Genomic DNA, 57671 nt, shown 5'->3' with positions numbered 1-57671 from the left:
AAAGCCTGGCCTTGAATCCGGGCGAAGGCGTGCTGAAGGTAGAGCGCATTCGGACGGCTGACGGCGAACCCGTGGTCTACTGTATCGACCGTATTCCTGCGCGCTTGGTGCCAGAAGGCTACACGGCTGGCGGGGAGTCCATTTTCAAATGGCTGGAGAGCGCTACAGGGGTGCGAATTTCGTATGCAGTGGCTCACATTGAACCCATGGGCTACAATGAAAAGGTTTCCAATCTGCTGCATTGCGACAAATCTACACCATTGCTCTTGCTCAAGCAGATTCATTACGACGAAAGTGAAAAGCCTGTCTTATACTCCCATAACTACTTCAGAGCTGACAAAATTCACTTTCACGTCGTGCGGAGACGGTTGTAATCGTGGGGGAAACCTCACTCAACAATTTTCATCAACCAAAAACAGGGGGTAATCTCAGATGAAGAAAGTTCTATCCGTGCTTTCTGTGGCAACACTCAGCTTGTCGCTCGTTCTTGCTGGCTGCGGAAGCAAACCAGAAGCACAACCACAAGGCCAGGCAAGCACTGGCGGCGCTGAAGGCGGTGCCCAAACAGCGATCCGAGTTGGTATGGTTACGGACGTTGGCGGTGTAAACGACAACTCCTTCAACCAAAGTGCCTGGGAAGGTCTGCAACGACTGCAAACCGAGCTGAATCTGCCAAAAGAAAATGTTAACTACCTGCAATCCACCAGTGATGCTGAGTACGTACCTAACCTGACCCAATTTGTAAAAGACAAATGGGATCTGACTTGGGGTATCGGCTTCCTGATGGGCGACCACCTGAAAAAAGTAGCAGATGAAAACAAAGATGCAAAACTGGCGATCATCGACGCAGAAGTAGATGCGCCAAACGTGGAATCCGTTCTCTTCAAAGAGCACGAAGGTTCCTTCCTCGCTGGGGTAGTGGCAGCGAAAATGTCCAAAACGAAAACAGTCGGTTTCGTGGGCGGCGTTGAAATCCCGGTTATCAAACGTTTCGAACTTGGTTTCGAAGCAGGGGTAAAAGCAGTCGATCCTAACGTAAAAGTTATCAAAGTATACACAGGTGCATTTGACAAGCCAGACCTTGGCAAATCCACTGCTTCCCAAATGTACGGCCAAGGCGCTGACATCATCTTCCACGCTTCCGGCGGTACAGGTGATGGCGTATTTAATGAAGCAAAAGACCGCAAAGCAAAAGGCGAAGATGTTTGGGTAATCGGTGTAGACAAAGACCAATCCCTGACATTCGGTGACGAGGTTACTCTCACTTCCATGGTAAAACGCGTTGACGAAGCTGTTTTCCGTGTATCCAAAGACCTGTCCGAAGGTAAATTTGAGGGCGGAAAAATCAAATGGCTCGGTCTTGCTGAAGACGGTGTAGGCTTGGCTTCCACTTCCTCGAAGAACGTTCCAGAAGACGTTCTGAAGCTGGTTGATGAGTTCAAGGAAAAAATCGTTAAAGGCGAAATCACAGTGCCAGACAAGTAAAACGATGAAGCGGCAAACGGACAAGGCTGGTTCTAGGAACTGGCCTTGTTCTTTACCTTCACATTAAACCCGAAAAATGGGGTGAGTATGGTTGAGTTCGGTAAAAAAAGTGGTTGAGATGCGAGGGATTACCAAGCGGTTCCCCGGGATTGTGGCAAACGACAACATCACGCTTTCTGTCAAGCAAGGGGAAATTCATGCGCTGCTCGGTGAGAATGGCGCAGGCAAGTCGACATTAATGAACATTTTGTTTGGCCTGTATCAACCCGATGAAGGTGAAATCTTCATCAATGAAAAGCCTGTGAAAATTACAAGCCCGAACGTTGCCAATGAGCTTGGCATCGGGATGGTGCACCAGCATTTTATGCTTGTGGAGACGTTTACGGTAACAGAAAACATTGTATTAGGAAACGAACCGAAAAACGGGTTGCAAATAGATATCCAAAGCGCTGAAAAAGCGGTGGAAAAGCTGTCAAACCAGTACGGACTCAAGGTTGATCCCAGAGCAAAGATTCAGGATATCTCGGTCGGGATGCAGCAGCGTGTAGAGATCTTGAAAACGCTTTACCGCGGGGCCGACATTTTGATTTTTGACGAGCCGACGGCTGTTCTTACCCCTCAGGAAATTCAGGAACTCATTGATATCATGCATAACTTGGTCAAAGAGGGCAAAACGATCATCCTGATTACGCACAAGCTCAAGGAGATCATGGCCGTCTGTGATGCCTGCACGATCATTCGTCGCGGGAAGGTAATTGACTCGGTACTTGTGAAAGATACGAACCCGGACGAACTGGCGGCAAAAATGGTGGGACGCGAAGTGAATTTTCGAGTGGACAAGACCGCTTCGAAACCGAAGGAAACCATCCTCGCCGTTGAAAACCTCACGGCAATGGGCAACCGTGGTGTCAATGCGCTGAACAATCTCAGCCTGGAAGTGCGTGCAGGCGAAATTTTGGGGATTGCCGGTGTAGACGGCAACGGGCAAAGTGAACTGATTGAAGTTTTGACGGGGTTGCGAAAAGCAACCAGTGGCCGTGTCCTTCTCAATGGTAAAGATATTACGAACCAGACTCCGCGGGCTATTTCGGAAGCGGGCTTGTCGCACATTCCGGAAGACCGTCACAAGCGCGGATTGGTTCTTGATTTCACCATGAGCGAGAATATGGTGTTGGAAACGTATTTCCACCCGACGTTCAACAAAAACGGTTTTCTCGATTATGGCGCGATTGACAAGCATGCGGCCAAGCTGATTGAGGAGTTTGACGTGCGCACGCCTTCGATCTACACGCCGGCGCGGGCACTCTCCGGGGGGAACCAGCAAAAGGCGATTATCGCCAGGGAAGTGGACAAGAACCCGGATTTGCTGATTGCAGCACAGCCTACACGCGGACTGGACGTAGGGGCGATCGAGTTTATTCATCGCCGTTTGATCGAGCAGCGCGACAAAGGCAAAGCGGTTTTGCTGCTCTCGCTGGAACTGGACGAGGTCATCAACGTATCTGACCGGATTGCCGTTATTTATGAAGGCAGCATTGTAGGAATCGTCGATGCCAAATCGACAAGCGAGCAAGAGCTGGGCTTGATGATGTCCGGCGGAAAACGAATGCCTGGAGGAGGAAACGATGAATAAAGTGATAGCCGTCTTTACAAAAGAATCGTTCCTCGTTCCTGTCGTCGCGATCATTCTTGGTCTGTTGACTGGGGCGATTGCCATGCTGGCAGGTGGCTTCAACCCGATTCAGGCTTACATGGCCCTGATTGAAAAGGTATTCGGAAGCGCGTACAACTTCGGGGAAACGATCCGGCAGATTACACCGCTGATCTTTACAGGTCTTGCAGTGGCGTTTGCCTTTCGGACAGGACTGTTTAACATTGGGGCAGAGGGGCAGTTTATTGTCGGGATGGTCGCTGCTACAACAGTAGGGATCACCCTCGATCTTCCTGCATACATCCACGCTCCTCTCGCTGTGATTGCTGGTGCGGTAGCTGGCGGCCTGTGGGGCTCGATTGCCGGTTATCTGAAAGCAGCGCGCGGTGTGAACGAGGTTATTACCAGCATCATGCTGAACTGGGTTGCGCTGTACCTGGCAAACTGGGTGATGAATGCGTTTTTCATTCCGGTCGGACAACAGCGTTCGGAAACAATCAAGGAATCATCCATGATTACGATCAGCTGGCTTTCGCAAATGTTTGACAGTGCCCGTCTGCACTGGGGAACTTTGCTTGCTGTGCTTGCCGCTATCTTTTTTTACGTCATTCTTTGGAAAACAAAGTCGGGCTATGAGCTGCGCGCCGTAGGTCTTAATCCGCACGCTTCCGAATATGCGGGGATGAACGTAAACCGCAACGTCGTCAAGGCGATGTTCATCGGCGGCATGTTTGCGGGTATTGGTGGCGCTTGCGAAATTTTGGGCGTGTTCCATTACCAGGCGATCATGACTGCCCAGCCAGGCTATGGCTTCGACGGAATTGCCGTAGCGCTGATTGGCGGAAATACGCCATTTGGCGTGGTGCTTGCCGCGATTTTGTTCGGGATTCTCACCTTCGGGGCAGCCGGCATGAAGTTTGGCGCTGGCGTACCTGTTGAGCTGATTCGTGTCGTGATCGCTTCTGTCATCTTCTTTGTTGCGGCACACGGCATCGTGAAAATTTTTGTCAAACCAATCTTGAAGAAGAAAAAGGAAGGTGGAAACTGATGGATTGGGGAGTCATTCTTAGCAATCTCGTTCACGATACCATCGTGTTTTCCACTGCCTTGATTTTTGCCTCTCTGGGCGGGCTCTACTCCGAGCGCTCGGGTGTCGTGAATATTGCGCTGGAAGGCATGATGATTATCGGGGCCTTTACGGGTGCCGTCATTACGTACGCGTTTCAGGATTCGATGGGAGCCGTCGCTCCTTGGATCGGCTTTATTCTCGCAGGGATTGCCGGTTCGATTTTTGCCCTTCCGCATGCGGTCGCTTCCGTGACCTTCAAAGCGGACCAGACTGTGAGCGGTGTGGCCCTAAACTTTTTGGCGGCAGGTCTGTCTGTCTACCTGACCAAAATCATTTTTAACGGCGCAGGTCAGACAACAACCTTGTCCAGCGTTTTTTCCAAGTGGGAAATCCCGCTTTTGCACGACATTCCGTATTTGGGACATGCCATCTTTGAAGCGTATCCGACGAGCTATTTGGCGTTTATCGCCGTCTTTTTGACCTGGTACCTGATCTTCAAAACCCCGTTCGGCTTGCGTCTGCGCGCGGTCGGTGAGCATCCACGCGCTGCTGACACGGTGGGGATCAACGTCAAGAAAATGCGCTATACCGCTGTCATGATTAGCGGAGCGCTGGCTGCGTTGGGTGGGGCGACCATCTCGCTGACGACCACGAGCAACTTTTCCCATAACACCGTATCCGGCCAAGGGTTTATCGCGATTGCCGCGTTGATTTTCGGAAAATGGCATCCGGCCGGAGCGATGGGAGCTGCCTTGTTCTTCGGGGTTGCCCAAGCGATCAAGTCTTTGGTTCAGATTTTCGGACTGACCAAGTACATTCCGACCGAGTTTATTTTCATGCTTCCGTACGTACTGACTATTTTGGTCATGGCTGGTCTGGTTGGACGCTCCAGCGCTCCTGCCGCACTGGGCAAGCCGTACGATACCGGATCTCGTTAAGGAAAAGTTGACATAATTTGCGTCTGGAACCCGTTCCTTTCCCTGTGCGATAATTTTTCTCGTGAGATTGCGCGGGGAGGGGAGTACATGAACTGCTGGCTAGATAAGCACAGCCGTTTACGTTCAACCGGGATTCTGGGCGCTTTTTTTGCTTGTATATGTCTCTGGCTGTCTTTTGGACTGGCCAGTGCTACAGCCGCGGCAAAAGAGCCGGGTCCGGTCATATCGCTGGTAGTGGATGGCAGAGGCGTGGAGTCTGACGTTTTGCCGCTGGTCCGAAACGGACGGATGCTCGTGCCGATCCGGGTGATTGCCGAGGCGACAGGAGCGCAGATCGAGTATGATGCGAAGAAACAGCGCGTGACTTTTGACCAAAAAGGCAAACATGTCTCGCTGGACATCAACAGTCGGCTTGCATATGTAAATGGAGAGCGGGTGACGCTGGAGACGCCGCCGATTATCGTCAATCAACGCACGCTCGTACCGCTGCGGTTCGTCAGCGAGTCGCTCGGCTATCAGGTGGAGTGGGACGCGACGTCGTCCGTGGCGTTCGTGCAGACAAAGCCTGTGGAGGATCGCGCCGTCACGGTGAAGGAATCCGCCAATCCATACGTGGTGCAGCCAAATGACACTCTTGGGGAGATTGCGGACCGCCATGGCACGACGAGAAGTGCGATCAGGGAAAACAACTACTTGTCCAGCGAGAAGCTGATGATCGGACAAATTCTTTTTTTGCCGCATGAGGCGAAAAAAGCGGAGCATCCGTTGGCGAGCAAGGTGCAAGATAAACGGCTGCTTAGCAAAGATTACTGGTTTCCTTTCAACAATGCGAGCTGGTACGAGCCGTATGGCGACAGCTTCGGCTCTGATCGCGAATGGACAGAAAGCCAAAGCGGCAGTGTACGCAGCCACGAAGGCATCGACATCATGGCTCCAAAGGGAACGCCGATTTACTCGGTTTCAGACGGGACGATCAATCGGGTAGGCTGGAATACGTACGGCGGTTGGCGGATCAACATCACCGATAAAAACGGGCAGTTTCGCATGTATTACGCTCATCTTAGCGCATACGCTCCCGGTCTTCGTGTCGGAGGAACAGTCAAGGCGGGGCAGCTGATCGGATTTGTCGGAGATACCGGTTATGGCGGTCCCGGCACGGTGGGAATGTTTGCGCCTCACCTGCATTTCGGAATGTATCGCAACGACAACGGACGAGTTGTCGATCCGTTTGACTACCTTCGCTACTGGGAGCAAAACAAAGTGGTAAGCTTGTTTGCGTAATGGGACAGACTACTATACGAAAAGGAATCCTGAGAAAAAGGAGGGTTTCGTATGTGGGTCTGTCCGTACTGTGGAGGAAATCACGGCTTGCCTTTTCACGACGAGCAACTGGACGGGATGCTTTGCCTGTCTGCTGATTGCGGACGGTTCGTGGAAGAGGGCAGCACATCGGATGATATTGTAGATTGGGATTATATGGATTTTTAGTGCGAGGGAGCGAGCATGCGCCTGACAGGGCGGCTTGCTCTTTTTTTCATGTTCAGGGAAACGCACAGGAAAAGCCGGGAGAAAAGGGGATTAGCGGAGTCTAATGGAGGACCGCATGCGCATACGATGGAAAACAAGGCAATGATAATGGAAGATTCTGATGAAAGATGACCTGCCAATTGGTTACAATAGAGAAGTATACGCAGTTGGAGAAGGGAGAAGTTGCCATGAAAGCACAGACGTCTGATATTGCGTTTCAAAGCTCCCAAATAAACGGGATGAACGTACATATTCTTCCGACCGCCAAATTCAAAACCACGACAATCGTGACGATGATCGAACAGGCTCTGTCGGAGGAGCACGTGACCAAGACCGCGCTCCTGGCGAGTGTCATGAAGCGGGCCAGCGCCCGTTTTCCGGAAACCAAGCAGTTGCGTGAGCACCTCGATTTTTTGTACGGCGCCATTTTTGATGTCGATGTCATGAAAAAAGGCGAGCGGCAAATTTTGCAAATTTATATGGAAGTGCCAAATGAGAAGTACCTGTCCAAAGAGGACGGTCTTCTGGAACAGGCGATTCAGTTTGTCGGTGACATGCTGGTGCGGCCGCACGTAGAGAACAATGCGTTTGCCGAGAAGTATGTGACACAGGAGAAGGAAGCGCTGCGAAAGCGGATTGAGAGCCTGATTGACGACAAGATGAAGTACGCCAATCAGCGTGTGACGGAAGAAATGTGCAAAGGAGAGCCGTTCTCCCTGCTCGTTCAGGGCCGGGTACAAGACTTGCCGGCGATCACTGGCCAGGAGCTGTATCGCTATTTTCAGGAAATCACCCAGTCCAATCCGATCAACATGTTTGTCGTCGGTGATGTCGAGCCGCAAACCGTTGCCGATGCGATTCGCACGCATATCCCGCTTGTGCGCAAGGGAGCGGGCGAACTGAAGTTCGATGTTGCGGAGAAGCACGCTGTGGAAGAAAAGGAAGTCGTCGATCGTCTCGATGTGAACCAGGCCAAGCTGAATATCGGCTGCCGGACGCAGGTGACGTACAAGGATGACGATTATCCGGCCTTGCTGTTGTACAATGGCATTTTGGGCGGATTCCCGCATTCCAAGCTGTTTGTCAATGTCCGGGAAAAAGAAAGTCTCGCCTACTACGCCGTATCGCGTCTGGAAAGCCATAAAGGCATCATGATGATTATGTCCGGCATCGACGTGAACAAATACAGTCGTGCTGTCGAGATCATCAAGGAGCAACTGGAGCAGATGCGGGCAGGCAATATTTCGGAGGCAGAGCTGACGCAGACGCGAGCTACGCTTTCCAACCAGTTCCGCGAGCTTCTGGACAGTGCCCGCGGCATGATTGACTTTACGTTCAACGGCGTAATCAGCGGCCGCAAGCGCAAGCTGGATGAACTCCTCGCTGCGATTGAGCAGGTCAGCATCGACGACATCAAACGGGTAGCGAACAAGGTAACGATTGATACGATCTACTTGCTGCGCGACAAGAAGGGAGAGGCGTAATCATGCAGACGACTGTTTTTGAGCAAGTAAACGAGACCGTCTACCACGAGACATTGGACAATGGGCTGCAAGTTTTCCTGGTTCCCAAGCAAGGCTTCAGCAAGACGTACGCCGTATTTACCACACGCTACGGCTCGATTGACAGCCACTTCAAGACGCGCAGCGGCGAGGAAATCAACGTGCCGGACGGGATCGCGCATTTTCTTGAGCACAAAATGTTTGAGAAAAAAGACCGGGATGTGATGCACGAATTCAGCAAAAACGGAGCCTCCTGCAACGCATTCACCAGCTTCAACCGCACCGCATACTTGTTTTCGTGCACAGACAAGCTGGATGACAATCTGAATTTGCTGCTCGATTACGTGCAGGAGCCGTATTTCACGGATGCCAGCGTGGAAAAGGAAAAAGGAATCATCGGCCAGGAAATCACCATGTACGACGACAATCCGGACTGGAAGGTCTACATGAATTTGCTCAAGGCGATGTATCAAAAATATCCGATCAACATCGAAATTGCGGGCACGATTGAATCGATCTCGCACATTACGAAAGAGTACCTCTATCAATGCTACGAAACGTTTTACCATCCGGCGAACATGCTGCTTCTGGTGGTAGGCTCGTTTGAACCGGAGGCGATCATGCAGCTGATCCGCGAGAACCAGGGGAAAAAAGAATTTCCGCCTGCTCCGCAAATTACCCGGATTTTTCCCGAGGAACCTGCTGCCCCGGCTCAGGCAAAGATCGAAGCGTTTCTCGCGGTTGGCCTGCCCAAGTGCATGATCGGCATCAAGGAAAAGGAAACGGGTTTGACCAAGGAAGCTTTGCTGCGCCGGGATTTGACGACGAAGCTCGTGCTGGATATTGCGTTTGGCACCAGCTCTGCCATTTACGAGCGGCTGTATGAGAGCGAGCTGATTACGGACAGCTTTGATTTTGACTACAGCAGCGAACAGGATTACGCCTATACGATCATCGGCGGAGACACGCCTGACCCGGATCGGCTGGTGGCGACGATCAAGAAAGAAATCGAGCAGCTCAAGCAAAAAGGGATCAGCCAGGAAGAATTCGAGCGGGCCAAGCGGAAAAAGATCGGCAATTTCCTGCGCTCGCTCAACTCCGTGGAGTTTATCGCCAATCAGTTTACGAGCTTCAAGTTCAACGGAAACGATCTGTTTTCCGTGGTGCCAACATTGGAATCGATTACACGCGAAGAAGTGGAGGCGCGTCTGAAGGAGCATTTTCTGGAAGAGCAGATGGCGGTATCTGTCGTGCGTTCCGCTTCGCCGCAGGAGTAGGAAGTGGCTATGAAGGAAACACCTTGGGCATTGGTGACGGGGGCCTCCGGCGAAATCGGGCAGGCGATTGGTACCTATCTGGCTGAAGCAGGAGTCCCCCTCTACCTGCATTACAACCGTTCAGAGAACAAGCTGGACAGTCTGGTGCAACTGTGCCAGGAGCACGATGTCCCTTGCGTCAAGCTGCAGGCAGACTTGCGCGATCCTGGGCAAATTGCCGCGATGTTCGAGCAGATGTCATCCCCGCCGCTTTTGGTTGTCAATAACGCCTCGGCCGATCACGTCGGACTGTTTACCGACGTGTCGGTCGAAACGTTTGACGAACTGGTGGCGACGAACGTCCGCTCTGCCTTTTTGGTCTGCCAGGCCGCCTTGCCCGCGATGCTGCGCGAGCGATACGGACGAATCGTCAACGTCTCGTCGATCTGGGGACTGACCGGCGGCTCCTGCGAGGTGCTTTACTCCTTGACCAAGGGCGCGATCAATACGTTTACCAAAGCGCTGGCCAAGGAGATGGCACCGAATGGCATCACAGTCAATGCTGTTGCTCCCGGAGCGATCCGGGGCGGGATGATGGAGCGCTTTTCCCCGGATGAGGTGGAGTTGATCGCAGACGAAATTCCGGCGAACCGTCTGGGTGATCCGCGCGAGGTGGCAGCCGTCGTGCGTTTTTTGCTGTCTGCGGACGCCAGCTATGTCACAGGTCAGATCATCAGTCCAAACGGTGGCTGGTACACATAAGCGCTGTTTGCGCGGGCGTGAATAATTTCCGAGAAATGGTGGAAGTCTACCTCTTGTGCGGGTGGTAGATACCGCTGCCCCAATGAAAAAAGGAGGGAATTTCCTAATGTCGATTTTGGACAACTTTCGCGACTGGAAAGAGTTTCTCGGAGAGCGAGTAGAACAAGCGAAACAGGCGGGTATGGACAACGGGACACTGGAAAACGTGGCGTACCAGATCGGAAGCTATCTGGCAGAGCAGGTCGACCCGAAAAACGACCAGGAGCGTCTGTTGAAGCAGCTTTGGGATGCAGGCGATCAGCAGCAGCAACAAGCACTTGCTTCTCTCATGGTGAAGCTCGTACAAAATTCCGATAATATCAATCGTGGCAACTAAACGTTTAAATCCCCTATTCATGGGGATTTTTCTTTTCGCGTTTGTCGAATGATGCGAACGTGATATACTACAGTAGAAGGTTATTTTGGGTGCCGGAGAGGATTGCATATGGAAGCGAAAAAAGAATGGTACATGGAGTACGAAATTTCCCGAAACCGTCCGGGTTTACTGGGGGACGTGTCTTCCATTCTGGGGATGTTGAACATTAATATCATCACGATCAACGGCGTGGATACGATGCGGCGCGGCATGCTGCTCTTGACGGACGACGATGAAAAAATGGAGGTTTTGCGCAACGTTGTGCAAAAAATGGACAACATAACCATAACGAGGTTGCGTCCTCCGACCATGCTTGACCGTCTTGCCGTCCGGCATGGCCGATACATCGAGCGCGACAGCGAGGACAAAAAAACGTTCCGCTTTGTGCGCGACGAGCTGGGGCTTTTGGTAGACTTCATGGCCGAGATTTTGAAAAAAGAAGGTCATCAGCTGATCGGCATCCGGGGAATGCCGCGCGTGGGGAAGACGGAGTCGATGATTGCAGCCAGCGTCTCGGCGAACAAGCGCTGGACGTTCATTTCCTCTACGTTGCTGCGGCAAACGGTGCGAAGCTCCTTGGCCATTGATGAAATGTCCCCCGATCATGTATATTTGATAGATGGGATTGTTTCAACGCTGCGATCGACAGAGAAGCACTACACCCTGCTTCGGGAGATTATGAACTTTCCTGCCGCGAAAATCATCGAGCATCCGGATATTTTTGTGCGGGAGTCAGAGTACGAAATGTCTGATTTCCACTACATTATTGAATTACGCCACCATCCAGATGAAGAAATTACATACGAGCTGATTAACAATCGCGGCTTTGATAATTTTGACATGAATTAAGGAGGGGCAGCTGTGTCTGAGCTAGGTCAAGTCCTGCAAAGGGCCCGCGAAGAAAAAGGAATCACGCTCGACGACATCCAACGAATTACCAAGATACAGCGGCGGTATTTGGAGGCCATTGAAAGAGGTCATTTTCATGTACTTCCCGGCCACTTTTACGCGCGTGCGTTCATAAAAAGTTATGCGGAAGCCGTCGGTCTGGACCCGAATCACATCCTGACGCACTTTCAGGCCGATTTGCCAGCCCAGCCACCTACGGAGCAAGTGGAAAGGCTGCGCCGCAGGAGAGTTGCTTCCGCGAACAATCCGTTGCAGGCGGGACGTTGGGTCACCAAGACATTACTGGTGTTGTTTATTGCCTTGATTATCGGCGTGATTTACGTCGCAGCGGTAAACAACAACGACGATACGTTCACCCAGCCTATACCGAGCGGAACGGTCACTCCAGGAGCGGAAATCGTCACTCCGGGCAACGGTGGTGGAGTTTCCACCTCTCCGATCGCACAGCAGCCGCAACCGCCATCTGCTGTCACGCCTGTTACTGAGCCGGGAACGACGACACCCGAGCCTGAAGTCTCTCAGGCGACGGTTACGTTTGAATCGCAGCAAGGTTCCATCTACAACTACTCCCTGCAGGGTGGAGAAAAAATCACCGTCCACCTGAAAGTGAAGGAAGACAGAAGCTGGTTCGGGGTATCGGAAGGAAAAGGCAAGAAATACGTCGAGGAAGGCGAACTGAAAAAGGGAGCCAAGGAAGAAATCACGATTGAATTGAAGAAATCGGCGTATGTGCGTCTTGGAAAACCGACCGTCGTCGAATTGACGGTGAACGGAGCGGTGATCGATACGTCCAAAATGAAGTTCATGCCGTCGAACATCACCATCAAATTGAAAGAAGCAGCAGCACAGTAGGCAAGCGTAAAGCTTGCCTTTTATACTTTCGTCTCTTTTGACACTTCCTTTAGGCTTATATTATACTGGATAGGTGTAATATGGGCTGGTGTGACCAATTGGAGGAAAAAAGATGACAGAGAAGGCAGGCACGCGAGAAAAAGTAGCGATTGTTACGCTGGGCTGTGAAAAAAATCTTGTCGATTCGGACATGATGGCCCATCTGATAGATGAAAAAGGCTATGAACTGGTTGACAATCCGGAAGAAGCAACCGTGGTCATTGTCAATACCTGCGGTTTCATCGATGCAGCCAAAGAGGAATCGGTAAACAAGATTCTGGAAATGGGCGAATTGAAGGAAACCGGCAAGCTGAAATCGCTTGTGGTGGCAGGCTGTCTCACACAACGCTACAAAGAGGATATCTTGAACGAGATTCCCGAGGTGGACGGCATTGTCGGAACAGGCGATTTTATGTCGATTACAGAGATCATTGAAGAATCGCTGGCTGGCAAGCGCCCGATTTTCGTGGGCAACCCAATCTTCACGTACGAAGATGTCGTGAAGCGCAAGGTGAAGGAAGGCACGTACTCCGCATACATTAAAATTGCCGAGGGCTGCGACAATGCCTGTACCTTCTGCAGTATCCCGCTGATGCGCGGTGGCTTCCGCAGCAGAACGATTGAGTCAATCGTCGAAGAGGCCCGCCACCTGGCTTCGCAGGGAATTGTGGAAGTGAGCCTGATCGCTCAGGATTCCACCAACTACGGTGCAGACATTTACGATGGTAAGCAGATGCTGCCAGAGCTCTTGAACCGTTTGGCAGAGGTGGAAGGAATCGAATGGATTCGCCTTCACTACGCCTATCCGGGCTTTTTTACAGACGAGCTGATCCAAACGTTTGCTACCAATCCAAAAGTGTGCAAATACGTCGACATGCCGCTGCAGCACTCGGAAGACCACATTCTGAAAAAAATGCGTCGGCCGGGTCGACAAACGGACATTCGCGAGTTGGTGGCGAAAATCCGTGCGCAAGTGCCGGATGTAGCGCTGCGCACCTCGCTGATCGTCGGCTTCCCCGGCGAGACAGACGAGGACTTCGAGCGTCTGTGCGAGTTTGTGAAGGACATCGGCTTTGATCGTTTGGGTGTTTTTACGTATTCCAATGAAGAAGACACTCCGGCTTCCCGTTTGCCGAATCATGTGGACGAAGAAGTCAAGGAAAAGCGTGCAAACATGCTGATGGAAATTCAGCGTGAGATTGCAAGCGAGCGCAACGGCCGCTTCGTCGGCCAGGTGCTGGACGTTCTTATTGAACGCTACGAGGGACGCAACGACATTTATGTAGGCCGGACGCAATACGACGCCCCGGAAATTGACGGGGAAGTATTCGTGACAGGGTTCAAAGGCAAATTGGGCTCTATCGTAAAAGTCAAGATCACACACTCCTATGAATACGATTTGGCCGGGGAGGTAGTCTAGGTGAATCTCGCCAACCGCATCACCCTCGCCAGGATTTTCCTGGTTCCGGTAGTCATGTTTTTTCTGCTGGTGCGTTACAACATCGGGACATTTTCCATTGGCAGCCTGACGATGACGTATAACGAGCTGATTGCGGCTTTGGTGTTTATCCTAGCAGCCAGTACGGACGGACTCGACGGTTACATCGCTCGCAAACGCAAGATCGTGACGAATCTGGGGAAATTTTTGGACCCGCTGGCAGACAAACTGCTCATCTCGGCAGCGCTGATCTCCCTCGTGGAGATGCAGCGGCTGGAAGCGTGGATTGCGATTGTCATCATCAGCAGGGAGTTTGCTGTAACAGGTTTGCGCCTGGTTGCTGCGGCAGAAGGACAGGTAATTGCCGCAAGCGCATTGGGTAAACTGAAGACATGGGTCCAGATTGTGGCGATTACCGCTGTCATGATCCGCAACTTTCCCTTCGAATTTTTCGGGATTCCGTTTGACGAAGTCGCCACGTGGGCGATGGTCGTTATCACGCTTTATTCCGGGTACGACTACTTTGCGAAAAATCGCAACGTCATCCAATACTCGTAGCTACGGGTATTGGTCTCTTTTTTCACAAGACTCTTCTCTATAGCCACTAACGGTGATAAACTGTTGGGTTAGAGGCTTTTCTACTCTCAAAGAGAATGGATGAGGAAAATGAGAGCGGAGATTATCGCAGTAGGTACCGAGCTTTTGCTAGGCCAAATTGCCAACACAAATGCCCAGTTTCTTTCGCAGAAGCTGGCGGAAATTGGCGTGGGAGTCTATTTCCATACGGTTGTAGGAGATAATGCAGAGCGATTGCGGCAGGTCATTGCGCTCGCTTCCGGCCGATCCGATCTCGTCATTTTTACAGGAGGGCTTGGGCCGACACAGGATGATCTGACCAAGGAAACGGTGGCAGCACACGTAGGTGTCGGGCTGGAGACAAACCCGGAAGCCATGGAAAGAATCGAGCAGTTCTTTTTGCAACGTGGGATTGTCATGACGGAGAACAATCGGAAGCAGGCGCTGGTGCTTTCAGGCAGCCATGTCTTTTCCAATGACTTCGGGATGGCGCCTGGGATGGCGATCCGTCATGACAGTTGTACGTTCGTGCTGCTCCCTGGACCGCCGAGCGAGCTGTACCCGATGGTGGAGCGCTACGTGATGCCGTATTTGACGGGCTTGCTGCCAGAGAAGCAAGTTTTTCATTCACATGTGCTGCGCTTCTATGGAATCGGGGAATCCGCGCTGGAGGAGCGATTGCTGGATTTGATTGAAAAGCAGGACAACCCGACGATCGCGCCGTATGCCAAGGAATTTGAAGTGACGCTCAGGCTCACGGCAAGAGCGTCTGTGGCAGAAGAAGCAGAAGCGCTGATTTTGCCGGTGGAAGAAGAGATTCGCAAGCGTGTTGGCGAGTATGTGTACGGGATGGGGGAAGATTCGTCCCTGCACGCGGTACTGGTGAGCGAGCTGAAAAAGCGAAACGAGACGATCGCATGTGCGGAGAGCTGTACAGGCGGCACGGTCGCTTCGTTGATTACGTCCGTACCCGGCAGCTCTTCTGTTTTTCGGGGAGGCGTAGTCTGCTATACAAACGATGTGAAAAACCAGTTGCTTGACGTACCGGAAGAGGTTTTGCAAACGGACGGGGCCGTCAGTCGGCAAACAGCGCAGTTGCTTGCAGAAAATGTGCGAGCCAGGCTGGGGGCGACATACGGTGTGTCCGTGACGGGTGTGGCTGGACCCGACCCTTCGGAGGGCAAGCCTGTTGGCCTTGTCTACGTTGGAATTGCGGCTGAAGGGATGCCCACAGCAGTAAAAGAACTGCGCCTGGCTGGCAGAAGACAGGCGATTGTTGGGCGTGCCGCCAAATATGCGCTGTTTTACGCGCTGCAAATGCAAAAAGAAAGGTGACGTTTTCATGACGATGTTTTCTGATTTTCCTTTACATAAATCAATTTTGCAGGCGATCCACGATATGGGCTTCGAAGAGCCATCGCCGATTCAGGCTGCCTGCATTCCGAAAGTGCTGGAAGGGGGCGACCTGATCGGTCAGGCACAGACGGGGACCGGCAAGACCGCAGCTTTCGGGATTCCGCTCGTGGAAAAAATTACGCCAGCGAACCGGGTACAAGCAATCGTACTGACTCCGACCCGCGAGCTCGCCATCCAGGTTGCGGGAGAGCTGCTGCGTATCTCCAAATACAAAAAAGTACGCACGCTGCCGATCTACGGCGGACAATCGATCGGCCATCAGATTCGCGCCCTGCGCCAAGGTGTACAAATCGTCGTAGGGACACCTGGCCGCGTGATGGATCACCTGCGCCGCAAAACATTGAAGCTCGATCATGTACATACGCTCGTTTTGGATGAAGCGGACGAAATGCTGGACATGGGCTTCATCGAAGACATCGAGACAATCATTACACATATGCCGGAAGAGCGTCAGACCCTGCTTTTCTCCGCAACAATGCCGCCTGAAATCAAGCGCCTCGCTACCCGCTACATGAAGCAGCCGCAAACGATCGCTGTCAGCCGCGAGGAAGTGACAGCACCATTGATCGAACAGGTGTATTACAAAGTGTTTGACCGAAACAAAGTAGAGAGCCTCTGCCGCATTCTCGACAGTGAGGATGTAGAGCTTGGCATCATCTTCTGCCGCACCAAGCGCGGGGTGGATGAGCTGTCCGAAGTGCTGCAAGCCCGCGGGTATTTGGCGGACGGCTTGCACGGCGATCTTTCCCAGGCGCAGCGCGACAAAGTCATGAATGCCTTCCGCGAAGGCTCCATCGAGTTTTTGATCGCAACGGACGTAGCAGCGCGCGGAATCGACGTCGGAAACGTTTCCCACGTCATCAACTACGACATTCCGCAAGACTCCGAGAGCTACGTGCACCGGATCGGACGTACAGGCCGTGCCGGACGCAAAGGTATTGCCATGACGCTGGTGACTCCGCGTGAAGTCAGACAGATGATGTTCATCCAGAAGCAGACAAAAGCGCAAGTGCTGTCCCGCAACGTTCCGTCGCTGGAAGAAGTGGCCGAGCGCAAGCAGGAACAGCTTCGCGAGCAGTTGACCAGCCTGTTGGAAAGCGATGCGATTGCGGACATGTACCAAAAAGTAGCGGAATCGCTCGTTGGCCAGTACCCTGCTGAAAAGGTTGCCGCTGCGGCACTGCACCTGGCTTTCCATACGGAAGCGGGGCAAATGCAGGAGACAGAAGCGTACAACTTCGGAGAGACAGGTGCGGCAAAAGGCATGGTGCGTTTCTTCCTGAACGTAGGCCGAAATGTGAACATGAAGCCGCAGGATTTGGTTCGCGAGATTTCCGAGTCGGTCGGCATCCCGGGCAAAGCAGTGGGACGCATCGACATTTTCGAGAACTTTACGTTTGTGGAAGTGCCGGAGGACGTGGCGCCGTTTGTCTATGAATCGCTCCGTCAAACCCGGATCAACGGCAAGCGCATCAACCTGGAGCCGGCGAAGCCGCGCGGTGCGAAGCGCTCCTAGTTCGCTTCAGGCGTAAAGACAGACAGCCATTTTGCTGGGAATATCCAGAAAATGGCTGTTTTTTCGTGATGCGAATATTTGTTCGCAAAAAATACTTGGCAAACGGTTCTATCTCGATGTATGATGAAGACAAGCAAAAGAGATGCGAATAGTGAAAGGGTGTGTACCATTTGTCAGATCGTCGCGCAGCTTTGGAGAGTGCATTGCGTCAAATAGAAAAGCAATTTGGAAAAGGTTCCATCATGAAGTTGGGAGAGGTGGCCAACGTTCAGATTTCCACCGTTTCCAGTGGGGCGTTAGCTTTGGACATCGCGTTGGGTGTAGGTGGATTCCCGCGCGGACGTATCATCGAGATTTTTGGACCAGAGTCTTCCGGTAAAACCACCGTAGCACTGCATGCCATCGCAGAAGTGCAAAGACAAGGTGGACAAGCGGCTTTCATCGATGCCGAGCACGCGCTGGACCCTGTCTATGCGGCCAAGCTGGGCGTGAATATTGATGAGCTGCTGCTCTCCCAGCCGGATACAGGGGAGCAAGCATTGGAAATTGCCGAGGCGCTGGTACGCTCCGGTGCGGTCGACATCATTGTCGTGGACTCGGTAGCAGCGCTCGTTCCGAAGGCAGAAATCGAGGGCGAGATGGGAGATTCCCACGTAGGTTTGCAGGCCCGTCTCATGTCGCAGGCTTTGCGCAAGCTGTCCGGTGCGATCAACAAATCGAAGACGATTGCGATCTTCATCAACCAGCTGCGTGAAAAAGTAGGCGTGATGTTCGGGAACCCGGAAACCACTCCTGGTGGACGCGCACTGAAGTTCTACGCGAGCGTGCGTCTCGATGTTCGCAAAGCCGAAGCGATCAAGGTCGGCAACGATGTCATGGGCAGCAAGACCAAGATCAAAGTCGTGAAAAACAAAGTAGCGCCGCCGTTCAAGGTTGCTGAAGTGGACATCATGTACGGGGAAGGGATCTCCAAAGAGGGCAGCATCCTCGATATTGGTTCCGAGATCGACGTCGTGCAAAAGAGTGGTGCGTGGTACTCCTTCAACGATGAGCGCCTTGGCCAAGGGCGGGAAAACGCGAAAATTTTCCTCAAAGAAAATCCTCATATTGCAGCGCAAATCGAGGCGAAAGTTCGCGAGTATTTCAGCCTGAACCCTGGTTCTGTTCCGGAGGCAGAGCCAGTGATTGATCCGGAGCAAGAGGAAGAGCCGATGTTTGACCTCGATTAATGAGCTACTGCGTGCAAAATCAACAGCCTGTCGATGAGACAGGCTGTTTTGTGTGAAAAACGTTTCGAAAGGAGCAAAAGCGCATGAAGGGAGGCCAAATCACTGCCGTTCACCGCGATTATAAGCAGAAGCAGCGCTACCATATCGATTTGGATGGGGAGTATGCATTTACGGTACATGAAGACATACTGATAAAGTACAACCTGTTCAAAGGGACACAGGTGGACGAGGCATTTTATGGCGAAGTGCTGGTCGCAGAAGAGAAGCACAAGGCGTATCTGGGCGCGTTGAAATATTTGGGGCTGCGTCCGCGCACGCGCAGTCAGCTGCATGCGTACTTGCTGGAAAAAGGCTTTGATACCCGCGTCGCTGATGAAATCTGCCAGCGCTGCGAGGAGCAAGGGTACATCGACGATGAAGCGTTTGCCAAGCAATGGGTGGAGGAGAGGCTGCGCCTGAAGCCGCGCAGTTCCTATATGCTGCGGATGGAACTGGCGCAGCGCGGCGTGGACAAGTCGATTGCAGAAGATGCCGTGCAGGGCATTTCCAGAGAGGCTGAACTGGAAGCAGCTCGCGCTTTGGTAGAGAAGAAAGCGCGACGCATCGCAGGAGCGCCGAATCGTGACGAGGAGAGAAAGCTCTTGTCCATGCTGATGCGCAAAGGATTCGCGCATTCCATCATTCAGCAGATTCGGGAAGAATTGCGCCAGAGAAGGGATGGGCAGGACTGACTCGATTTGCATGTTCTTGACAATTCTTGTTCACAAATAATAAAATAGGTTTGTATTTACTTGGTGTATCATAACTTTTTGCGCTTTGCTCACTCGTTGCCTGTGAAACAACTGAACAACCGTGCGATAGCTGTACGGATTCAGCGGACCGAGTAAAATCGGTCCTGTTTTTTAGCGAATGTTCAAATGTGAGAGCAAAACGAAAGCGGCACTCCATGAAAAACGAATGCGTGGAAAGCGGGGAGATGTCTTACAATAAGGAGGTGAAACGAAAAAGCCTATGGACGCTATACTAACAGTTGTCATCGTGCTCGTCGCCCTGCTCATCGGCTTGGCTGCTGGCTACTTCATTCGTAAATCGATTGCGGAAGCAAAAATCTCCAGTGCGGAGGAAGCTGCACGCCAGATCGTCGAGGAAGCGAAACGGGATGCCGAAGCCGTTAAAAAGGAAAAGGTGCTGGAAGCGAAGGATGAGGTGTTCAAGCTTCGTTCCGAAGCAGAAACCGAGTTGCGTGAACGACGCAACGAGATCCAGCGTCAGGAACGGCGTATTTTGCAAAAAGAGGAAACGCTGGACCGCAAGATGGAACAGTTGGAGCGCAAGGAAGAAGAACTGTCTGAGCGCGACCGGACCATCGCAGAATTGCAAAGCAAGGTAGAGCACTTATATAAAGAACAAGTTTCCGAGCTGGAACGCATTTCCGGACTGACGCAGGATGAGGCGAAAACGATCATTCTGACCGATGTGGAAAATACCGTTCGCCACGAAATGGCTGTGATGATTAAAGAAATCGAGACACAGGCCAAAGAAGAGGCAGACAAGCGCGCTCGTGAAATTATTACCACCTCCATTCAGCGATGTGCAGCCGATCACGTGGCAGAGACGACCGTTTCTGTTGTGACGCTGCCAAACGATGAGATGAAGGGCCGGATTATCGGACGGGAAGGACGCAACATTCGTGCGCTGGAGACGTTGACCGGTATCGATCTGATTATCGACGACACACCGGAAGCCGTCATCCTGTCTGGCTTTGATCCGATCCGCCGGGAAATCGCCAAAACAGCGCTCGACAAGCTCGTAGCGGACGGCCGCATCCACCCTGCCCGTATTGAGGAAATGGTGGAAAAAGCACGCCGTGAAGTAGACGAGCGTATTCGTGAATACGGCGAACAGGCAACATTTGAAACTGGAGTACACGGCCTGCATCCGGACCTGATTAAGATCCTGGGACGACTGCGTTACCGTACCAGCTATGGTCAAAACGTGCTGAAACACTCGATGGAAGTAGCTCATCTCGCTGGCCTGATGGCAGCCGAACTGAAAGAAGATGTGAAGCTGGCCAAACGTGCAGGTCTGCTGCACGACATCGGTAAGGCGATTGACCATGAAGTCGAAGGTTCACACGTGGAGATCGGTGTGGAACTGGCCAAGAAGTACAACGAGCATCCAGTGGTTGTCAACAGTATTGCTTCTCATCACGGTGATACCGAACCAACTTCCGTCATTGCTATGCTCGTGGGAGCTGCAGATGCTCTGTCTGCTGCACGCCCAGGCGCACGCCGTGAGACATTGGAGACATATATCAGACGTTTGGAGAAACTCGAAGAAATCTCTGAGTCGTTCGATGGCGTAGAAAAGTCTTATGCGATTCAAGCGGGACGAGAAATTCGTGTTATGGTTCAGCCGGACAAGATTGATGATGCAGAAGCTACCCGTCTGGCACGGGATATTACCAAACGAATTGAAAATGAACTGGACTACCCTGGTCACATTAAAGTGACAGTCATTCGTGAGACACGGGCAGTCGAGTATGCAAAGTAAAGTGGCCATCAGCCACTTTACTTTTTTTCTGAGAAGGCCCCGTCAATTCAATGGATTGACGGGCCTGCTGCGGCTACATTTCCTAATTCCGCAGTGGTTGTGTATACTAGCACTATGAGGTGAATGTTCAATGAAGCTTTTGTTTATCGGAGACATCATGGGATCGCCCGGCAGAGAAATCGTCAAAACGTACTTGCCGCTTCTGAAAAGAAAGTACCAGCCTACGTTCATTGTCGCCAACGGTGAAAATGCGGCGCATGGCCGGGGCATTACCGAAAAGATTACGAAGGAACTGTTCGAGATCGGTGTTCAGGCGATTACGCTTGGAAACCATACATGGGATCAGCGGGAAATTTTCGATTTTATTGATGAGGAGCCAAGGATGATCCGTCCGGCGAACTTTCCTGCGGGAGCGCCCGGAAAAGGCATCACGTATATCAAGCAGCCGGAAGGGGAGCTTGCGGTCATCAACCTGATGGGCAGAACCTTTCTCCCGCCGCTTGACTGTCCATTCCAGATGGCGGACAAACTGGTGGAGCAGGCCCGCAAGCGCACAAAGCTGATTTTTGTCGACTTCCACGCCGAAGCCACTTCGGAAAAACAGGCGATGGCCTGGTATCTCGACGGCCGTGTCACGGCTGTAGTCGGTACGCACACGCACGTACAGACAGCAGATGAACGCGTTTTGCCGCAAGGGACAGGCTTTTTGTGCGACGTAGGGATGTGCGGCCCAAGCAATGGCATCCTTGGAATGGAACGCGAGGCGGTCATCCGGAAATTTTTGACCCAGCTGCCTGTTCGTTTCGAAGTTGCTCCAGATCCTGCGCAGTTGAACGCTGTCCTGATTACGATCGACAAGGCAACAGGACAAGCGAAAAAATTGGAGCGAATCCGAATTGACGTCGACCACCCGTTTATGGAATAATGGACATAAGATTAGAATTTTTTGAATCTTTCACGTGAGTTAGCAGGAATTTTTAGGGGTTATGCGAATATCATACTAATGATGACAGGATTCCTATCAGACGGGAGGTTCAAAAAGGATGGAAGTATTAAAAGTTTCAGCAAAGTCTAACCCCAATTCCGTTGCTGGTGCCCTTGCCGGCGTTCTGCGGGAACGCGGTGCAGCTGAAATCCAAGCCATTGGCGCTGGGGCGCTTAATCAAGCTGTGAAGGCCGTAGCAATCGCACGAGGGTTCGTAGCGCCGAGTGGAGTTGACCTCATTTGCATTCCAGCCTTTACCGACATCGTAATTGATGGAGAAGAGCGTACTGCAATCAAATTAATCGTAGAACCCAGATAATAAAACTGCAAACGAATCGCCTGCCTGTTTGTTCGAAGAATGAACAGGTTTTTTCGTGTCCAAAAAGTCGGATACGTGCGTATTAACAGGTTTTCCTATCGGCGCAAGCGGGTATGTGCATATACAGGTGCTTACTGGTTTGCACAAGGGCTGATTTGGACGAGTGCGTATGAAAGGGGGGGAATGGGGCTATTCTGTTTGTAGAAGGAGCGGAAGTATTGAAATTTGTGTGAGGAAATTAGTTGCGTGTTTTCGGAAACGTGCTACAATAATACATGAGGATATTAATGAACCTAGTTCAACATTAAAATTCAGGTCAAAAGTAAGTTGAGTAAAAGCACTTGCAATTTGACAGGGACAGGACTACAATTGTTACTGTCTATGCACAGAATTGTCACATCTTATCAATCTTTTTCAGGTAAGATGGGCAGCTTGCTCACAGTCACTGAAAGGGTGGAATCTGAATGATTAGTCAACTTTCCTGGAAAGTTGGAGGACAGCAAGGGGAGGGCATCGAGAGTACTGGTGAGATTTTCTCGATGGCGATGAATCGGATGGGTTACCATCTGTACAGCTACCGTCACTTCTCTTCCCGTATCAAGGGTGGACACACGAACAACAAAATTCGCGTGAGTACAACGCCAATGCGTGCGATCTCCGACGATCTGGACATTCTCGTAGCGTTTGACCAGGAGACAATCGATTTTAACGCGCATGAACTTCGCGAAGGTGGCATCATCATTGCAGATGCCAAATTCAATCCAAAGTTACCGGACGGGTTGAAGCCAGTTCGCTTCTTCACTGTACCACTGACTGAGATCGCTGATGAACTGGGAACTTCCCTGATGAAAAACATGGTGTCGATTGGTGCGTCCAGTGCAATCCTCGGCATTCCAGTGGAAAGTTACCGGGCTATCGTTGAAGATATGTTCCTCCGCAAAGGCGAAAAAGTGGTTGAAAAGAACATGGAAGCGATTCGCCGCGGATTTGATTTTGTAAATGAACTGACTGGTGGACAGTTGCCTGAGTTCCAAATGGAAAAAGCGGAGCCACAAAAACAACTGTTCATGATCGGTAACGATGCGATCGCTCTGGGTGCTATCGCAGCAGGCTGCCGCTTCATGCCAGCATATCCGATCACACCGGCTTCCGAAGTAATGGAATACCTGATTAAAAAACTGCCAAAACTCGGCGGAACCGTTATCCAAACAGAAGACGAGATCGCTGCGATTACGATGGCAATCGGTGCTAACTACGCAGGTGCTCGTTCCTTGACTGCTTCTGCAGGTCCTGGTCTGTCCCTGATGATGGAAGCAATCGGTCTGGCTGGTATCACCGAAACACCAGTTGTGATCGTAAACACTCAACGTGGTGGCCCATCTACAGGTATGCCGACCAAAATCGAGCAATCCGACGTAAACGCAATGATCTATGGTACACACGGCGACATTCCAAAAGTCGTTATCACGCCAAGCACAGTAGAAGAGTGCTTCTACGATGCAGTTGAAGCGTTTAACATTGCGGAAGAGTACCAGCTGCCAGTCATTCTCATGACAGACCTGACTCTTTCTCTGGGTAAACAAACCGTTGCCCCATTTGACTACAACAAAGTGGAAATTCGCCGCGGAAAACTGCTCGCTGGACAAGAACTGCCTGAAAAAGAGCAAAACGACCTGTTCAAGCGTTATGAAGTAACCGAAGATGGCGTTTCCCCACGCGTTATCCCTGGACAAAAATACGGTCTGCACCACGTAACAGGGGTAGAGCACGATGAAACTGGCCGTCCTTCCGAGAATGCTGCGAACCGTATCCAGCAAATGGATAAACGTATGCGCAAGCTGGAAGGCGTTCTGAAAACGTTCAAAAACCCTGTAACCGTCGATGCTCCTCATGCTGATGCGGATGTTCTGGTAGTGGGAATCAACTCCACCATCGGTACCATTCAAGAAGCAAAAGGCCGTCTGGAAAAAGAGGGAATCAAGGTTAACCATGCACAAATCCGTTTGCTGCATCCATTCCCGACTGAACAAATCAAAGCACTGATGGATAAAGCGAAAAAAGTGGTTGTTGTTGAGCATAACATTCAGGCACAAGTGGCCAACCTCATCAAACAACACGTTGGAAGCGCTGAAAAAATCGAATCTGTGCTGAAATATGACGGTAATCCATTCCTGCCGAAGGAAATCTATGCTGAAGTGAAGGAGCTGGTAAAACATGGCGACTATGAAAGAGTTTCGAAATAACGTTAAGCCTAACTGGTGCCCAGGCTGTGGAGACTTCTCCATCCAGGCGGCGATTCAACGCGCCGCAGCGAACGTAGGTCTGGAACCTGAAAATCTGGCGGTTATTTCTGGTATCGGATGTTCCGGACGTATTTCCGGCTACATCAACTGCTATGGTTTCCACGGTATTCACGGACGCTCCCTGCCAATCGCACAAGGTGTGAAAATGGCAAACCGCGAGCTGACTGTTATCGCAGCAGGCGGTGACGGGGATGGATTTGCGATCGGTATGGGTCACACTGTACACGCCATCCGTCGCAACATGAACATCACCTACATCGTGATGGACAACCAAATTTACGGTCTGACAAAAGGTCAAACCTCTCCGCGTTCCGCGACTGGTTTCGTGACCAAGTCTACACCGCAAGGCTCCATTGAGTCCTCCATCACTCCAGTGGAACTGGCGCTGTCTGTTGGTGCGACTTTCGTTGCCCAATCTTTCTCCAGCGACCTGAAGGGCTTGACTGAGCTGATTGAAAAAGGCATCAAACACGAAGGCTTCTCCCTGATTAACGTATTCAGCCCTTGTGTAACCTACAACAAAGTAAACACCTACGACTGGTTCAAAGAGAACATCGTGCCTGTAGAAACGATCGAAGGCTACGATCCGCATGACCGCATCAAGGCGATGTCTACATCCATGAAATACAACGGTCTGATTACCGGTCTGATCTATCAAAATACCGAGCAAAAACCTTACGAAGCGCTCGTAAAAGGCTTCAAAGAAGAAGGCTTGGCGAAACAGGACATTCGTCTGTCCCAAGAAGACTTCGACAAACTGGTTGCAGAATTTGCATAAGGTTTCATGAAAAAAACCTCTCCCGATTGCGAGAGCACTGCAAAAGTGCTCTCTCGGTTTTTAATAATGGGTTCATGTCAATAATTGATGCCGACGGCATCAAAAAGAATGCAGCCTTACTTCTTACGAAGCTGGCTGCATTTGCTTTATTAGCTTTACCATTCGCTTTACGTTTACAACGAATGCCGTTAAGTATGCTTGTATCCGCATACCAAATAAACCACGGTATTTTGCCCTGGTCAATCCATGAAATCTTTTTAATTCAGCATTTTTGTGCTCAATGATCCGGCGACGCTTCGATCGCTCTTTGAAGGTGGTGCTTGCCTCAAACCTCATGTGCTCTTGATAGTGCTCCGCCACCATACGAATGGAATAAGTCTTTGCTTTGGCACCAGGCTTGTAGCATCCTTCGCGAAGTGGACATGTCTTGCACTTCTCCACATCAAAGTAAAAGACAAGAGAACGGCTGCGCCCGGATTTTTTCTTCCCTTGTACCGCTTTTCGTATACTGTGCTCTCCGGTTGGGCAAATGACAAAGTCGGCGTCTTTGTTGTATGTAAAGCCTTCCTGTTTCATTCCTCCGGAATGGACAATTGGGTTTAAGGGGACTATCGGTTGAATGTCTTTTGAGGCAAGGAGATTTAAATTGTCTTTTCCAGAGTAAGCAGTGTCTCCGATGACTTCCTCAATCTTCATACCTGTCTTTTCTGTTTGCTCTAATAGCTTTGGCAGTTGTTTGCCATCATCTTCACTTCCACCCGTAACTTCAATCGCAGTGATGATCTCTTCTTCTGTCATCGCTACATGCTCTTTGTAGCCAAAAAAGGAGAGGGTATTGCTTTTCCAGCCAAAACGCGCGTCTGGGTCAATCGCAGACATGATGCCTTTGTTTGCTAGTAACCGTTCATCTTCCACGATTTGCTTTGCGTGCTTGAGTTTTTCGGAGATGGCCCCTTCATGATCAGGAAGGAGATTTTCTACCGTTTCTCCCAGTTCAGCGAGGTAATGTAGCATCACTTTTGCCGCATCGACATCGCCTTGCATACACTTCGGAGGACGAGGAAGTTTCTTCTCCAGCTTTGGATGCTTTTTAAGTACGGCTCGTACGAGCCGTTTGGCGGCTTCCTGCAACACGTCCAAAGGCCGTTTCTTTTGAGTGGAAGCAACAGTATGTGTTGCATCGACAATGAGTGTTTTTGACTTAATCAAGCCTTCTTCTACGCACTGTTTTACAAGCACTTGTAAGATTTCGTTAATCTGGCTTGCACCTAAGCGATGATTCCGAAATCGGGATAATTGTGACGGATCGGGCAAAGTATCCTCAGGATTCAACCCCAAGAACCATTTATACGCGAGGTTTACTTGTGCTTCTTGAATCATTCGCTCATCGGATAAGCCATAAAGATACTGCAGAAATAAAAGACGAAACAGAAGTTCCGGTTCATTCGCTGGTCTTCCGTAATATTCACAATAAGATGGACGAACTAACTCGTAAATGAACGAAAAGTCCACAGCTTCGTTGATTTTTCGAAGAAGATGGTCTTCGGGAATTAAATTGTAAAGTTCTGAATGAAATGAGGCTTTCAATTGTCTGTCAGCAGATAGCATGGCAACATGTCCTTTGAACATTTTCTTAATATTGATTATAGCGAAAAACCAGCACCGCGAGGTGCTGGCAATCATTCAAAGCCAAAAAGCTGATGGAGTTTGGAATAGGAGGCGTTTTATTTGCGGAGCGCCTTTGCCAGCCTTCCAGCGTAGAGACGTGGACACGGGGATGAAGGGGGCGTTAGTCTCACTTCATTGTGAAACCCAGATGTTGAGCCCCCGCCCCGTGAAACGTCTCGGAACGGACAGATAAGCCCCATAGTGGGCTGGCAACGAAGCGAAGCAAAGAAACGCCTTCACTTTCCATATAAAGGAAGTGTTTTGCAGTGCTCTCCCGATTGCGGAGAGGTTTTTTTATGGCTACCAGGCCCGGTCACGCCACTGTCTATAGACGAGCATCACCAGAAACAGCAGAACGAGCTGGCCAAACAGCGGGTACAAAAAGCGCAGCAACGAGCTGAAGCCGACAAAGCTGACCAGGTAGCAGATGACGAGGATGCAGAGAATGATCGTGGCTCCGCGCAGCCGCGTCACCTGGCGGATTTGCTCCGTCAACCCGAACACATTGGCTACGAGTGTCGAGAAAATTTCCGCGTAGACCAGCAAGGAAAACAAAAACGGGATTCCCCGCCCCAACTCTTGCAGCAGGGCAATCATCGGCATTTCCGTTTCCTGGATACCCGGCATTTTTACCGTCAGCGAGGAATAGGCCAATAGCAAGAGCAGTCCGATTCCCAAGCCCCCCATGATTCCCCCCACGATCAACGGCTTTTCACTCGTGCTGTGTCGGCCGATCGGCACAAGAACCGCTTGTGTAAGCACGACATTTAAGGCAACATAGTAGAGAGGGGAGCTAAGCCAGGCCCAGGGGCGCAAAGCTTCAACAGTGACGCTTGTATCCAGCCATGGTTTCGAGTACAAAAAGACGAGCAGCGTAAACGCGACAAGCATAGGCACAAAAATGCTGTTCACTTGATGAATGGCAAACAGCCCTTTTCGCGTGACGAAAAAAATGAGAACCATGCTAAGCCAAATGCCGATTTGCGGAGACATGTGAAATGACTCCCCAAAAATAGCCCCGGTGGCCGCCAGCATCACGGATGTCGTTCCGAGCAAAACGGTTAGCAGCAGCGTATTAAAAACGGTGCCAAAAGGGTGCCCGAACAAATACGTGCTGACCTCTTGATAGGAATCGGCCTGGATACGGTAGGAGATGAGCATCACCCGTATCCCCGCCCACACGAATAAACTTGTCGCAATCCCAATGCCAATCAAGCCTTGTGTCCCATATTGCACAAAGAACTCGACAATTTCCCTGCCTGAGGCAAAGCCGGCTCCTACGACTGTTCCGATATACGTAAAAGCGATTTGCCATGAGGCTTTCCATGTTCCTTGCATCTCAGACCTCCTGTCCCACCTTAATCCATCCTATGAACGGGAGTGAACCGAATATGCGCGTAACCGTGCTTGGCTATCAATCTCCATATCCTGGCCCTGGGGGAGCGACACCGGGCTATTTGATCGAGACGAATGAAGCAAAGCTGCTCGTCGATTGCGGCAGCGGAGTGCTATCCCAACTCGGTGTCCATATGCCTATTTACGAGCTGGATGCCCTGCTTCTGTCTCATTATCATCACGATCATGTAGCAGATGTAGGAGTGCTCCAGTATGGACTGATGGTGCATCAGCTGTTCGGGCAACGACCTGCTGACAAGCCGCTTCCCATCTACGCGCCGGCCTTGCCGGAGCAGCAGACGAAAACGTTGACCTACCGGGATGCAACCCGCTTTTTCCCGCTCGAGGAGCAAAGCCAGCTCGTCATCGGTGACGTGCACGTCTCGTTCCGGCGTACGGATCACGGTGACGGGGACCCATGCTACGCCATGCGCTTTGTGGCAAACGGGAAAACGATTGTGTACGGGGCCGACAGTGGGCCAGGAACAAACTGGCGCGGCTTTGTCGATGGGGCCGACTTGTTTATATGTGAAGGCACTTATTTGGATCATAACCGCCCCAAAACGCCGAACGGGCATTTGTCAGTCCGCCAGGCCGCAGAGCTGGCGCAAGCGCACGATTGCCGTTCGCTTTTGGTCACACATCTGTTTCACGGTTACGAAGAAAGCGACGTGCTCGGCCAGGCGGAGGCGTTTGTCGCAGGTCCCGTCCATGCGGCCCGCATCGGCTTGCAAATCGTGCTGTAGCAGCACGGATAGAAAGAGAGAGGAGAAAAGAAAAGGCGATGTTTCCTAATGTATTGGAGGTAGCGCGAAAACTGATTCGCGAGCGAGTACAACCAGGAGAGACAGTGATTGACGCCACGATGGGCAACGGCAATGACACGTTGTTTCTCGCCCAGCTCGTTTCGGAGACGGGCCACGTCATTGCGTTTGATATTCAGCCGCAGGCGATTGCCAAGACGAAAGAACGTCTGGAGCGGGAAGGCTTGTTAGATCGGGTCGAGCTGAAGCTGGCGAGTCACGAGGAAATCGAGAGTCTGGATGTGCAAGCTGCCGCGATCATGTTCAATCTGGGCTATTTGCCTGGAGGCAACAAAGAGATTACGACCCAGGCCGCAAGCACGATCCGCGCCATCGAGTCCGGTTTGCGTGTCCTGCGGCCAGGAGGGATCATGACGGTGATGATTTACTGGGGCCATGCCGCAGGCGAAGTGGAAAAGGAAGCAGTGGAGGCATTTTGCCAGGAGCTTAGCCAGATGGAGTTTCTCGTGCTGAAATACCAGTATATCAATCAGCAAAATCAGGCGCCGTTTCTGTTGGCGATTGAACGCCGGGCGCAATAATACCGCTTTCGCTTTCCCGGGCAAGCGCACCATTCGACAGCGCCAGGCTGCAAAGATTTTGCCAGCGGCAGGAATAGGCTTGGCGGGCGCAAAATAGGCACGCCCTTGCCGTTTTTGGCACATACCCTATGTTGAGGAATGGAGCAAGGGGGATCTTTGTGGACAGAATCGGCATTATGTTAGATTGGGGCATTATGCAGAAAGGGATCAGGGGAGACAAGTCGTACGAGCGTCTGCCGTATTATGTGGAAATTGGCAAAGAGCTGGGGCTGGAGCCTGTCTTTTTTCATCCAAGGCATGTCCTGCCAGGCGACGAACGGGTGCAAGGCTATTTTTGGAACGGCAGCAGGCTCGTTTCCCGGCGGGTGGCTGTACCGCGGGTTATCCACAACCGCGTCCTGACCGGGGACCAAAAAGCCCGCGCTGTCATTTCCCGGCTCAGCAAAAAGAAGACAGTCTTCAACGGCCTGGTCGTGCGAGACAAGCGCAAGGTGCACCAGATGCTGTGGAAGAACGAGCACCTACGCAAATACTTGCCCCACACCGTTCCCTATTCCGGTGAGCAGTTTCGCCAGTTTCTCGATAAATACCAGGTCGTCTATGTCAAACCGTCGATTGGCTCTGTGGGCATTGGGGTGGCCAGAATCGAGCGGCACGGGAGCGACTACCACTTTATCGCCTCGAAAAAGCGCAAAGTGATGTCGCGTCCCGAGCTGTTGGCTGCCGTGCGCCGCTGGGTCGGCGGCAAGCGTTTTCTCATCCAGCGGGGGATTCCACTGGCCCGCTACAACGGCAAAACGTTTGATATTCGCGTGTCCGTACAAAAAAACCGGGAGCGGGACTGGACGGTCAGCGGGATGGTCGCCAAAGTTGCCAACAGCAAAAACAAGCTGAGCAACCTTTCGCGCGGCGGCAGGGCGGTGCCTCTCACGGAAGCGCTGGCAACGCTGTTTTCGCCTGAGCAGCAGGAAGAGACGATCCAGCGTATCAGTGAAGCAGCGGTGGCGATCGCGAAGCAGTACGGCCGGCACTTTTCCTCGCTGGCCGATCTCGGGATGGATATGGGCATCGACGAGAAGGGCAATCCGTACCTGATCGAGATCAACGTGCGGGATCAGCGGTACTCCTTTTTCAAGGCAGGAGAAAAAGCGATGTTCAAGCAGACGTACCGCCGTCCATTGGAGTATGCCCTGACCTTGCTGGAGGAGCAAAAGCTCCGCAAAAAGCACGCCGCTCAATTTTTGCGGCTGCACAGCTAACGACGAAAAGCAGACGTCTGCCAGCGCAGCGTCTGCCTGTTGAAAAGAAAAGGACGGTGGCGCGGGCCTCCGTCTTTTTGCATACAGTCTTACGCTTTTTCTTGTTGGGGCTGGTTTTCGGCCAATGGGTAGGGCAGGTTGCGAAAGTGCCGATACGTCAGAGCCAAAATCGATTTGCGCGTCAAAATTCCCTTGAAGTAATGGTCGGCATCTTCAATACAGACAAAAGGGTGATTGATGGAGACTTCCAAAGCCTTCAAAAATTCATCCGTATCGTGCAGACGCGGCACCTTGGTGTCCATGACATCGTCGACGACGTACTCGGAAAGTTTTTCCAGCTCGAAGCGCTCAAGTCCCAGCGATTTGTTGATAATCATGTTCGTGCTAATCAATCCGTGCAAACGGTACTGATGATCGAGTACCGGAATGGCCGAGTAGCCAGATTTGATGAGAACGAGCAGGGCGTGTTCAAGCGAGTTCCCCAATTGCACGTGAGCAACTTTTGTGGATGCGATGATGAGCTCTTTGATCGGGGTATGTAACAATGGAATATCCTGATTCATCCAGATCGACCACCTTTTCTGTCGTTGCGGCAGCAGCTTGCTACCAGTGATCCTCTTTTATGATACCGTAAGTGAGGGGCCAGTGGTAGATCTGCAGAAAAAAAGCCCGGCAGATTGCCAGGCAATTAATCGAGGTGTGGAACAATTGTCCCTGCTCTTAGTATGCAGGTTCGGCTTCTTTTTTACATTAGGAGTTTGGAGGAAAGAGCAGCAAACGCTACGCCTTGTAAACCTCCGTCTTGTAGACCGGCTTGGACTTCTGCTTGCCTCTGCCACCTGTCCAGTACGACAGCAGTGTGTGTTCGTACAAGAAAATACAGAGCGGCGGCGTAATCACGAGCATGGCAAACATGATAAGCGGAGTAGACCAATTCAGTCGGTAAATGACGTAGCTCTCCAGCAAAAACAGAATCAACGGGTGGACGAGGTAGATCGCCATGTTTTGCCGGGCCATGCGCGATAGCCAGCCACCGAACTTGGGCAGCTTCCCGAGATAGCGGGAAAGCGAGTAGAAGCTCACCAGGAAGCTCGTCGTGTAGAGCAGGTAGATCGGTTTGAAAATGTTCAGGCTGTCGTAATACGAGACGGTGCCGTTCAAGTACCCGTAGGTCATCCAGGCTGCGGTCCCGAGCGCAATCATCAAGGCTGGCAATTGCAGGCGACGAGTCCACGCGCGCCATTTTTCCAGGTTCAAGCCGGCATACGCGCCGAGAGCAAACGTAAAGATGTACATGTGCACGTAGTTTTGCCCGGAAATATAGGTGTGCTCAATGAAGGCAAGAACAGGAGACGCCGACCAGTCTATTTCCCAGAGCGGGCTGACAAACAGGTACTGGTACACGACGTACAGGCTGATCTGTCCGACGAACAGCACCATAAGCAGGCGAAAGCTTACCCATCGCTCAAACCACGGTTTGACCAGGCAAAACAGCAGGTTCAACTGCAAATAGAGCGGAATGTAGTACAGATGGTAAAATGCGCTGCCCGTAAACAGACTCTCGAAAAACGGTGCCGCCAGAACGGCAGGATCCATGCTTTGCAGCTTGAATCCGGTAAAGATCGCGGTCCAGATCACGTAGGGCAAAACGATGGTGCGCCAACGCTTTTTCCAGAAGGCAGCCCAGTCCAGCTCCCGCTTTTGGTACCAGTAAAACAGCAGCATCCCTGTGGCAAAAATAAACAGGGAGCGCCCGAAGCGCAGCAAAATCAGCAGAACGGCTTCCAACTCGCCGTTCCACGGGAAGTCGTGCTGGTTTGCAATGAAAAAACCGAGAATGTGAATCGAAATGACCGTGATGGCTCCAAAAACAAAAAGGGCATTCAGATCCTGAAACGTCCCCTTTCGATCGCTATTCATAAATCCTCCCAAAGTCTCACCGACTGCACCACCTGCAAAACGAAAACGAACCATTTTACTTGGGCAAACGCCATTGTGGTGTAGCCAGTTCTTTTGCGGTAAAGGAGAACAGCTGCAAACGATTCGCCAAATGGTGCTGAGATTCCGCCAGCAGTTCATCCTGTACAGAGAAGGGAACGGAGTGTACGGGCCACTGGGAGCCAATCGCCGCGAACAGTCGCTCCTTTACATCGTCGACAGTGGTTGACCGTCCTGTCAGCCCGGCAATACTGCCGACTGTCGAGCCTATAATTGCCGGAATCGGCTTGTGGGCTTCCATCTCATCCAGCCCGGCGATGGCGTAAAAACGTTCCATCCATTCTCCGCGCGGTCTTTCTTCAATATTAATGCAAATCTGCAAAATGGATCCGAAGCGGGTACGACGCTGTGCCATGCCGCCGATTTTTTTGCCGTGCAGGGAAAAATCGTACTCTCCGGCACAGTAGGAACCGAGCACTTCGCCAAATTCCAGTACGCCGTAGTCACGCAGTCCAACCTGCAGCATTTCGGCGACGAAGGAAAAGAACGAATCAATCGAAATCGTCGTATCTGGCAAGAGCCAGGCTACATTCAGTACGCCGGCATCCAGCGGAACACAGGCGCCGCCAGAAGAGCGCAGCACACATCCGAAGCCATCCTGACCATACTGGCGCAAAGCTTCCTCCAGATGAGGCAGTCTCGCGTCTCTGCGACCCAAATACAGGGCTTGATCGTATACCCAGAGGTGGATGATCGGCACAGCAGATTCGGACTGCATACCGGCCGCCAATGCTTCATCGCGAACCAAAGGCTCAAGCGGCTGCCCGCGATATACGCCCGAATCCATCCAGTGAAAAGGTTGATTGACAGAAAAAGACATAAAAAAGGCTCCTTCACAGGATAAGAATCGCTATCATTATACAATTGAACGATGTACATTTCTAGGTTTTCGCCAACCTTTTTTCTGGATGGGAAAAACACCCGACATGCAAGCTGGTGCGCGCCGGGTGTTGGGGATTTCCATTATTTTACTTCTTTCAGACTGAAATTGTCCAGATAGGTCATTTTGCGAGGCGCGTCTTTTGTTGCGTCCTCCTGCATGTACAGGCCGAGCCCGGTTCCTTCCTGCTTGACCTGTTGTTGTCCAAACAAATACTGGTCGTTGACGTAGATGGAAACGGTGTTGCCTTTGACAGCAACTTTCAGCTTGTTGCTTGCTTTCAGCTTGTAGGAGCCGGATGCAATCACTTCGATGTCGTCCTCTTCGGCATCGGTGACTTTGCCGAGAACGACGCGGTCTTTTTGCACGAATACGACATGAGCTTGCCCGTCCTTGCCGTTGAAGTACAGACCTGCGAGTCCGTTTGTACCGGAGACGTTGACATCGACGCTCAGTTCGTAATTTTCCGGTTTGGCCTTCTCATTCCAGATGAGCGGCAGGAAGTAATGATCGACATCATCGTCGTTGGAAACGGCCGTTACTTGCTTGTTGATGACGCCCCAGCTGCCTGTTGCCTTTTTTGTATCCCAGTTTTTCAGGTCAGCGGAGGAAAAGGCGTCGCTAATACTGATTGGCTCTGGCTTTGGCGGTTCCGGATTCGGGAAGACGACTTTCGTTTCGTCATCTTTGCGCTCCAGAATGGCGCGGTACAGCAAGGAAGCCGCTTCCGCACGAGTGATCGGGTCTTGCGGACGGAAATAGCTGTTGTAGCCTTTCATCAGGTCCGTTTGCAGCGCGATGGCGATGTACGGACGCAGAGCTGGCGAGGTTTCGCTCTGGTCGCGGAACTTTTTCAGCTGATCCAGATCGGCTTTGTATTTTTTGTCGTAGCCAAGCAGGCGAACGAGAGCTACCGCAATATCTTCCCGGACTGCCGGCTGATCCGGTTTGTACGTGTAGGTAGAGCCGGACTTGTAGCCAGTCAGGTACGGCTTGGCGTATTCGACGTAATAAAATGCCCAGTGGGAACGCGGGACGTCTTTAAACGTCTGGGTGACGGAGCTTTTCTTGATGTCCACATCAGCTGCCGCGATCATGATTTTGGCAAACTCTGCCCGGGTCACTTGGTTGTTCGGACGGAACGTGCGGTTGTCGTATCCTTTGATGATCCCTTTTTCGGCCATCTCCGTGATTTCCTTGTACGCCCAGTGACTACGCGGAACGTCTGAGAACGACGGAGTCGAAGCGGCACTGACGAAAGGGATTGCCGTCAAAAACATCAACACCGACAAAAGTAAGGCGAATGCTCGTTTCATGCTGACCTCCTCAATATGGCTCGTGGTTTTCGGTAGCTGCCTTTTACGACGACGTCTGGGTCTGGAAAGTTGCAGAGGATGAAGGGAAAACGGTCAAAATGGGTAAAAAGACGGAGGTTGTCTGAAAAAACAGCGGGAGCATTTGCGTGGAACTGGGGCAAAGAACAGGGAGAGCGCAGGCAAAAGAAGTGAAGGGGCAGCATGCGCAAGGCCATTTCGTACATATTTTGCCTCATTATGCATTAGCTTTTGTATCCTCCCAAATGCTATAATTCTGTATTGGTGACTCATTTTCAAAGAAATTATTAGCTGAGGTGATAGATGATGAAGGAATCGAAAGTGGCGACTCCGGACTTAAAATCCGCCAAGTCTCCGAAAACAACGGCGGACTATGCGAAATACTTCCAGCCGCCATCCTTGAAGGATGCGAAAAAACGGGGAAAAGAAGAAGTCAAGGTGCACTACGATTTTGCCATTCCCGAGGACATGCGCGAGATCGGGAAAGGAAAGCGTTACTTTGTCCGCACGTACGGCTGCCAGATGAATGAACACGACTCCGAGACGATCTCCGGCATTTTGCAGCATATGGGTTACACCGCGGCAGACGAGATCGAGGATGCCGATGTCATTTTGTTCAACACCTGTGCGATCCGCGAAAATGCGGAGGACAAAGTGTTTGGCGAACTCGGCAACATGAAGCGGTTGAAAAACAACAACCCCAACCTGATTCTCGGCGTCTGCGGCTGTATGTCGCAGGAAGAGAAGGTTGTCAACAAAATCCTGAAAAGCTATCAGCATGTCGACCTGATTTTTGGTACGCACAACATTCACCGCCTGCCGCAGCTGATGCGCGATGCGATGTTCAGCAAGGAGATGGTGATTGAGGTCTGGTCCAAGGAAGGCGACATCGTCGAGAACATGCCGAAGCTGCGGGAAGGCAACACGAAGGCATGGGTCAACATCATGTACGGCTGTGACAAGTTCTGCACGTATTGCATCGTGCCGTATACACGCGGAAAAGAGCGCAGCCGCCGTCCGGAAGACGTCATCGCCGAGGTGCGCGATCTCGCACGCCAAGGCTTCAAGGAAATCATGCTGCTCGGGCAAAACGTCAACGCGTACGGAAAAGACTTTGCGGATATCAAATACGGATTTGGCGATCTTCTGGACGAGATTCGCAAAATCGACATTCCGCGCATCCGCTTTACGACGAGCCACCCACGCGACTTCGACGATCATCTGATTGAAGTGCTGGCAAAAGGCGGCAATCTGGTGGAGCAAATCCATCTGCCTGTTCAGTCCGGTTCGTCGGAAATCTTGAAGCGCATGGCCCGCAAATACACACGGGAGCACTACCTGGAGCTGGTGCGCAAAATCAAGGCAGCGATTCCACATGTATCCCTTTCTACAGATATTATTGTAGGCTTCCCAGGCGAAACCGACGAGCAGTTTGAAGAGACGATTTCCCTTGTCGAAGAAGTGCGCTACGACTTCGCCTATACGTTCATTTATTCACCGCGGGAAGGCACACCGGCTGCCGGCATGGAAGACAACGTGCCGATGGAAGTGAAAAAAGCACGCCTCTACCGCCTGAATGAAGTGCTCGCCCGCATCGGTCTGGAGCAAAACAAAAAGCTGGAGGGTCAGGTGCTGGAAGTGCTCGTTGAGGGCGAATCGAAAAACAACCCGGATGTCCTCGCAGGACGTACACGGACGAACAAGCTCGTTCACTTTACCGCAGACAAGTCGCTGATTGGCGAGTATGCGCACGTCAAAATTACAGAAGCCAAAACGTGGACGCTTCACGGCGAACTCGTTACCAAAGTCGAGGTGTAAGAGATGGAACAGACAAACCTGTACACACAAAAAGAGATTCTGGACAAAGCGCGCGAGCTGGCTGCGATGATTTCGCGCACGAAAGAGGTCGACTTTTTCAAACGCGCTGAACATCAAATCAAGCATAATGAACGCGTCCAAGACTTGATTGACAAATTGAAGCAAAAGCAAAAGCAGATGGTCATGTTTGAATCCATCAATAAGCCGGAACTGGTGAAAAAAGTGGAAGAGGAGTACAACCAGCTGCACGAGGAACTGGATTCGATTCCAATCGTAACCGAGTTCAAGCAGTCCCAGGTGGACGTGAACGATCTTTTGCAATTGGTGACAAATGTTATCACGAACACCGTCTCCGAGCGTATTATTTTGGATACGGGCGGAAATCCGCTGACAGGCGAAACCGGCGGCGGTCCGGAAAAGAAACATGGCGGCGGCTGCTGCTCGTAAGGAAGTCGGCTGAAGCGATCGAAACGGACACGCTGTAGCTTTTCAAACAAGATACCCAATTTCAGGTGGGTGTTTGCACCCTAGCCGAATGCCCTGCATACAAATGTACAGAAACGTTGTATGGAGGAGGTAACGAAATGTCGGGTACAGACAAAGAACTACAGTGCCGGGAACTCATCGCGAAAGCTGTCTGCGGCAAAGGTCATAAATTTTCTACCAGCACCCACACCATCATACCGTCGCAAACTCCTTCGACGATCCTGGGATGCTGGATTATAAACACGAACTTCCAGGCAGAGAAAGTCGGAGACGCGGTTGAAGTATCTGGTACGTATGATGTCAACCTGTGGTTCTCGTTTGCAAATAACACGCAAACCGAAGTCAAGCGGGAAACTGTCAAGTTCTCCGTACTCGTTCCGCTTACGTTCTTCGACAAAAACTGCAGAGGCGATCTGGAAATTGTCGCTCGCGCCGTGGAGCAGCCGAAGTGCGTAAAAGCCGAGTTGAGTGCTGGAGGCACCATCACAGTCAAGGTTGAAAGCGAATTTGCTGTCGAAATCATCGGAGAAACCAAAGTCTGCGTAGTCGTCTGCAACAATTGCGATGACAAAGACTTCCACATGATCGGGGACTATGAAGAAAACAGTGACGAGTTCGACGACTTTGATTCAGCCAGCATGCTCGACGAGCTTGACTAAGAGGAGAGATTGATCTCCTCTTTTTTTCTTTTTTTTTAGCGGAGAAAAAGGCAGACGCCTTCGCTCTCACTCTTCCCTGGGCGCTAACATAAGATAAGGAAGAATACAGCATGGGAGTGTGGAGAGCATGATACGAGAAGGTTTGCAGGAGAGCGCCGGATCGCAGGCCATGACAGCCAACGCCAAAGAAGCGGTCGCGTTTTTGCACCGCCCCCAGGTCGGACGCTGGCTCTTGAAGCTGAGCGGGCTGCCCGTGGCTGCGGGACGAACAGCGCCTCCCGGATGGCGAACCTACAAGCTTTGTCTCTATCAGGACCTGGTGCTGGACGTGGTGCGGAGCACGGAGCAGCCGCAATGGCTATTGCATCGTCTGGGGGAGCCCGACTACGAGCCGATTCCGTTTCCGTCCCCCGATCCGGAGGTCCAGATGGTCAAAGCGCTTGCTGTCCGCAGCTTGTATGCCGTAGGAGCGGAAGCAGGGCAAGTCACGATCATCGCGGCGTCTGTTCACCGGGCAAAGGTCGTTTCCGTGGAGCCGGATTGGCCGGCAGAAAAGGCAGATCACTACATGCAGAAGGCTCGCGACTGGTGGCAGGAGCGCATGCGCAAGCTGCCGCAGGAGCTGAACAAGCTGGGCGCCGACCCGGAGTTTTCGCTGCGCCGGGCAACGGGGGAAATGGCGCTCGCCTCTGATTTTTTGAAAATGAACGGAACGGTCGGCTGCGATACGACACGCTACCGGGAAGACCTGGCGCTGCATCAGCATCCGGTAGCCGAACTTCGCCCTGCTCCGTCGGAAGACCCCGATGAGCTGTTTCTTCATATTTATGAAGCATTGAATTTCGCCATGAAAAAAATCACCAACAAAGAGATCGAGTGGCTGGCGGGCGGGATGCCGTTTCCCGGTTATCCGATTGGCGGGCATATTCACTTTGGCGGCGTATCGCCTACTTTTGCCTTGCGGCGGAAGCTGGACGCCTATCTCGCGCTGCCGCTCGTGCTGGTCGAAGACGTCGGCTGCGTGCTGCGCCGACAGCGCTACGGCTTTTTGGGAGACGTGCGGGAAAAGGCGTACGGCTTCGAGTATCGGACGCTGCCCAGTTGGCTTGTGCATCCGGTCGTGGCGCGGGGCGTATTGCACCTAGCCAGACTGGTTATCACGAGCCATGCCCAACTGAAAGCAACCCCGCATTTGCAGCCGGCGCTGGTCAAGGCGTACTACCGCGGGGACAAGGAGACGCTGGAGCCGTACGTCAGACAGGTGCGTGACGAGCTGCGGGAGCTGCCGGGCTATTCGCTTTCGCGGGTTCATCTGGAGTCGTATTTTTCCTTCCTGTTGCGCGGGGAAGTGTGGCTCTGCGATCTGGATCTGAAGCGTGCGTGGAACCTGCGCTGATTTTTTCATCTGGATCGAACATCAACATCGTGGCGCGATCATGGTATAATAGCGTCGAGATTGGAAGGCTAGGAGAAGAAAAAATGGCGCAATATACCCCGATGATTCAGCAGTATCTGGCTATCAAAAAAGAGTATCCGGATACTTTCTTATTTTTTCGCTTAGGCGACTTTTACGAACTGTTTTTTGAAGATGCCATCCTCGCGTCCCGCGAGCTGGAGATTACGCTCACAGGGCGCGACGGTGGCGGGGATGAACGCATCCCGATGTGCGGTGTCCCGCATCATTCGGCAGATGGCTACATTGCCGAGCTGTTGAAAAAAGGACACAAAGTGGCCGTATGCGAGCAGGTGGAAGACCCGAAAGCGGCAAAAGGGGTCGTTCGCCGCGAAGTGACCCGCGTCATTACCCCCGGCACGATGATGGAGGGCAAATGGCTCACGGACAAGGAAAACAACTACATGGCTGCGCTGGCCGTGCTGGATGGTCGCACAGGGATCGCAGCCTGCGATATGAGTACAGGGGAAATGTACGTCACCTCCTTGCCCGGTGAGACGGAGGCCGCGCTGGATGAGGCTCTGCAATACCGACCGAAAGAACTGGTGTTCTTCGGGTTTGATGAGCTGCCGAAGACGTCTTTGCCGTCTACCGTCGTGGAAAGTCGGCAACTGGATGCGCATGCCGTGGACAGCCAGTACCCGGAAGCGGGAAAAGAGCTGGACGTCGCCATGCGCGCAGCGGTCAATGCGCTGCTCTACTACATCGGTACGACGCAAAAGCGCAGTCTGGCACACATGCGGCTTTTGAAACGTTACGACAGCAAACAATACTTGCAAATGGACGGCTTTTCCAGACGCAATCTGGAGCTGACGGAAACGATTCGCGACAAAACGAAAAAAGGCTCCTTGCTGTGGCTGTTGGATCGGACACAAACGGCCATGGGCGGGCGACTTTTGCGCAGGTGGATTGAACGGCCGCTGCTTGGACGCTCGGAGCTGGACGCCCGTCTGGACGCAGTCGAAGCGCTGAAAGGCGACTTGCTGCTGCGCTCCGACCTGCGGACATGCCTGGACAATGTGTATGACCTGGAGCGGCTGGCAGGGCGCATCTCCTACGGAAACGCCAATGCCCGCGACCTGATTCAGTTGCGCCTGTCGCTGGAAGCGGTGCCGGAATTGAAAAGGCAGCTTGGCCAAACCAATGCCCCGGTGCTTCAGGAGCTGGCAGAAGGCATGGATGAATGTGCGGATCTGGTGAGCTTTTTACAGGCGGCGCTCGTCGATGACCCGCCGATTTCCGTGCGCGAAGGCGGCATGATTCGCACCGGCTATGATGAGTATCTGGACAAGCTGCATTCGGCGAGCCGTGACGGGAAAACATGGATTGCCCAACTGGAGCAAAGCGAGCGGGAGGCGACGGGCATTCGCTCGCTGAAAGTCGGCTTCAACAAGGTGTTTGGCTATTACATCGAGGTGTCCAAGGCCAACATTGCCAACGTGCCTGCGGGACGCTACGAGCGCAAGCAAACACTCGCCAATGCGGAGCGCTACATTACGCCAGAGTTGAAGGAACGCGAGGCGCTCATCCTCGAAGCCGAAGAAAAAATGATCGAGCTGGAGTACCAGTTGTTTACGGCTGTGCGCAGCGAGATCGCCGGACACATTCCGAGACTGCAAAGCCTTGCCGAGCGAATCGCTTCCGTTGACGTGCTCCAGGCGTTTGCTACGGTCAGTGACGAGCGCGGCTTTGTGCGTCCACAGTTTACGGACAACGGGGAATACATCATCGTCGACGGCCGCCACCCTGTCGTGGAAGCCGTGCTGGAGCGGGAGAAGTATGTCGCCAATGACGTGCGGATGAACCAGGAGGATCGTCAGGTTTTGCTCATTACCGGACCGAACATGGCGGGGAAAAGCACCTACATGCGGCAGATCGCGCTGATTACCGTCATGGCGCAAATCGGCTGCTTCGTGCCTGCAAAAGAAGCGAAGCTGTCGATTGTCGACCAGATTTTCACGCGAATTGGCGCTGCCGACGACCTCGTTGGCGGACACAGTACGTTCATGGTGGAAATGCTGGAAACGCGACACGCGCTGCAAAAGGCGACCGCCAAAAGCCTGATTTTGCTCGACGAGATCGGGCGCGGGACGTCTACGTATGATGGAATGGCACTGGCGCAGGCGGTGATTGAGTACATTTGCCAGCGAATCGGGGCCAAGACGCTGTTTTCCACGCACTATCACGAGCTGACGGGGCTTGCGGACACGATGAAGGGCGTCGTCAATGTGAACGCCCGCTGCGAGGAGCGGGACGGAAAACTGTTGTTCCTGCACAAGATCGAGGAAGGCCGGGCGGATAAAAGCTACGGCATCCACGTGGCTGAATTGGCGGAAATGCCTGGCTGGGTCATTGAGCGCGCCCGCAGCATTTTGGAAGGTTTGGAAGCAGGCAGTTTAGCGACAGGCAGTTCCGCGACAGCCGAAATGCAAATGTCACTGGAAACACTATGGTCGGCACCAGTTGCCGCCGCACGCGAAGAACCTGTGCCGCAGTTGTCGGCGGAGGAAGAGGAGATTTTGCGCGACCTGCGTGAGCTGGATTTGAACGCGACGACGCCGATGGAAGCCATGATGAAGCTGTTTGCGTGGAAGCAGCAGCTGAAAAAACGATAAGGCAGAGGGGAGGAGCTCATGGGAAACATTCGCGTGCTGGATGAGCAGCTCGCCAATATGATTGCGGCAGGCGAGGTGGTGGAGCGCCCGGCTTCGGTCGTGAAGGAGCTGGTGGAAAACGCGATTGACGCAGCCGCCACCTCGATTGAGATTCATGTGGAAGAAGGCGGCCTGGAGCTGATCCGCATTGTCGACAACGGACACGGAATGGATCGGGACGATTGCCTGCTCGCTCTGGAGCGGCATGCGACGAGCAAAATCAGCACCCCGCGGGACCTGTTCCGGATACGCACGCTTGGCTTTCGCGGCGAGGCGCTGCCGAGTATCGCCGCTGTCTCGCGGATGGAGCTGACCAGCAACCGTTCGAGCAGCGAGATCGGCACCCGACTCCTGGTCGAAGGCGGCGAGATCAAAGAGGTGGCAGATGCGGCGGCAGTGCAAGGGACGGAGATATGCGTCCGCAGCCTGTTTTTCAATACCCCTGCCCGGTTGAAGTACATGAAGTCGATTGCCACAGAGGTCGGCCACATTTCCGACTACGTCAACCGCCTGGCGCTGACGCACCCAAGCATTTCTTTTACATTGACCCACAACGGCAAGACGCTGTTGCAGACGACGGGCGACGGCAAGCTGCTGCACGTCATGGCTGCGATCTACGGTGTGCAGGTGGCCAAGCTGCTGTTGCCGATTTCGGGAGAGACGCTCGATTTTCGCTGGAACGGCTTTTTGTCCAAAACAGAGGTGACGCGGGCGAACCGCTCCTATTTGTCGACGCTTGTAAACGGTCGCTACGTGCGCAGCTATTCGCTCAACAATGCGATCATGCGCGGCTACCATACACTGCTTCCGATTGGCCGCTTTCCGATCGTCGCCTTGCAAATCGAGATGGACCCGACGCTGGTGGACGTCAACGTGCATCCCGCCAAGCTGGAGGCGCGTTTCAGCAAGGAAGACGAGTTGTGCGCCGCGATTGAGCAGTCCGTGAAAACGACGCTGCGCCAAGGGTTAGGGATTGTGCGGCCGATGACGACACAGCCAAAGGCGAAAATTTCTGCGCAAGTCGTACAGCCCCAATTTGACCTGACCTTTGCCAAGCCAGCCATTGAAAAAGGTTCTCTTTTGGAAGCGAGTCCGCGCTTGCAGGAATGGATGGCGAAGCAGGAGAGCAACAAGACGCAGACGGGGCAACCAGCGAGCCAGTCAATCCCTGCCAACCTTGCTGCCCCTGCAAATGTCGCATCTCCTGCCAGCACGCCTACGCAGGAGCCGGAAAAGAAAACGGTACACGAAGCCGCTTCGCCCTACCTGCATCCAGAGCAAGCTGTGCAAAATGGTACAGGCGGCGGGGAGAGAGCAGCGCAAACAGGAACACAGGCTGCGGGAGCGGCGGAAAGCGTGTCTGCGGGTATCGGCCAAGGGGAAGAACATGGTCAATATCGCAAGCAAGACGATGAACAAAATCATGAGCAAGCGCAGGCCCGAACCGAGGAAACGGAGCCAGTCGTACAGCCGCCAAACACAGAGGCAGTACAGGCAGGGACAGCGGGAGCGCTGACGGACGCAAAATTGGCCCAGGTTGAAAATGCCCGGCTTGACGAACCATACGAACAGCAAGACCAGGCGACAGTCCCAGATGCGTCAGCCAACGAGGAAAGCTCACGATCGGCTGTCCCCGTCATGTATCCGGTCGGGCAAGTGCATGGAACGTACATTGTGGCGCAAAATGATACCGGGATGTATTTGATCGATCAGCACGCGGCACAGGAGCGCATTTTTTACGAATACTTCATGGACAAGCTGGCCAAAGAAGGTGTCGCGAGCCAGATGATGCTGTTCCCGCATACGGTCGAGGTGACGGCGGCAGAGGCAGCGCGGCTGGAAAAACGGTTGCCGCTCTTGCAGTCGTTTGGTCTGGAGGTCGAAGCTTTCGGCGGTCGGACGTTTATCGTGCGGGCGCACCCGCACTGGTTTCCGGAAGGGGCCGAGCTTGAGATCATCGAGGAACTGATCCAGTTTGTGCTGGAGGCAGGGGAGCAAGGTCAGGCCAATGTCGTGCAAATGCGGGAAAAGGCTGCGATCATGATGTCCTGCAAGGCGTCGATCAAAGCCAATCGCTATTTGACGCACGCGGAGATGGAAAGCTTGCTGAACCAGTTGCGCGAGACGAGCAGTCCCTTTACGTGCCCGCACGGCAGGCCGATCGTCATCCACTTTACCAGCTACGATCTGGAGAAAATGTTCAAGCGCGTCATGTAGCCAGCCGCACGTGCGCGATGCAGATGACCCCTTAGGTACTCTAGGGGGTTTTTCAGAATATATTTGACCGCCAAATTAATCCTGCTTACAATAAAAGAGTTTCCGTCCAATGGGCGAAGACAAATGGAAAGGAATACGGATACGTGATAGTAACGACGGGACTTGAGCCTAGCGAGGACACCTTGCGCCATGCTGCGGAATTGGCCGAAAAGTTTGGCGTACCAGTAGTGAGACGCGGCGATCTTTCCCTCCATCAATTGCGAAAACGGCATGGCGACGACGAAATAGTGGTCGTCTCGGCGCAAGGAGCACGACTGGAGGTGCCGGGAAAACAGCCATTCTTTTTTCACCCGAACACTTCTGCTTTTCGTATAAAGCGGCTGTTGCGCGGCGATACTGATACTATGCTTGCTGCTTGCCAAATTCATCCAGGGGATGAAGTGTTGGATGCCACGCTCGGATTGGGTGCGGATGCCATCGTGTTTTCCCATGCGACAGGAGCAGAAGGGAAAGTGGTCGGCATCGAATCTGAACGGGTGCTTGCCATCATGGTCGGAGATGGACTCGAGCACTGGGCAACTGACTTTAAACCGCTGGAAGACGCCATGCGCCGGATCGAAGTGCGGTGGGGGAACCATCTGGAAGTCATGCAGGGACTGCCGAGCCGCTCTTTTGACGTCGTTTATTTCGATCCCATGTTTGAAGCGACCGTTCACAGCTCGTCAGGCATTGCGGGCGTGCGCGCGTTTGCCAACCCGGAGCCGCTTGCGGAGCAGGCCATTTCAGAAGCACTCCGTATAGCAAGAAGGCGCGTGGTCATGAAGGAAGGAAAAGCAGGCAAAATCCACGAGCGTTTTGGCTTCATTCCATTTCGCTCCCGCGGCCAACAGGTCGTGTACAGCTACAAAGAGACAGATGGAGGGGAGTGACCTTGCAAAGAGAAAAGCTAGTCGTCATCATCGGCCCGACAGCAGTCGGCAAGACCCAGTTAAGTCTGGATTTGGCCCAGCAGTTCAACGGAGAGATTATTTCCGGGGATTCCATGCAAGTATACCGGGGCATGGACATTGGGACGGCCAAGGCAGAACCTGCCGAGCTGGCGTTGGTGCCGCATCATCTCATTGACATCAAAAATCCGGACGAAGAATATTCTGTCGCCTTGTTTCAGGAGAGCGCTACCCGGCTGATTACAGAGATCAACCAACGGGGTCGCCTTCCTTTTATCGTAGGCGGTACGGGTCTGTACATAGAATCGGTTACGCATCGGTTTCAATTTGCGCAAGCCAGCCAGAACCCGGAGCTGCGCGAACAGCTGCAGCGGCTGGCTGAAGTGGAAGGCGTGGAAGCCTTGCACGCAAGGCTCGCTGACGTTGACCCGATTACAGCCCAGCGGCTGCACCCAAACGATGTAAAACGGGTGATTCGCGCACTTGAAATCTACGAAAGCACGGGCTACAAAATGTCGGACTTTCAACTGCGGGCGCAGCATTCGCCCTACGATCTGGTCATGATCGGGCTGACGATGGAGAGGGCCGTGCTGTACGAACGGATCAACCGCCGCGTCGATCTGATGATCGAAGCGGGGCTTGTCGACGAAGTGCGTGGACTTTTAGACAAAGGCTACGACGCGTCCATGGTGTCGATGCAGGGGCTGGGCTACAAGGAGTTGATCCCCTACCTGTACGGCGAGATTACGCTGGAAAAGGCGATCAACGACATCAAACAGCGGACGCGGCATTTTGCCAAGCGACAGCTGTCCTGGTTCCGCCGTATGCCGGAAGTGCAGTGGTTTGACATGACCGACCCGGCTAGTCAAGCGCAGTCCGTGGAAACTATCAAGCAGATATTGGCAGGAAAGTTTCAACAATTGCCGAATATATAACATACAAGTCCTTTTAGGGGGTAGTGTACATGAAACAGACGATCAACATTCAAGATACGTTCCTGAATCATTTGCGGAAGGAAAACATCGCGGTTACCATTTACCTTGTGAACGGATTTCAATTGCGCGGGTATATTAAAGCGTTCGATAATTTCACGATTGTGATTGATAGCGAAGGCAAGCAACAGTTGGTATACAAGCATGCGATCTCCACTTTCACACCACAACGCCCGGTATCGCTCATGTCTCAGGAAAACAACCAGCAATAAAACGCAACACGCTCTGCCAACCAGCCAGGACGATTGAGGTCCTGGTTTTTTCTTTTTGGAAGCCAAAAAGAAAAGGCGCGACAAAAGGCTTTCAGCGCAGATGCTCAAAAGCCTTTTGCGGCATACCTGTTGACGAAAAGCGACAAATAGCGGGCGGATCATCCGCACAAGCTTGGCCGGGAACTCGTGAAGGTTGGTCATCTCCAAAAAACGTTCCTCGCCGTAAATATCGCTAATCACTTCCACTCTTTCCCCACTTCCCTGTGCTTCTTCTCCACGACGAGGGGGAGCAGCAGAGCTGCACCGACGAGAATAAACCCTCCGCTTACAGCATAGACCGTGCCAAGAGAGAACATCTCTTTGAGATAGCCGGACACGGACATGCCGATGACCATCATTCCCATGAAAACAGGCGTGATCGTGCCCGATACCCGTCCGATCAAGTTGCCTTCCGTGTTGCGGACAATTAATGTCTGGATTCCGCTCTGAATACATGGGAAAAAGAAACCGCTGATACCCAACAGTACAAACGCCAGCCCGATCGTGGTCGAACTCCCTAAGCCAACTGTACACACAGCCGTGACAAGCAGGCCGACCAAGAGCAAAAGCTGAGGCTGCATCTTTTTGGCGACACCGATGAGGACAGCTCCGCCAATGAGCATGGCTGCTCCGTTGGCCATAACGAACCATTGCAGAAAGGATTGATCCTGCCGCAAGTTTTCCATCACGAGGAAAATCTGGAGCGGCTGTGTCAGTCCAGACGCCAACCCGACTGCTGCGAAGGTCAGGCAAAGTGTCTTCAACGATTGATTAGCGCCGATATAGCGCAGCCCGGCCAGTAACTCTGCGATAAAGCCGCCAGCCTCATCCGGCTTCGCTTCCGTCGAGTCGCGGGGCAGTGTCATCAAAATGAGCGAAGAACCAAGAAACAGGATAGCAGTCAGCAGGAGAGAGACTGTCATACCGAATTGCAAGTAAATAAACGTGCCAATGACCGGACCTAACACCATAAAAATCGCGACCAACGTTTGCGACAGTGCCATTACGCCTTGCAACTGCGCTTTCGGCACGTGCCGTTTGTACAATTTCATGGCGGAAGGCTGCGAAAATTGGGACAAGCTGGCCGACACAAACATGCCAATGAACAGGGCAATCCACCCTCCGTTCATCAGCAAGAGCAGCACCGCACCCACGGACAGCACAGACAGTAGATCGCTCCATACCATCGTCTGTTTTGGCCGCCAGCGATCGGCAAACGTTCCGCCAATCAGCCCAAACAGAAAGATCGGAGCAAACTCTGCAACCGAGATCAGCGATACGTAAACAGGATTGTTGTTTGTCCATTCGCTGACAAACAGCAGGACGGCAAAATTCCGGACCCAGATGCCCAACTGCAACAGCACGCGGGAAAGGATTATCGTTCGTACATATTGATTCCTGAACATTGTCAATACCCCATATCTTTTACTAGTTTCGTTCATGTCCGCAGGCGTTCGCTGACTTGTGTTGTGTAGTAGTGGGCAGCTTCATGTTCTTCCCCTCTTTCTTTTTTGAAATTACTGCAAAGTGTAGCGGAGATTTCATCGTGAAGCAAGAGTTTTTTGTTAAGATTTACAAACATTTTTATAAAATGTTTACTTAAATACAAACGAAAATAAAAAATGTTTATCATTTCGATGTCGGTAGTGGCGCTGATGCTTCTGTATCCACCCCAGATTATCCACCAAAAGAAACAAAGGCCAGCCGAAACACGTTTTCGCGCGTTTCGACTGGCCTTCTGGACTGACCCTATACCATCTGCAAATCAAGGAGTAGTTATTGTTTACCTTCAGTGAAAACTTAGAAATGCATTTCGCCAAAGGTCTGCTTGTACAGCACTTCTGCATCCAATGCTTGTTCGTAAAAGGCGATGGCTTTGTTTGCTGTTCCGTTCAGGACGAGATAAGGGATCAAACGCAAAGACATTGAGGAATCAACTCCTTGGCATTTTGGTTTGCTGACTGTCGTGTCCTCTTCATGACCAGATTGTACCACAGAGAACATTTGTTCGCAAATGGATGTATGAAAAAACGAGGACATGGCCAAGTGTCCTCGTCAGGCTGGAGAAGCTTATTATGCCGCCGTCTTCCTGCGAATCATCAGGAGGTAGCAGAGGATGGCGCCGAGTGTTGCGAGCGCAATGACGATCCCCATCGGAACGGCAGTGTCTTCCCCGCCAATTCCGACCAGTGGCGCGACAATCCCGCCGCTGATGAACGAGAGCAGTCCTTGCAGGGCAGAAGCACTGCCTGCCGCTTTGCTCTGGTTTTGCATCGCCAGCGAGAAGCCCGTCGCACCTACGATCCCGACACTCGATACGACGAAGAACAGCGGAACGAGCACAGCGACCAGCCCCGCCTGGAGCGAGATCATGGCAAAAAGGGCAACGCCGCCGATTCCGGCCAGTGTGATGCCGGTGACAAACAGCTTCGTCTCCTTGACTTTTCCTGCGAGCCTCCCGGTGATTTGGCTGGCAATAATAATGCCAAGCCCGTTCATGGCGAAAATCATGCTGAAACCTTGCGGAGAAACGCCAAAAATTTTCTGGAATACAAATGGCGAGCCTGCGATGTAGGCAAACATCGCGGCCGTTACCAGGCCTTGCGACAAGGCGTAGCCCATGAATACCCGGTCTTTCAGCAGTCCGCCAAACGTCGTGAGCGTATTGCCGATTCCCGCTTTGGAGCGGCGATGAACGGGCAGCGTCTCAGGCAGGCCGAGCACGACGACAAGCAGCATGACGGCACCGATCAGTCCGAGCGCGACGAACACGCCGTGCCAGGTGGTGAATTCCAGCAGCTGACCGCCGACAATGGGGGCGGCAATCGGTGCAATCCCGTTTATGAGCATCAGCAGGGCAAAAAATTTGGTCAGCTCGGTTCCGGAATACAAGTCGCGAACGGTCGCACGGGCGATGACAATCCCGGCCGAGCCAGCCAGCCCCTGAACGAAGCGGAGGAAGACAAAGGTGTAAATAGAAGGAGCTGCCGCACATAAAAAGGAAGACAAGGCATACAAGATCAGTCCAATCAAAAGCGGTGTTCGCCGTCCGCGCACGTCGCTGATCGGCCCGGCAAATAACTGACCGACCGAAAGCCCGATCAGGCAAGCGGTGAGGCTGAGCTGAGCAAGCGAAGTGCTCGTTTGCAGGTCATCCGCAAGCAGCGGCAAAGCCGGCAAGTACATGTCCAGCGACAGCGGGCCGAATGCCGACAGGGAGCCTAAAATGGCCGCAATCCACAAACGGCGCGACTTGCTTTCGGCAAGCGACGCGGAATTTAGTTCTTTGGCTGCATTGTTCACAGGTATGTTCAAACCTTTCTCATTGGGCATGGGAAAGAGACAACGCCTGGCTACTCGTTAGGTTCAGCAACTGGCTCCGTATTTTCCAGATAAAAAGTTTCCAGGTTGTTGTGCATTCTTTCCAGCATGCCTTGCAGGATGATTTTTTCTTCGTCTGTAAAGCCCTCGAAGCATTTCAGTTCGAGAATGCGCAGCGCTTCCTTGACGGCTTTTGTCGCGAGCCGCCCTTTGTCAGTGAGAAACACCCGGGAGATGCGCTGGTCACGCTCGTCGGGGCGCCGCTCAACCAGCCCGCATTTTTCCATGCGGGTAATCATGACCGTAAGCGTTGCCGGTTTTACCTGAATACGTCGTGCCAACTCCTTTTGCATCAAGCCGTCCGTGTTTGCAAGACGCATCAAAAGAATCGGCTGTCCCGGGTAGACGTCGTAATCTTGAATGAGATATTCAACATTTTTCTTATGGAGCTTCATCACATGGCCCATCGCATGTGTCAAAGCAGTAGAATAATCAAATTCCACCAAAGTACCCCCATTTGTTAGCTGGCTAACTAAAATGTAATCTAAAGGATTCACAATCTACTGTCAATACTGATCTATTATACAAAAACGAAGCACGTTCGTCATGAGGTAGCGAAAGAATGTTGCAGCCGGAAGAAGGAGAGAAAGCGGGGCTTGTAGAAACTAAGCAATCCGAAACAGGAAAGGACAAGGTGACAACGCGATGATTTTAAATGAAAAAATAAAAGCGGCAGAAGTCAGCCTGACTGGCGTGAACGGTGAGGACCTTGGGATCGTCGACACGAAAGTCGCGCTGCAAATGGCAAAGGAGCAGGGTGTCGACCTCGTTTGCCTGTCGCTCGCACAAAGCCCGCCGCCGTGCCAACTGGTAAGCCGCACCAACTACAAAGAGCAGCTCAACCGTGAAAAGGCCAAGCAGCGCAAAGAGGAAAAAGGCAGAAAAGTAAAGGAGCTTCGCTTGAGCGCCTATATCGAACAGCACGACTATGATACGAAAAAGCGGCAGGCCGAAAAAGTTCTTACGGCAGGGGACGCGGTGCAATTGACGGTGCGCCTGGAGAAAAAAGAAAGCCAGGAAGCGAAACATTTGCTCCAGCAACTCGTAAAAGAGCTTGCGCATTGCGGCGTGCAGGAAAAAGGGATTCAAGTGAGCGGCAAGCAAGTGGTCGCTGTCCTGCTTCCTAAAGAGCAATAGCGGTACGGAAAGGCCCGGCTCGGTGCGGCAGTTGATGTCGCCGCTTCCGCCGGGCTTTTTTTGGCGGATGTAGCCGTTCGCTTGCTTGCTGCGTCTTTTCTTATTGTGAAGAGACAAGTCATTATCAAACTGAAAAGCGAGTGATTCCATGCCGTTTACCTTTTCCCACCCGGCAATCGTCCTGCCGCTGCGCAGATGGGGCTGGGTATCCTTTCCGGCTCTCGTCATTGGCAGCATGGCGCCGGATTTTGAATATTTTTTGCGCATGCAGCCGTACAGCGTCTACAGCCACACGCTGCTTGGCCTGATTTGCGTTGATCTTCCGCTCGTGATCGTTCTGTATGTTGTGTACCGTTTCCTCGTAGAAAAAGGGCTGCTCGCCGTCTTGCCGCTGTGGGCGGCAAAAGGCTTGGCGTGCAGGCAAACAGGAAAAGAAAGCCGGAAGCGGAAGTGGGTAGCACTGGTCGTATTCGTTTACTCCGCGCTGCTCGGAAGCTATAGCCATATCGCCTGGGATGCTTTTACCCATGACAGGGGCAGCATGGTCGAGCGGTTCGTTATTTTGCAACAACGCATCCCGCTCCTTTTTCTCGAAGTACCTGTCTACAAACTGCTCCAACACGGCAGCACGCTGCTGGGCGGGCTTGCCATCGTGTATGTCATCTGGCGCTGCGGACGCAGCAACGATCACGTCGAGATCAAACAGGTCACACTGTACGGAAAAGTGCTGTTCTGGCTAGGCGTGGCGGTAATCGGACTGGGCGTCGTCGTTTGGCATGCCTTTTTCGTAAAAGGGGTGTCTCCGCTGATTCATCCGTTGCAGCAGGTCGTTCCGTTTCTGTCTGGCAGCCTGCTCGGGATCTGTCTGCTTGCTCCGCTCGTGAATCGGCCAGGATGGAAAAAATAGGGCAGGTTTATCCAGCTTCTGAGTATATTATTGTATGGCTGAATAATCATGTATCCGCACTGGCCCAAACCGGATGACCCTTTTGAACATAAAGCATTGTTGTGTATCTGTCAGGACTGACAGGCAGGAGCGAACGTTTGAGTGATGCACAAAGGCAGGTGATCGAACATGAGACATTCGGAAAGCAGTCTCTCCGTTGATTCCAGCTCTACTACTACCGCTTCAAACTCCAACAGGATTCAGGTCGTCTTCAAGCGCAAGGATTTATCCATCAAAAAGCCCGAAACGCTGCCCGAATACGTGAATGCATCCGCCCCTAGCGAATTGGCCGCCTTGTTTGATGAACTTGAAAATTTGATCGGTCTGCAGGAAGCGAAGAAGACGATGTATGAGATTTATGCGCTGATAAAAATCAACAAGGAACGGGAAAAGCATCAATTGAAAATTGAGAAGCAAGTGTTTCATATGGTGTTCAAAGGCAACCCGGGCACGGGCAAGACGACAGTTGCCCGCTTGTTCGGCAAAATGTTTCGTGAAATGGGCATTTTGAGCAAAGGTCATCTGATTGAGGTGGAGCGAGCTGATTTGGTTGGCGAGTTCATCGGACATACGGCGCAAAAAACGCGTGAATTGGTCAAAAAGGCACTCGGCGGGATTTTGTTTATTGACGAGGCGTACTCGCTGGCAAGAGGGGGCGAAAAAGACTTTGGCAAGGAGGCGGTGGATTGCCTGACAAAAGCACTCGAAGATTCAAACAAAGATTTTATTTGTATTATTGCCGGTTACAATGATGAAATGGAGCAGTTTCTGGAGCTGAACCCCGGCCTTCCTTCCCGGTTTCCTGTTCACATCAACTTTGCCGATTATAGTGTGGAAGAACTTTTGGAGATTGCCAATCTGATGACGCGTGAAAAGGACTTTGAGCTGACGAGGGAGGCGAAAGAGAAAATTCGTCGTCAGCTGACCGGAATCGTGAATGATCCGTTCCAGCGAAATTTTAGCAACGCCAGGTTTGTGCGAAATTGCATTGAGAAGGCGATCAGGGTGCAGGCGGTCCGGCTGATGAAATCAAATGAGCTGACACGCGAAGAATTGCGGCGGCTGAGAGCCGAAGACTTTCAGGTGTGAATTTGCCCCTTTCTCTATCTGATCCCTCCGCTGTGAGGGATTGTTTTTTCTTGTAAAATGCCTGGTGTTGAATCGACGCCATGGCTGAATCGGCATCGCAACGAAATGGGCAAAATGTGGTATGATAGGGAACAGAAAGGGCGTGAATCGGTGAACGAATTTATCAAAACAAAAGAAACCGCGATTCTGGTCGGTTGCTATCTGGATAACCGCGATGCAGAACGAACACGTCTCTCCATGGAAGAATTGCACGAGCTGGCGGAAACGGCAGGTGTCGAAGTGCTCGATGTCGTGACGCAAAACAGAGACAGAATCGACGCTGCCTGGTATTTGGGGACGGGCAAAATTGAGGAAATCGCCGAAAAGGCCCGTGAGCTGGACGTAGACGTCATCATTTTCAACGATGAGCTGTCCCCGAGTCAGACGCGCAATCTGGACAAAGTGTTTGATTGCAAGGTCATTGACCGGACCCAGCTCATTCTCGATATTTTCGCGGGGCGAGCGCAGTCGCGCGAAGGGAAAATTCAGGTCGAGCTTGCGCAGTACAACTATTTGTTGCCGCGACTGGCGGGTCAGGGCAAGCAGCTTTCCCGGTTGGGGGGCGGAATCGGGACGCGCGGTCCCGGTGAGTCCAAGCTGGAAAGTGACCGCCGCCACATCCGCAGACGGATCAGCGAATTGAAGCAGCAGTTGGACGACACGGTTCGGACGAGACAGCTTCATCGGGAACGCCGCAAAAAAAACAACGTGTTCCAGATTGCACTGGTTGGCTATACGAACGCGGGCAAGTCGACGATCCTCAATCAGTTGACACAGGCGAACACTTTGCAGGAAGATAAATTGTTTGCCACGCTGGACCCGACGACTCGTCAACTCGTGCTGCCGAGCGGACTGGAAGTGCTTTTGACGGATACGGTTGGCTTCATCCAGGATTTGCCGACAAGTCTGGTCGCTGCTTTTCGCTCCACTTTGGAGGGCGTGAAGGAAGCCGACCTGATTTTGCATGTCGTCGACAGCCACCACCCGGATTTTCGCGTGCACATGGAAGTCGTGGATAAAATTTTGCGGGAGCTGAAAGCAGACGACATTCCACAGCTTGTCGTGTTCAACAAGGCTGACTTGCTGACGGAAGGCGCTTACCTGCCGCATGCAGGCGAATCCATTCTCATCTCTGCCATTCGCAAGGAAGATCAGCAACGGCTGCTGGCGAGGATCGAACAATTTGTGCTTTCCTCTTATAATGAAATGAAGTTGCGTGTCCCGGTCGAGCGCGGGGACATTCTGTCGCTGTTACACCGCGAAGGCGTGGAGATGGAACAGCAATTTAACGAAGAGGAAGCGTCGTACCTGGTCACCGTGCGCGTGAACCGGGACAATCCGATCTACGGAAAGATCGCTCCTTTTCTCCTGGACAAACCAGAGACTGTTGAAGAGAGTTGGTAAGATAGCAGATGTTTCAATACTTTTCCCACGGAGAAAAGCTTCGTCCGCTCGTCATGGAAGTAGAAGCGATGATCTCCGAAAGACATCGTCAAATTTCCGCGCTGGTGGACACCAATCAGCTGAAAGTGCTGCGTTCTTTTCAAAAGCATGAAGTGAACGAGTTTCACTTTTCACCGTCAACCGGTTACGGCTACGACGATTCCGGGCGGGCTACGCTGGAATCGATCTACGCGGACGTTTTTGGCGGAGAGGCGGCACTGGTACGGCCGCACATTATTTCCGGCACGCACGCGATTGCCATTTCCTTGTTTGGCATTTTGCGTCCTGGCGACGACTTGCTCTACATCACGGGCAAACCGTACGACACATTGGAAGAGGTCGTGGGGGTGCGCGGCGAAGGCCAAGGCTCGCTGAAAGACTACGGCATCGGATACAGCTACGTGCCGCTGACGCCGGAGGGCGAAATTGATTTTCTCGCCGTAGCGCAAGCGATCACGCCGAAGACAAAAGTGATCGGCATTCAGCGTTCACGCGGCTACGCGGATCGTCCTTCCTTCACGATCGCCAAAATCCGGGAAATGATTCGCGTTGTCAAAGAAATGAAGCCGGATGTGATCGTATTCGTGGACAACTGCTACGGAGAGTTCACGGAAGAACAGGAGCCGCTGCACGTAGGGGCAGACATCATGGCCGGCTCCCTGATTAAAAACCCTGGCGGCGGGCTGGTCAAAACGGGCGGCTACATTGTCGGCCGGGAAGACCTCGTCAAGCTGGCTTCGTACCGGATGGCAGCGCCGGGCATCGGTGCAGAGGGCGGAGCTTCGCTGTACTCGCTTTTGGAAATGTACCAAGGCTTTTTCCTGGCGCCGCACGTCGTCGGCGAAGCGTTGAAGGGCGCGGTGTTTTCATCGGCTCTCCTGGAGCGCCTTGGCTTCCAGACAAACCCGCTCTGGCACGAGCCGCGGACTGACCTGATTCAGTCTGTCGCCTTTGGCAGTGCAGAGCGACTGATCGCCTTTTGCCAGGGGATTCAAAAGGCGGCGCCTGTCGATTCGCACGTGACACCGTATCCGAGTGAGATGCCAGGTTATGCGGACCCGGTCATCATGGCTGCGGGAACGTTTATTCAAGGGGCGAGCATCGAGTTTTCCGCAGATGGGCCAATCCGTCCGCCGTACCTGGGCTTCGTGCAGGGCGGCTTGACGTATTCGCACGTCAAAGTGGGGATTTTAACTGCATTGAACGGCATGCTGGAAAAAGGTTTGCTCGACCTGCCTGAAAAGTAAACCGCGCACAAAAAGCGGCGCAGAAGTAGACGAGACGGCATTCTCTGCACAAGAGGATGCTGTTTTTTTGCGGTTGAAGCACCGGAGATAGTCTGCAAGAAGCGGCGACTGGCGGAAAAAGCAAGCAGCTCGATGTTCTCAAAAGGCGGTTTCAAGCAAAAGTAGCGGAGAGTGAGGTATGCATCGTGGGACAACGTGGATTTTTATCGATAAGCGTCACTTTTTGCGTAATATTTTCTAACATCCGTTGACAGTGTTTTTGCTTTTGCATAAAATAAGGCATATGGAAAACGATAGAGGAGGGACAAGTCATGAGTGATGACCTTCGCCGGAATATGGCCCTCTTTCCCATCGGGATCGTCATGAAACTGACCGATCTCACTGCGAGACAGATTCGCTACTATGAACAAAATGGCCTGATTCAACCGGCTCGCACAGAAGGGAAGCAGCGGCTTTTCTCCTTCAATGATGTAGACCGACTTTTGGAAATCAAGGAATTGATTGAAAAAGGGCTGAATATTGCCGGGATCAAGCAAGTGCTGAAGCTGCAGGGGCCTGCTGCGGAGCCGACGGAGATTTCGACTGCTTCCGAGGTGAAGCGCAAGGACATGTCAGACAAGGAATTGCACCAATTACTCAGACAACAGATCATGTATCGCAATGCTACCCGCCCAGGCGAGGACGCATTGATACGTGGAGAGCTATCTCGCTTCTTCCACTAATATAAAGTTGTGAGAGTGACAGGAGGAGAGAAATGTGAGCAAGTACACACGAGAAGACATTATGCGATTGGCCCAGGAAGAGGACGTGAGATACATCCGTCTGCAGTTTACCGATCTGCTGGGTATTATCAAAAATGTGGAGATTCCTCTGTCCCAACTGCCAAAAGCGTTGGACAACAAAATGATGTTTGACGGTTCTTCCATCGAGGGTTTTGTTCGCATTGAGGAATCGGATATGTACCTGGTGCCGGATCTGGATACCTGGGTTGTATTCCCGTGGGGCAACGAGCATGGGAAAGTTGCACGTCTGATCTGTGATATTTATATGCCGGATGGCACTCCATTTGAGGGGGACCCACGCTACATTTTGAAACGCGCACTGAAAGAAGCAGAAGAATTGGGCTTCACAGCTTTTAACGTGGGACCGGAACCTGAATTCTTCCTGTTCAAACTCAACGAAAAAGGCGAACCTACGCTTGATCTGAACGACCAAGGCGGCTATTTTGACTTCGCTCCACTCGACCTCGGCGAAAACTGTCGTCGCGACATCGTATTGACGCTGGAAAAAATGGGCTTTGAAATCGAAGCCTCCCACCACGAGGTAGCGCCAGGTCAACACGAAATCGACTTCAAATACGCGAATGCACTGCAAGCCGCAGACCAGATTTTGACTTTCAAACTGGTTGTAAAAACAATCGCGCAAAAACACGGTCTGCATGCGACCTTCATGCCAAAACCGCTCTACGGTGTGGCAGGCTCCGGTATGCACGCGAACCAATCCTTGTTCCGCGGC

General features: G+C 52.4%; 52 protein-coding genes and 1 pseudogene (2 of these 53 running past the window's edge). 43 read left to right on the top strand and 10 right to left on the bottom strand.

Annotated features, from left to right (window positions below):
- The 24 genes from AAFJ72_RS12545 to AAFJ72_RS12430 all read left to right on the top strand — a co-directional run.
- Window positions 1-374, top strand: the 3' portion of a protein-coding gene (locus tag AAFJ72_RS12545; protein ID WP_432774203.1) for a GntR family transcriptional regulator. Its footprint begins 352 nt before the window's first position; 374 of the gene's 726 nt are visible here — the last part of the coding sequence; its start codon lies beyond the left edge, outside the window; the stop codon is at window positions 372-374.
- Between the two features lie 58 nt (window positions 375-432).
- Entirely contained in the window at window positions 433-1485 is a 1053-nt protein-coding gene (locus AAFJ72_RS12540) for a BMP family ABC transporter substrate-binding protein (RefSeq protein WP_432774202.1), read from the top strand.
- Between the two features lie 118 nt (window positions 1486-1603).
- The gene (locus AAFJ72_RS12535) at window positions 1604-3118 is read left to right on the top strand and encodes an ABC transporter ATP-binding protein (RefSeq protein ID WP_211338214.1); all 1515 of its coding nucleotides are present in this window, start codon (window positions 1604-1606) and stop codon (window positions 3116-3118) included.
- The gene (locus AAFJ72_RS12530; RefSeq protein WP_122903437.1) at window positions 3111-4184 is read left to right on the top strand and encodes an ABC transporter permease; all 1074 of its coding nucleotides are present in this window, start codon (window positions 3111-3113) and stop codon (window positions 4182-4184) included. The genes AAFJ72_RS12535 and AAFJ72_RS12530 overlap by 8 nt, the downstream gene beginning before the upstream one ends.
- Entirely contained in the window at window positions 4184-5143 is a 960-nt protein-coding gene (locus AAFJ72_RS12525) for an ABC transporter permease (RefSeq protein ID WP_122903438.1), read from the top strand. Before AAFJ72_RS12530 ends, AAFJ72_RS12525 begins: the two co-directional genes overlap by 1 nt.
- A gap of 87 nt (window positions 5144-5230) precedes the next feature.
- Window positions 5231-6424 carry a stalk domain-containing protein gene (locus AAFJ72_RS12520; protein ID WP_432774201.1) on the top strand — a complete coding sequence of 398 codons (1194 nt, stop codon included), beginning with the start codon at window positions 5231-5233 and terminating at the stop codon, window positions 6422-6424.
- Between the two features lie 51 nt (window positions 6425-6475).
- Entirely contained in the window at window positions 6476-6631 is a 156-nt protein-coding gene (locus AAFJ72_RS12515) for a hypothetical protein (RefSeq protein ID WP_170163362.1), read from the top strand.
- Window positions 6632-6858: 227 nt separating this feature from the next.
- Complete coding sequence (gene yfmF / locus AAFJ72_RS12510) at window positions 6859-8154, top strand: EF-P 5-aminopentanol modification-associated protein YfmF (protein ID WP_122903440.1); 1296 nt, start codon at window positions 6859-6861, stop codon at window positions 8152-8154.
- A gap of 2 nt (window positions 8155-8156) precedes the next feature.
- Window positions 8157-9449 carry an EF-P 5-aminopentanol modification-associated protein YfmH gene (gene yfmH / locus AAFJ72_RS12505; RefSeq protein WP_432774200.1) on the top strand — a complete coding sequence of 431 codons (1293 nt, stop codon included), beginning with the start codon at window positions 8157-8159 and terminating at the stop codon, window positions 9447-9449.
- A 3-nt stretch (window positions 9450-9452) separates the two neighbouring features.
- On the top strand, window positions 9453-10190 hold the full coding sequence (gene ymfI / locus AAFJ72_RS12500) for an elongation factor P 5-aminopentanone reductase (protein WP_122903442.1): 738 nt from the start codon (window positions 9453-9455) through the stop codon (window positions 10188-10190).
- A gap of 106 nt (window positions 10191-10296) precedes the next feature.
- Entirely contained in the window at window positions 10297-10566 is a 270-nt protein-coding gene (locus AAFJ72_RS12495; RefSeq protein WP_122903443.1) for a DUF3243 domain-containing protein, read from the top strand.
- Between the two features lie 108 nt (window positions 10567-10674).
- Window positions 10675-11454, top strand: coding sequence for a YmfK family protein (locus tag AAFJ72_RS12490; RefSeq protein WP_122903444.1), 780 nt, complete (start codon window positions 10675-10677; stop codon window positions 11452-11454).
- Window positions 11455-11466: 12 nt separating this feature from the next.
- Window positions 11467-12366, top strand: a complete 900-nt coding sequence (locus AAFJ72_RS12485) for a helix-turn-helix domain-containing protein (protein ID WP_122903445.1) — start codon at window positions 11467-11469, stop codon at window positions 12364-12366.
- A gap of 112 nt (window positions 12367-12478) precedes the next feature.
- A complete protein-coding gene (gene rimO, locus AAFJ72_RS12480) occupies window positions 12479-13825 on the top strand; it encodes a 30S ribosomal protein S12 methylthiotransferase RimO (protein ID WP_122903446.1) in 1347 nt (448 codons plus the stop codon).
- Entirely contained in the window at window positions 13826-14401 is a 576-nt protein-coding gene (pgsA, locus tag AAFJ72_RS12475; protein WP_005834099.1) for a CDP-diacylglycerol--glycerol-3-phosphate 3-phosphatidyltransferase, read from the top strand.
- Between the two features lie 108 nt (window positions 14402-14509).
- Window positions 14510-15754, top strand: coding sequence for a competence/damage-inducible protein A (locus AAFJ72_RS12470; protein ID WP_432774199.1), 1245 nt, complete (start codon window positions 14510-14512; stop codon window positions 15752-15754).
- Between the two features lie 7 nt (window positions 15755-15761).
- Window positions 15762-17351, top strand: a complete 1590-nt coding sequence (locus AAFJ72_RS12465; protein ID WP_122903448.1) for a DEAD/DEAH box helicase — start codon at window positions 15762-15764, stop codon at window positions 17349-17351.
- Window positions 17352-17521: 170 nt separating this feature from the next.
- Window positions 17522-18580 (top strand): recombinase RecA, encoded by a 1059-nt coding sequence (gene recA, locus AAFJ72_RS12460; RefSeq protein WP_122903449.1) that lies wholly within the window; start codon window positions 17522-17524, stop codon window positions 18578-18580.
- Between the two features lie 83 nt (window positions 18581-18663).
- Window positions 18664-19311, top strand: coding sequence for a RecX family transcriptional regulator (locus AAFJ72_RS12455; protein ID WP_122903450.1), 648 nt, complete (start codon window positions 18664-18666; stop codon window positions 19309-19311).
- Window positions 19312-19591: 280 nt separating this feature from the next.
- Complete coding sequence (gene rny, locus AAFJ72_RS12450) at window positions 19592-21133, top strand: ribonuclease Y (protein ID WP_122903451.1); 1542 nt, start codon at window positions 19592-19594, stop codon at window positions 21131-21133.
- Between the two features lie 130 nt (window positions 21134-21263).
- Window positions 21264-22058, top strand: coding sequence for a TIGR00282 family metallophosphoesterase (locus AAFJ72_RS12445; protein ID WP_432774198.1), 795 nt, complete (start codon window positions 21264-21266; stop codon window positions 22056-22058).
- A gap of 118 nt (window positions 22059-22176) precedes the next feature.
- Window positions 22177-22437 carry a stage V sporulation protein SpoVS gene (gene spoVS / locus AAFJ72_RS12440; protein ID WP_003385776.1) on the top strand — a complete coding sequence of 87 codons (261 nt, stop codon included), beginning with the start codon at window positions 22177-22179 and terminating at the stop codon, window positions 22435-22437.
- Window positions 22438-22901: 464 nt separating this feature from the next.
- Window positions 22902-24680: a 2-oxoacid:acceptor oxidoreductase subunit alpha gene (locus AAFJ72_RS12435; RefSeq protein WP_122903453.1), complete on the top strand. Its 1779-nt coding sequence runs from the start codon at window positions 22902-22904 to the stop codon at window positions 24678-24680.
- The gene (locus AAFJ72_RS12430) at window positions 24652-25518 is read left to right on the top strand and encodes a 2-oxoacid:ferredoxin oxidoreductase subunit beta (RefSeq protein WP_432774197.1); all 867 of its coding nucleotides are present in this window, start codon (window positions 24652-24654) and stop codon (window positions 25516-25518) included. The genes AAFJ72_RS12435 and AAFJ72_RS12430 overlap by 29 nt, the downstream gene beginning before the upstream one ends.
- Window positions 25519-25641: 123 nt before the next feature.
- Here the strand turns inward: AAFJ72_RS12430 and AAFJ72_RS12425 are convergent, their stop codons facing one another.
- Window positions 25642-27126, bottom strand: coding sequence for an IS1182 family transposase (locus tag AAFJ72_RS12425; RefSeq protein WP_432774196.1), 1485 nt, complete (start codon window positions 27124-27126; stop codon window positions 25642-25644).
- A gap of 360 nt (window positions 27127-27486) precedes the next feature.
- A complete protein-coding gene (locus AAFJ72_RS12420) occupies window positions 27487-28524 on the bottom strand; it encodes a YkvI family membrane protein (protein WP_432774195.1) in 1038 nt (345 codons plus the stop codon).
- A 53-nt stretch (window positions 28525-28577) separates the two neighbouring features.
- On the opposite strand from AAFJ72_RS12420, the gene AAFJ72_RS12415 reads away from it, so the two are divergent.
- From AAFJ72_RS12415 to AAFJ72_RS12405, 3 genes are all read left to right on the top strand, one after another.
- Window positions 28578-29327 (top strand): MBL fold metallo-hydrolase, encoded by a 750-nt coding sequence (locus AAFJ72_RS12415; RefSeq protein ID WP_122903456.1) that lies wholly within the window; start codon window positions 28578-28580, stop codon window positions 29325-29327.
- A gap of 38 nt (window positions 29328-29365) precedes the next feature.
- Complete coding sequence (locus AAFJ72_RS12410; RefSeq protein WP_432774194.1) at window positions 29366-29926, top strand: class I SAM-dependent methyltransferase; 561 nt, start codon at window positions 29366-29368, stop codon at window positions 29924-29926.
- A gap of 158 nt (window positions 29927-30084) precedes the next feature.
- The gene (locus tag AAFJ72_RS12405; protein WP_432774193.1) at window positions 30085-31185 is read left to right on the top strand and encodes a YheC/YheD family protein; all 1101 of its coding nucleotides are present in this window, start codon (window positions 30085-30087) and stop codon (window positions 31183-31185) included.
- Window positions 31186-31274: 89 nt separating this feature from the next.
- Here the strand turns inward: AAFJ72_RS12405 and cbpB are convergent, their stop codons facing one another.
- The 4 genes from cbpB to AAFJ72_RS12385 all read right to left on the bottom strand — a co-directional run bounded on the left by cbpB (window position 31275) and on the right by AAFJ72_RS12385 (window position 35379).
- The gene (cbpB, locus tag AAFJ72_RS12400) at window positions 31275-31748 is read right to left on the bottom strand and encodes a cyclic-di-AMP-binding protein CbpB (protein ID WP_122903459.1); all 474 of its coding nucleotides are present in this window, start codon (window positions 31746-31748) and stop codon (window positions 31275-31277) included.
- 217 nt (window positions 31749-31965) lie between these two features.
- Window positions 31966-33105 carry an acyltransferase gene (locus tag AAFJ72_RS12395; RefSeq protein ID WP_432774192.1) on the bottom strand — a complete coding sequence of 380 codons (1140 nt, stop codon included), beginning with the start codon at window positions 33103-33105 and terminating at the stop codon, window positions 31966-31968.
- Between the two features lie 55 nt (window positions 33106-33160).
- Entirely contained in the window at window positions 33161-34003 is an 843-nt protein-coding gene (locus AAFJ72_RS12390) for a lipoate--protein ligase family protein (RefSeq protein ID WP_122903461.1), read from the bottom strand.
- A gap of 143 nt (window positions 34004-34146) precedes the next feature.
- Window positions 34147-35379: an S-layer homology domain-containing protein gene (locus tag AAFJ72_RS12385; RefSeq protein ID WP_432774191.1), complete on the bottom strand. Its 1233-nt coding sequence runs from the start codon at window positions 35377-35379 to the stop codon at window positions 34147-34149.
- Window positions 35380-35703: 324 nt separating this feature from the next.
- Here AAFJ72_RS12385 and miaB point away from each other — a divergent pair, with 324 nt between their 5' ends.
- From miaB to hfq, 9 genes are all read left to right on the top strand, one after another.
- Window positions 35704-37215, top strand: a complete 1512-nt coding sequence (gene miaB, locus AAFJ72_RS12380) for a tRNA (N6-isopentenyl adenosine(37)-C2)-methylthiotransferase MiaB (protein ID WP_432777189.1) — start codon at window positions 35704-35706, stop codon at window positions 37213-37215.
- A gap of 3 nt (window positions 37216-37218) precedes the next feature.
- Window positions 37219-37662: a RicAFT regulatory complex protein RicA family protein gene (locus AAFJ72_RS12375; protein ID WP_122903464.1), complete on the top strand. Its 444-nt coding sequence runs from the start codon at window positions 37219-37221 to the stop codon at window positions 37660-37662.
- Window positions 37663-37799: 137 nt separating this feature from the next.
- The gene (cotE, locus tag AAFJ72_RS12370; protein WP_122903465.1) at window positions 37800-38360 is read left to right on the top strand and encodes an outer spore coat protein CotE; all 561 of its coding nucleotides are present in this window, start codon (window positions 37800-37802) and stop codon (window positions 38358-38360) included.
- A 127-nt stretch (window positions 38361-38487) separates the two neighbouring features.
- A complete protein-coding gene (locus AAFJ72_RS12365) occupies window positions 38488-39756 on the top strand; it encodes a putative amidoligase domain-containing protein (RefSeq protein ID WP_432774190.1) in 1269 nt (422 codons plus the stop codon).
- An 83-nt stretch (window positions 39757-39839) separates the two neighbouring features.
- On the top strand, window positions 39840-42428 hold the full coding sequence (mutS, locus tag AAFJ72_RS12360; protein ID WP_432774189.1) for a DNA mismatch repair protein MutS: 2589 nt from the start codon (window positions 39840-39842) through the stop codon (window positions 42426-42428).
- Window positions 42429-42446: 18 nt separating this feature from the next.
- Window positions 42447-44684 (top strand): DNA mismatch repair endonuclease MutL, encoded by a 2238-nt coding sequence (gene mutL / locus AAFJ72_RS12355; protein ID WP_432774188.1) that lies wholly within the window; start codon window positions 42447-42449, stop codon window positions 44682-44684.
- Between the two features lie 143 nt (window positions 44685-44827).
- Entirely contained in the window at window positions 44828-45613 is a 786-nt protein-coding gene (locus AAFJ72_RS12350) for a class I SAM-dependent methyltransferase (protein WP_432774187.1), read from the top strand.
- Window positions 45610-46566 carry a tRNA (adenosine(37)-N6)-dimethylallyltransferase MiaA gene (gene miaA, locus AAFJ72_RS12345; RefSeq protein ID WP_432774186.1) on the top strand — a complete coding sequence of 319 codons (957 nt, stop codon included), beginning with the start codon at window positions 45610-45612 and terminating at the stop codon, window positions 46564-46566. Before AAFJ72_RS12350 ends, miaA begins: the two co-directional genes overlap by 4 nt.
- A 29-nt stretch (window positions 46567-46595) precedes the next feature.
- The gene (gene hfq, locus AAFJ72_RS12340) at window positions 46596-46835 is read left to right on the top strand and encodes an RNA chaperone Hfq (protein ID WP_007719110.1); all 240 of its coding nucleotides are present in this window, start codon (window positions 46596-46598) and stop codon (window positions 46833-46835) included.
- 236 nt (window positions 46836-47071) lie between these two features.
- Here the strand turns inward: hfq and AAFJ72_RS12335 are convergent, their stop codons facing one another.
- From AAFJ72_RS12335 to AAFJ72_RS12320, 4 genes and pseudogenes are all read right to left on the bottom strand, one after another.
- Window positions 47072-48280 carry an MFS transporter gene (locus AAFJ72_RS12335; protein ID WP_432774185.1) on the bottom strand — a complete coding sequence of 403 codons (1209 nt, stop codon included), beginning with the start codon at window positions 48278-48280 and terminating at the stop codon, window positions 47072-47074.
- A 403-nt stretch (window positions 48281-48683) separates the two neighbouring features.
- Window positions 48684-48800 (bottom strand): annotated as a pseudogene (locus tag AAFJ72_RS12330) (VOC family protein); the annotation flags it as partial.
- A gap of 147 nt (window positions 48801-48947) precedes the next feature.
- Entirely contained in the window at window positions 48948-50177 is a 1230-nt protein-coding gene (locus AAFJ72_RS12325) for a multidrug effflux MFS transporter (protein WP_432777188.1), read from the bottom strand.
- Window positions 50178-50227: 50 nt separating this feature from the next.
- A complete protein-coding gene (locus AAFJ72_RS12320) occupies window positions 50228-50698 on the bottom strand; it encodes a MarR family winged helix-turn-helix transcriptional regulator (RefSeq protein WP_432774184.1) in 471 nt (156 codons plus the stop codon).
- A 202-nt stretch (window positions 50699-50900) separates the two neighbouring features.
- Here AAFJ72_RS12320 and infC point away from each other — a divergent pair, with 202 nt between their 5' ends.
- From infC to glnA, 7 genes are all read left to right on the top strand, one after another.
- Complete coding sequence (gene infC / locus AAFJ72_RS12315; protein ID WP_432774183.1) at window positions 50901-51392, top strand: translation initiation factor IF-3; 492 nt, start codon at window positions 50901-50903, stop codon at window positions 51390-51392.
- Between the two features lie 148 nt (window positions 51393-51540).
- A complete protein-coding gene (locus tag AAFJ72_RS12310) occupies window positions 51541-52299 on the top strand; it encodes a DUF4184 family protein (protein ID WP_432774182.1) in 759 nt (252 codons plus the stop codon).
- Between the two features lie 168 nt (window positions 52300-52467).
- Window positions 52468-53427 carry an AAA family ATPase gene (locus AAFJ72_RS12305; protein ID WP_432774181.1) on the top strand — a complete coding sequence of 320 codons (960 nt, stop codon included), beginning with the start codon at window positions 52468-52470 and terminating at the stop codon, window positions 53425-53427.
- A gap of 150 nt (window positions 53428-53577) precedes the next feature.
- A complete protein-coding gene (hflX, locus tag AAFJ72_RS12300; protein WP_432774180.1) occupies window positions 53578-54870 on the top strand; it encodes a GTPase HflX in 1293 nt (430 codons plus the stop codon).
- 8 nt (window positions 54871-54878) lie between these two features.
- Window positions 54879-56156, top strand: coding sequence for an aminotransferase class I/II-fold pyridoxal phosphate-dependent enzyme (locus AAFJ72_RS12295; RefSeq protein ID WP_122903477.1), 1278 nt, complete (start codon window positions 54879-54881; stop codon window positions 56154-56156).
- 311 nt (window positions 56157-56467) lie between these two features.
- A complete protein-coding gene (locus AAFJ72_RS12290; protein WP_122903478.1) occupies window positions 56468-56878 on the top strand; it encodes a MerR family transcriptional regulator in 411 nt (136 codons plus the stop codon).
- Window positions 56879-56912: 34 nt separating this feature from the next.
- Window positions 56913-57671, top strand: the 5' portion of a protein-coding gene (gene glnA, locus AAFJ72_RS12285; RefSeq protein ID WP_432774179.1) for a type I glutamate--ammonia ligase. The gene runs 576 nt beyond the window's last position; the window shows 759 of its 1335 coding nt (coding positions 1-759); the start codon lies at window positions 56913-56915; its stop codon lies beyond the right edge, outside the window.

Origin of the sequence: Brevibacillus gelatini (genome assembly GCF_050920745.1) — a bacterium.
GTDB lineage: Bacteria > Bacillota > Bacilli > Brevibacillales > Brevibacillaceae > Brevibacillus > Brevibacillus gelatini.
The sequence above is the reverse complement of the archived record's forward strand: the minus strand, read 5'-3'. Positions and strand labels throughout refer to the sequence as shown.

Coding starts and splice junctions, on each gene's coding strand:
- AAFJ72_RS12540 (WP_432774202.1), top strand. CDS start 433: ATGAAGAAAGTTCTATCCGTGCTTTCTGTGGCAACACTCAGCTTGTCG.
- AAFJ72_RS12535 (WP_211338214.1), top strand. CDS start 1,604: ATGCGAGGGATTACCAAGCGGTTCCCCGGGATTGTGGCAAACGACAAC.
- AAFJ72_RS12530 (WP_122903437.1), top strand. CDS start 3,111: ATGAATAAAGTGATAGCCGTCTTTACAAAAGAATCGTTCCTCGTTCCT.
- AAFJ72_RS12525 (WP_122903438.1), top strand. CDS start 4,184: ATGGATTGGGGAGTCATTCTTAGCAATCTCGTTCACGATACCATCGTG.
- AAFJ72_RS12520 (WP_432774201.1), top strand. CDS start 5,231: ATGAACTGCTGGCTAGATAAGCACAGCCGTTTACGTTCAACCGGGATT.
- AAFJ72_RS12515 (WP_170163362.1), top strand. CDS start 6,476: ATGTGGGTCTGTCCGTACTGTGGAGGAAATCACGGCTTGCCTTTTCAC.
- yfmF (WP_122903440.1), top strand. CDS start 6,859: ATGAAAGCACAGACGTCTGATATTGCGTTTCAAAGCTCCCAAATAAAC.
- yfmH (WP_432774200.1), top strand. CDS start 8,157: ATGCAGACGACTGTTTTTGAGCAAGTAAACGAGACCGTCTACCACGAG.
- AAFJ72_RS12495 (WP_122903443.1), top strand. CDS start 10,297: ATGTCGATTTTGGACAACTTTCGCGACTGGAAAGAGTTTCTCGGAGAG.
- AAFJ72_RS12490 (WP_122903444.1), top strand. CDS start 10,675: ATGGAAGCGAAAAAAGAATGGTACATGGAGTACGAAATTTCCCGAAAC.
- rimO (WP_122903446.1), top strand. CDS start 12,479: ATGACAGAGAAGGCAGGCACGCGAGAAAAAGTAGCGATTGTTACGCTG.
- AAFJ72_RS12470 (WP_432774199.1), top strand. CDS start 14,510: ATGAGAGCGGAGATTATCGCAGTAGGTACCGAGCTTTTGCTAGGCCAA.
- AAFJ72_RS12465 (WP_122903448.1), top strand. CDS start 15,762: ATGACGATGTTTTCTGATTTTCCTTTACATAAATCAATTTTGCAGGCG.
- AAFJ72_RS12455 (WP_122903450.1), top strand. CDS start 18,664: ATGAAGGGAGGCCAAATCACTGCCGTTCACCGCGATTATAAGCAGAAG.
- rny (WP_122903451.1), top strand. CDS start 19,592: ATGGACGCTATACTAACAGTTGTCATCGTGCTCGTCGCCCTGCTCATC.
- AAFJ72_RS12445 (WP_432774198.1), top strand. CDS start 21,264: ATGAAGCTTTTGTTTATCGGAGACATCATGGGATCGCCCGGCAGAGAA.
- spoVS (WP_003385776.1), top strand. CDS start 22,177: ATGGAAGTATTAAAAGTTTCAGCAAAGTCTAACCCCAATTCCGTTGCT.
- AAFJ72_RS12435 (WP_122903453.1), top strand. CDS start 22,902: ATGATTAGTCAACTTTCCTGGAAAGTTGGAGGACAGCAAGGGGAGGGC.
- AAFJ72_RS12430 (WP_432774197.1), top strand. CDS start 24,652: ATGGCGACTATGAAAGAGTTTCGAAATAACGTTAAGCCTAACTGGTGC.
- AAFJ72_RS12425 (WP_432774196.1), bottom strand. CDS start 27,126: ATGCTATCTGCTGACAGACAATTGAAAGCCTCATTTCATTCAGAACTT.
- AAFJ72_RS12420 (WP_432774195.1), bottom strand. CDS start 28,524: ATGCAAGGAACATGGAAAGCCTCATGGCAAATCGCTTTTACGTATATC.
- AAFJ72_RS12415 (WP_122903456.1), top strand. CDS start 28,578: ATGCGCGTAACCGTGCTTGGCTATCAATCTCCATATCCTGGCCCTGGG.
- AAFJ72_RS12410 (WP_432774194.1), top strand. CDS start 29,366: ATGTTTCCTAATGTATTGGAGGTAGCGCGAAAACTGATTCGCGAGCGA.
- cbpB (WP_122903459.1), bottom strand. CDS start 31,748: ATGAATCAGGATATTCCATTGTTACATACCCCGATCAAAGAGCTCATC.
- AAFJ72_RS12395 (WP_432774192.1), bottom strand. CDS start 33,105: ATGAATAGCGATCGAAAGGGGACGTTTCAGGATCTGAATGCCCTTTTT.
- AAFJ72_RS12390 (WP_122903461.1), bottom strand. CDS start 34,003: ATGTCTTTTTCTGTCAATCAACCTTTTCACTGGATGGATTCGGGCGTA.
- AAFJ72_RS12385 (WP_432774191.1), bottom strand. CDS start 35,379: ATGAAACGAGCATTCGCCTTACTTTTGTCGGTGTTGATGTTTTTGACG.
- miaB (WP_432777189.1), top strand. CDS start 35,704: ATGAAGGAATCGAAAGTGGCGACTCCGGACTTAAAATCCGCCAAGTCT.
- AAFJ72_RS12375 (WP_122903464.1), top strand. CDS start 37,219: ATGGAACAGACAAACCTGTACACACAAAAAGAGATTCTGGACAAAGCG.
- cotE (WP_122903465.1), top strand. CDS start 37,800: ATGTCGGGTACAGACAAAGAACTACAGTGCCGGGAACTCATCGCGAAA.
- AAFJ72_RS12365 (WP_432774190.1), top strand. CDS start 38,488: ATGATACGAGAAGGTTTGCAGGAGAGCGCCGGATCGCAGGCCATGACA.
- mutS (WP_432774189.1), top strand. CDS start 39,840: ATGGCGCAATATACCCCGATGATTCAGCAGTATCTGGCTATCAAAAAA.
- mutL (WP_432774188.1), top strand. CDS start 42,447: ATGGGAAACATTCGCGTGCTGGATGAGCAGCTCGCCAATATGATTGCG.
- hfq (WP_007719110.1), top strand. CDS start 46,596: ATGAAACAGACGATCAACATTCAAGATACGTTCCTGAATCATTTGCGG.
- AAFJ72_RS12335 (WP_432774185.1), bottom strand. CDS start 48,280: ATGTTCAGGAATCAATATGTACGAACGATAATCCTTTCCCGCGTGCTG.
- infC (WP_432774183.1), top strand. CDS start 50,901: ATGATTTTAAATGAAAAAATAAAAGCGGCAGAAGTCAGCCTGACTGGC.
- AAFJ72_RS12310 (WP_432774182.1), top strand. CDS start 51,541: ATGCCGTTTACCTTTTCCCACCCGGCAATCGTCCTGCCGCTGCGCAGA.
- AAFJ72_RS12305 (WP_432774181.1), top strand. CDS start 52,468: ATGAGACATTCGGAAAGCAGTCTCTCCGTTGATTCCAGCTCTACTACT.
- AAFJ72_RS12295 (WP_122903477.1), top strand. CDS start 54,879: ATGTTTCAATACTTTTCCCACGGAGAAAAGCTTCGTCCGCTCGTCATG.
- AAFJ72_RS12290 (WP_122903478.1), top strand. CDS start 56,468: ATGAGTGATGACCTTCGCCGGAATATGGCCCTCTTTCCCATCGGGATC.